This is a genomic window from Pseudoalteromonas rubra (genome assembly GCF_005886805.2).
Lineage (GTDB): Bacteria > Pseudomonadota > Gammaproteobacteria > Enterobacterales > Alteromonadaceae > Pseudoalteromonas > Pseudoalteromonas rubra_D.
The window spans coordinates 1,268,773-1,326,443 of the sequence record NZ_CP045430.1 but is presented as its reverse complement, the minus strand read 5'-3'; the positions used below and the strand labels follow the sequence as shown (position 1 = coordinate 1,326,443).

The 57,671-nt window shown below is 45.2% G+C and carries 47 protein-coding genes (2 of these 47 only partly in view); 29 read left to right on the top strand and 18 right to left on the bottom strand.

Annotated elements, in window-relative coordinates; all coding sequences use genetic code 11:
- On the top strand, nt 1-2,019 hold the 3' portion of the coding sequence (locus tag CWC22_RS24280; RefSeq protein ID WP_230090680.1) for an EAL domain-containing protein. 27 nt of this gene lie to the left of the window's left edge; 2,019 of the gene's 2,046 nt are visible here — the last part of the coding sequence; its start codon lies beyond the left edge, outside the window; the stop codon is at nt 2,017-2,019.
- A 42-nt stretch (nt 2,020-2,061) separates the two neighbouring features.
- On the opposite strand, the gene CWC22_RS24275 is transcribed toward CWC22_RS24280, so the two are convergent.
- Nucleotides 2,062-3,363: an alkaline phosphatase gene (locus CWC22_RS24275; RefSeq protein ID WP_138539504.1), complete on the bottom strand. Its 1,302-nt coding sequence runs from the start codon at nt 3,361-3,363 to the stop codon at nt 2,062-2,064.
- A 137-nt stretch (nt 3,364-3,500) separates the two neighbouring features.
- Here CWC22_RS24275 and CWC22_RS24270 point away from each other — a divergent pair, with 137 nt between their 5' ends.
- From CWC22_RS24270 to rnd, 3 genes are all read left to right on the top strand, one after another.
- Nucleotides 3,501-4,385, top strand: coding sequence for an alpha/beta fold hydrolase (locus CWC22_RS24270; protein ID WP_138539505.1), 885 nt, complete (start codon nt 3,501-3,503; stop codon nt 4,383-4,385).
- A 122-nt stretch (nt 4,386-4,507) separates the two neighbouring features.
- Nucleotides 4,508-6,157: a long-chain-fatty-acid--CoA ligase FadD gene (fadD, locus tag CWC22_RS24265; protein WP_138539506.1), complete on the top strand. Its 1,650-nt coding sequence runs from the start codon at nt 4,508-4,510 to the stop codon at nt 6,155-6,157.
- A 40-nt stretch (nt 6,158-6,197) separates the two neighbouring features.
- Nucleotides 6,198-7,331, top strand: a complete 1,134-nt coding sequence (gene rnd, locus CWC22_RS24260; RefSeq protein ID WP_138539507.1) for a ribonuclease D — start codon at nt 6,198-6,200, stop codon at nt 7,329-7,331.
- Nucleotides 7,332-7,378: 47 nt separating this feature from the next.
- Here rnd and minE read toward each other — a convergent pair whose 3' ends face one another.
- From minE to minC, 3 genes are read right to left on the bottom strand one after another with little or no spacing between them, the layout of a single operon-like run.
- Nucleotides 7,379-7,642 (bottom strand): cell division topological specificity factor MinE, encoded by a 264-nt coding sequence (gene minE, locus CWC22_RS24255; protein WP_010381216.1) that lies wholly within the window; start codon nt 7,640-7,642, stop codon nt 7,379-7,381.
- 1 nt (nt 7,643) lies between these two features.
- Nucleotides 7,644-8,453, bottom strand: coding sequence for a septum site-determining protein MinD (gene minD, locus CWC22_RS24250; protein ID WP_010381217.1), 810 nt, complete (start codon nt 8,451-8,453; stop codon nt 7,644-7,646).
- Between the two features lie 5 nt (nt 8,454-8,458).
- Nucleotides 8,459-9,160, bottom strand: coding sequence for a septum site-determining protein MinC (gene minC, locus CWC22_RS24245; protein ID WP_010381220.1), 702 nt, complete (start codon nt 9,158-9,160; stop codon nt 8,459-8,461).
- Between the two features lie 143 nt (nt 9,161-9,303).
- On the opposite strand from minC, the gene CWC22_RS24240 reads away from it, so the two are divergent.
- Together CWC22_RS24240 and CWC22_RS24235 are read left to right on the top strand one after the other, a co-directional pair.
- Nucleotides 9,304-9,585 (top strand): YcgL domain-containing protein, encoded by a 282-nt coding sequence (locus CWC22_RS24240; RefSeq protein WP_125556970.1) that lies wholly within the window; start codon nt 9,304-9,306, stop codon nt 9,583-9,585.
- Nucleotides 9,578-10,597 carry a lytic murein transglycosylase gene (locus tag CWC22_RS24235; protein WP_125556968.1) on the top strand — a complete coding sequence of 340 codons (1,020 nt, stop codon included), beginning with the start codon at nt 9,578-9,580 and terminating at the stop codon, nt 10,595-10,597. Before CWC22_RS24240 ends, CWC22_RS24235 begins: the two co-directional genes overlap by 8 nt.
- A gap of 74 nt (nt 10,598-10,671) precedes the next feature.
- Here the strand turns inward: CWC22_RS24235 and cydB are convergent, their stop codons facing one another.
- The 4 genes from cydB to CWC22_RS24215 form a co-directional block, all read right to left on the bottom strand.
- A complete protein-coding gene (gene cydB, locus CWC22_RS24230; protein WP_125556966.1) occupies nt 10,672-11,670 on the bottom strand; it encodes a cytochrome d ubiquinol oxidase subunit II in 999 nt (332 codons plus the stop codon).
- Nucleotides 11,663-13,006, bottom strand: a complete 1,344-nt coding sequence (locus tag CWC22_RS24225) for a cytochrome ubiquinol oxidase subunit I (protein ID WP_138539508.1) — start codon at nt 13,004-13,006, stop codon at nt 11,663-11,665. The genes cydB and CWC22_RS24225 overlap by 8 nt, the downstream gene beginning before the upstream one ends.
- A 126-nt stretch (nt 13,007-13,132) precedes the next feature.
- The gene (locus CWC22_RS24220) at nt 13,133-13,678 is read right to left on the bottom strand and encodes a GbsR/MarR family transcriptional regulator (RefSeq protein ID WP_046005214.1); all 546 of its coding nucleotides are present in this window, start codon (nt 13,676-13,678) and stop codon (nt 13,133-13,135) included.
- A gap of 170 nt (nt 13,679-13,848) precedes the next feature.
- Complete coding sequence (locus CWC22_RS24215; RefSeq protein WP_125556962.1) at nt 13,849-14,439, bottom strand: carboxymuconolactone decarboxylase family protein; 591 nt, start codon at nt 14,437-14,439, stop codon at nt 13,849-13,851.
- A gap of 81 nt (nt 14,440-14,520) precedes the next feature.
- Here CWC22_RS24215 and CWC22_RS24210 point away from each other — a divergent pair, with 81 nt between their 5' ends.
- The gene (locus CWC22_RS24210) at nt 14,521-15,102 is read left to right on the top strand and encodes a MarR family winged helix-turn-helix transcriptional regulator (RefSeq protein ID WP_230090679.1); all 582 of its coding nucleotides are present in this window, start codon (nt 14,521-14,523) and stop codon (nt 15,100-15,102) included.
- A gap of 6 nt (nt 15,103-15,108) precedes the next feature.
- On the opposite strand, the gene CWC22_RS24205 is transcribed toward CWC22_RS24210, so the two are convergent.
- Both CWC22_RS24205 and CWC22_RS24200 read right to left on the bottom strand, forming a co-directional pair.
- The gene (locus tag CWC22_RS24205; RefSeq protein WP_125556958.1) at nt 15,109-15,567 is read right to left on the bottom strand and encodes a nuclear transport factor 2 family protein; all 459 of its coding nucleotides are present in this window, start codon (nt 15,565-15,567) and stop codon (nt 15,109-15,111) included.
- A gap of 78 nt (nt 15,568-15,645) precedes the next feature.
- The gene (locus CWC22_RS24200) at nt 15,646-15,843 is read right to left on the bottom strand and encodes a hypothetical protein (RefSeq protein WP_171045141.1); all 198 of its coding nucleotides are present in this window, start codon (nt 15,841-15,843) and stop codon (nt 15,646-15,648) included.
- A 263-nt stretch (nt 15,844-16,106) separates the two neighbouring features.
- On the opposite strand from CWC22_RS24200, the gene CWC22_RS24195 reads away from it, so the two are divergent.
- Both CWC22_RS24195 and CWC22_RS24190 read left to right on the top strand, forming a co-directional pair.
- Nucleotides 16,107-17,753, top strand: coding sequence for a sensor domain-containing diguanylate cyclase (locus CWC22_RS24195; protein ID WP_171045142.1), 1,647 nt, complete (start codon nt 16,107-16,109; stop codon nt 17,751-17,753).
- Nucleotides 17,754-18,026: 273 nt separating this feature from the next.
- A complete protein-coding gene (locus tag CWC22_RS24190; protein WP_138539512.1) occupies nt 18,027-20,597 on the top strand; it encodes a putative bifunctional diguanylate cyclase/phosphodiesterase in 2,571 nt (856 codons plus the stop codon).
- Nucleotides 20,598-20,627: 30 nt separating this feature from the next.
- Here CWC22_RS24190 and CWC22_RS24185 read toward each other — a convergent pair whose 3' ends face one another.
- A complete protein-coding gene (locus tag CWC22_RS24185) occupies nt 20,628-21,956 on the bottom strand; it encodes an IS4 family transposase (RefSeq protein ID WP_195879861.1) in 1,329 nt (442 codons plus the stop codon).
- 122 nt (nt 21,957-22,078) lie between these two features.
- Nucleotides 22,079-23,101, bottom strand: a complete 1,023-nt coding sequence (hemH, locus tag CWC22_RS24180) for a ferrochelatase (RefSeq protein WP_138539307.1) — start codon at nt 23,099-23,101, stop codon at nt 22,079-22,081.
- Nucleotides 23,102-23,320: 219 nt separating this feature from the next.
- Between hemH and CWC22_RS24175 the strand changes: the two genes are divergently transcribed.
- Nucleotides 23,321-24,871: a methyl-accepting chemotaxis protein gene (locus tag CWC22_RS24175; protein ID WP_138539306.1), complete on the top strand. Its 1,551-nt coding sequence runs from the start codon at nt 23,321-23,323 to the stop codon at nt 24,869-24,871.
- Here the strand turns inward: CWC22_RS24175 and CWC22_RS24170 are convergent.
- A complete protein-coding gene (locus CWC22_RS24170; protein WP_171045131.1) occupies nt 24,868-26,202 on the bottom strand; it encodes an HD domain-containing phosphohydrolase in 1,335 nt (444 codons plus the stop codon). The genes CWC22_RS24175 and CWC22_RS24170 overlap by 4 nt on opposite strands.
- 109 nt (nt 26,203-26,311) lie before the next feature.
- Here CWC22_RS24170 and CWC22_RS24165 point away from each other — a divergent pair, with 109 nt between their 5' ends.
- From CWC22_RS24165 to CWC22_RS24130, 8 genes are all read left to right on the top strand, one after another.
- Nucleotides 26,312-26,854 (top strand): heme NO-binding domain-containing protein, encoded by a 543-nt coding sequence (locus CWC22_RS24165; RefSeq protein ID WP_125556946.1) that lies wholly within the window; start codon nt 26,312-26,314, stop codon nt 26,852-26,854.
- A 96-nt stretch (nt 26,855-26,950) separates the two neighbouring features.
- Nucleotides 26,951-27,919, top strand: a complete 969-nt coding sequence (locus CWC22_RS24160) for a sensor histidine kinase (RefSeq protein WP_125556944.1) — start codon at nt 26,951-26,953, stop codon at nt 27,917-27,919.
- 513 nt (nt 27,920-28,432) lie between these two features.
- Nucleotides 28,433-31,558, top strand: a complete 3,126-nt coding sequence (locus CWC22_RS24155) for a glycosyl hydrolase family 18 protein (RefSeq protein WP_125556942.1) — start codon at nt 28,433-28,435, stop codon at nt 31,556-31,558.
- A gap of 52 nt (nt 31,559-31,610) precedes the next feature.
- Nucleotides 31,611-33,047, top strand: a complete 1,437-nt coding sequence (locus CWC22_RS24150; RefSeq protein WP_138539304.1) for a lytic polysaccharide monooxygenase — start codon at nt 31,611-31,613, stop codon at nt 33,045-33,047.
- 81 nt (nt 33,048-33,128) lie between these two features.
- Nucleotides 33,129-35,594, top strand: a complete 2,466-nt coding sequence (locus tag CWC22_RS24145; protein WP_138539303.1) for a glycosyl hydrolase family 18 protein — start codon at nt 33,129-33,131, stop codon at nt 35,592-35,594.
- Between the two features lie 143 nt (nt 35,595-35,737).
- Nucleotides 35,738-36,535 (top strand): substrate-binding periplasmic protein, encoded by a 798-nt coding sequence (locus CWC22_RS24140; protein ID WP_138539302.1) that lies wholly within the window; start codon nt 35,738-35,740, stop codon nt 36,533-36,535.
- 3 nt (nt 36,536-36,538) lie between these two features.
- Nucleotides 36,539-36,961: a hypothetical protein gene (locus tag CWC22_RS24135; RefSeq protein ID WP_138539301.1), complete on the top strand. Its 423-nt coding sequence runs from the start codon at nt 36,539-36,541 to the stop codon at nt 36,959-36,961.
- 4 nt (nt 36,962-36,965) lie between these two features.
- A complete protein-coding gene (locus tag CWC22_RS24130) occupies nt 36,966-38,132 on the top strand; it encodes an anhydro-N-acetylmuramic acid kinase (RefSeq protein WP_138539300.1) in 1,167 nt (388 codons plus the stop codon).
- Here CWC22_RS24130 and CWC22_RS24125 read toward each other — a convergent pair.
- Together CWC22_RS24125 and CWC22_RS24120 are read right to left on the bottom strand one after the other, a co-directional pair.
- Complete coding sequence (locus tag CWC22_RS24125; RefSeq protein ID WP_138539299.1) at nt 38,097-38,621, bottom strand: hypothetical protein; 525 nt, start codon at nt 38,619-38,621, stop codon at nt 38,097-38,099. The genes CWC22_RS24130 and CWC22_RS24125 overlap by 36 nt on opposite strands.
- A 123-nt stretch (nt 38,622-38,744) precedes the next feature.
- Entirely contained in the window at nt 38,745-39,884 is a 1,140-nt protein-coding gene (locus CWC22_RS24120) for a Na/Pi symporter (RefSeq protein WP_010381270.1), read from the bottom strand.
- Nucleotides 39,885-40,217: 333 nt separating this feature from the next.
- Between CWC22_RS24120 and CWC22_RS24115 the strand changes: the two genes are divergently transcribed.
- The 3 genes from CWC22_RS24115 (at nt 40,218) to CWC22_RS24105 (ending at nt 44,651) form a co-directional block, all read left to right on the top strand.
- Entirely contained in the window at nt 40,218-42,182 is a 1,965-nt protein-coding gene (locus tag CWC22_RS24115) for a sensor histidine kinase (RefSeq protein WP_138539298.1), read from the top strand.
- A gap of 70 nt (nt 42,183-42,252) precedes the next feature.
- The gene (locus CWC22_RS24110) at nt 42,253-44,055 is read left to right on the top strand and encodes a DUF885 domain-containing protein (RefSeq protein WP_138539297.1); all 1,803 of its coding nucleotides are present in this window, start codon (nt 42,253-42,255) and stop codon (nt 44,053-44,055) included.
- Between the two features lie 89 nt (nt 44,056-44,144).
- A complete protein-coding gene (locus tag CWC22_RS24105; RefSeq protein ID WP_138539296.1) occupies nt 44,145-44,651 on the top strand; it encodes a YcgN family cysteine cluster protein in 507 nt (168 codons plus the stop codon).
- A 19-nt stretch (nt 44,652-44,670) separates the two neighbouring features.
- On the opposite strand, the gene CWC22_RS24100 is transcribed toward CWC22_RS24105, so the two are convergent.
- Nucleotides 44,671-45,756, bottom strand: a complete 1,086-nt coding sequence (locus CWC22_RS24100) for an MBL fold metallo-hydrolase (RefSeq protein WP_138539295.1) — start codon at nt 45,754-45,756, stop codon at nt 44,671-44,673.
- 133 nt (nt 45,757-45,889) lie between these two features.
- Between CWC22_RS24100 and CWC22_RS24095 the strand changes: the two genes are divergently transcribed.
- Nucleotides 45,890-46,156: a hypothetical protein gene (locus CWC22_RS24095; RefSeq protein WP_125556921.1), complete on the top strand. Its 267-nt coding sequence runs from the start codon at nt 45,890-45,892 to the stop codon at nt 46,154-46,156.
- 65 nt (nt 46,157-46,221) lie between these two features.
- Here CWC22_RS24095 and CWC22_RS24090 read toward each other — a convergent pair whose 3' ends face one another.
- Together CWC22_RS24090 and CWC22_RS24085 are read right to left on the bottom strand one after the other, a co-directional pair.
- On the bottom strand, nt 46,222-47,172 hold the full coding sequence (locus CWC22_RS24090; RefSeq protein WP_138539294.1) for a carbohydrate kinase family protein: 951 nt from the start codon (nt 47,170-47,172) through the stop codon (nt 46,222-46,224).
- Nucleotides 47,169-48,362: an AGE family epimerase/isomerase gene (locus CWC22_RS24085; protein WP_138539293.1), complete on the bottom strand. Its 1,194-nt coding sequence runs from the start codon at nt 48,360-48,362 to the stop codon at nt 47,169-47,171. Before CWC22_RS24085 ends, CWC22_RS24090 begins: the two co-directional genes overlap by 4 nt.
- Nucleotides 48,363-48,532: 170 nt before the next feature.
- On the opposite strand from CWC22_RS24085, the gene CWC22_RS24080 reads away from it, so the two are divergent.
- From CWC22_RS24080 to CWC22_RS24050, 7 genes are all read left to right on the top strand, one after another.
- Entirely contained in the window at nt 48,533-49,804 is a 1,272-nt protein-coding gene (locus CWC22_RS24080) for a sugar MFS transporter (protein WP_138539292.1), read from the top strand.
- Between the two features lie 189 nt (nt 49,805-49,993).
- The gene (locus CWC22_RS24075; RefSeq protein WP_138539291.1) at nt 49,994-52,345 is read left to right on the top strand and encodes a GH92 family glycosyl hydrolase; all 2,352 of its coding nucleotides are present in this window, start codon (nt 49,994-49,996) and stop codon (nt 52,343-52,345) included.
- On the top strand, nt 52,345-53,097 hold the full coding sequence (locus CWC22_RS24070; protein WP_138539290.1) for a basic secretory protein-like protein: 753 nt from the start codon (nt 52,345-52,347) through the stop codon (nt 53,095-53,097). The genes CWC22_RS24075 and CWC22_RS24070 overlap by 1 nt, the downstream gene beginning before the upstream one ends.
- A gap of 223 nt (nt 53,098-53,320) precedes the next feature.
- Nucleotides 53,321-55,210: a methyl-accepting chemotaxis protein gene (locus CWC22_RS24065; RefSeq protein ID WP_138539289.1), complete on the top strand. Its 1,890-nt coding sequence runs from the start codon at nt 53,321-53,323 to the stop codon at nt 55,208-55,210.
- A gap of 187 nt (nt 55,211-55,397) precedes the next feature.
- On the top strand, nt 55,398-56,150 hold the full coding sequence (locus tag CWC22_RS24060) for a DUF3450 domain-containing protein (RefSeq protein WP_138539288.1): 753 nt from the start codon (nt 55,398-55,400) through the stop codon (nt 56,148-56,150).
- Between the two features lie 46 nt (nt 56,151-56,196).
- Complete coding sequence (locus tag CWC22_RS24055) at nt 56,197-57,531, top strand: MotA/TolQ/ExbB proton channel family protein (RefSeq protein WP_416365160.1); 1,335 nt, start codon at nt 56,197-56,199, stop codon at nt 57,529-57,531.
- Nucleotides 57,532-57,533: 2 nt separating this feature from the next.
- Nucleotides 57,534-57,671, top strand: the 5' end (the start) of a protein-coding gene (locus CWC22_RS24050; RefSeq protein ID WP_010381299.1) for a MotA/TolQ/ExbB proton channel family protein. 390 nt of this gene lie beyond the right edge of the window; 138 of the gene's 528 nt are visible here — the first part of the coding sequence; its start codon is at nt 57,534-57,536; the stop codon falls past the right edge of the window.

Below are 57,671 nucleotides of genomic sequence, written 5' to 3'. Positions count from 1 at the left end.
CTCAAGCTTTCTTCAAATACGGTTGTTTTGTCGTTGCGAGAAGGTTATATCGCGCTCATCCCATTTTTTATTGTTGCATCAGTAATTACTCTTCTAAACCAATGGCTTGGCGACGACCTGAGTAAATTAAAGTATCAAGCGCTTGGTGACTTTAATACGCTGGTATGGGGGATTTTTCCGTTACTTACGCTCATTTCTTTCAGTTACTATCTTTCTAAGAACCTTAAAATACACACCATTGCAGGGCCTGTGTTAGTGCTGGCTTGCTTCACAGCGACGACAGGTTACATTGAGATCAGTCAGGGGGCGCTGAATATAGTGCACCGTAATGGCATGCTATATTCTCTGCTTATGCCGGTCCTGTGTTGTTACCTGCTGGCTTACATTGAGCGGATCCGCTGGCTCAGATTGGTGGGGATCAGCTCGATTAGTTTGTTTTTGCGTAAACACCTGAATTTGATTATTCCCTATATTCTCGTTACCGCGATTATTTTGTTAGTTATCCCGCTATTCGACCATTTTACCGGCCAGCTTCATAGTACCTTAAAGCTTCTTAATCCGACCTGGAGTGTGTTCGAGAAAATTTCGGCACAGCTTATTTTTTCTCACCTACTGTGGTTTATAGGTGTTCATGGAGATAACACATATCACTTATTAGTGTCGGGGGAGTTGACCGATTATCTGGTGTTACCTCAGCTTTCAAGTTACGACTTCTACACCTGCTTCGTCATTATAGGCGGAACGGGGTGTATCTGGGGCCTGATCATCGCGGCTATGCTGCTCAAAAATGCGCGTCACGAGCGGAGTATTGCAATGATAGCATCACCGCTCGCGTTATTTAACATCAGTGAGGTGATGCTCTACGCATTGCCTATTGTCTTTAATCCGTATCTGCTTATCCCATTTTTGCTTAGCCCTTTGTTGAACGCGCTGATCTCCTACGTGTGTATTTCAACTGGCGTTATTGCACTCGCACCGGCAATGGATATTCCCTGGTTTACGCCCGTGTTTATCAGTGGCTGGTTATTGACGCAAAGTATCAGTGGTGTCGTGCTCCAGGTCCTGCTGATCGCGCTTAATGCTGCGTTGTACTATCCATTCTTGAAATTTAACCGTGATCATAATTTGTCTGGTAAGGCGCTGGATGTACTGCTGAAGCGGTTCACGACTGGCAGATTGATAGAGGCGGGAGCAGAAAGTTCGTACACTCGCTCTCAACGCGAAGAGCAGATCAACGTACACAGTCTGAAAGAAGTCACAGATGCGCTAAATCGCGGTGAACTAATGTTATTTTATCAGCCAAAGATCAACCCCTACACAAAAGAAGTTGTTGGTTTTGAGGCTTTATTGAGGTTGAAAGAGACGGATGGACAGGTTCAGGGTCCTTGGTTCTTGGCAACCCTGGAGCAGCATTCGTTATTACATATCATAGATAACTTCGTCATAGACCAGCTAGAAGTAGACCTAGAACAGTTTGCCAGAGCTGGATTCAGGCCCAAAGTCAGTTTTAACATTTCGCCGCAAAATTTGTTAACGGGCGGGTACAAACGGATCGTGAAAGCGTTTGCGGATTACCCGGGTCAGGTTGAGGTGGAATTGCTTGAATCCAGTTACATCGAGGACTTTAATCGCACGGTTGATGTGGTTAATTTACTTCGTGAGCATCGGATTGCCTGTGCTATGGATGATTTTGGTACAGGGTATTCTTGTCTATCAGTGTTATCAAAACTTAATATAGACACCATTAAGCTAGATCGAAGTTTGCTGCCTGAGAGCTATAATTGTAAGTCTGTGTCTCTATATACGAACCTCTCTGAGATGATCGCTAAACTCGGTTTCCGGTTAGTCGCTGAAGGGGTAGAGACAAAAGAAGAGGAAAACCTGGTCAAACAGTCACAGGTAGACTGCGTGCAAGGGTTTTTATATTACAAAGCCATGCCAATAGATGATGCCATGGGGCTGCTAAAGAACCAGGCTATCAGTAACAGACAAGAAACTGCAAACATTTCCGCACCCTGAGTAAGCGGAACGGCTGTGCCGATCCGCTTTGCAGTATACTTGTTATTTCTCTATATAAGAGATTAACTTTTCAGCAATTTGCGTGTTGTTGAGGGAGCCAATGAATGCATCACGTCCTTCACCGTAGGCGAATACTTGCACATCGATTGCGGTGTGCCCTTTGGTTGTCCAGCCTGTGTAGCTGGCATCATTAATGATGTTATTCGCTGCTTTATACAAGGCCTCTTTTGAGTCTTTTTTTGCAGTGATAAGTTTCTTTTTAGTTGCTTCGTCAAAGGGCAAACCGGTCAGCTGCGTCCAGGTCTCGGCCATTTGCTTTGGCTTAGCCTCTGAGAGTACGTTGGTGAGTTCTTTGACGGAGGCCTTCGTTTTTGCGACAACATCAGCCTTCCATTGATACACGCCATTGCTTCCCAGAGTAAGGCCGCCTGTAGAGTGATCAGCAGTGACAACTAATACCGTGTCTGGGTTTTTGTCGATATAGGCTTTAGCGGCAGTGATTGCGCCAGCGAAATCGTCCATCTCTTTCATTGCACAAGCAATATCGTTGGCGTGTCCGCACCAGTCGATTTGACTGCCCTCGATCATTACAAAAAAGCCTTTTCCGTTGTGATTGTGCAACAAATCCAGGGCTTTATTAGTCATTGTAGTCAGTCGCTTAGGCTCCTCACTGTCTATTGCATGAGGAAACGCAACCTCTGCGAATAAACCCAGTGCAGGAAGGCGGCTGAGCGAATCCAGCTCGCTGAACGCGTCTGCATACTGATATCCGGATTCTTTAAATTCAGTGATCAGGTTTCTGTCTTCACGAACAAAGTACTTGGTACCACCACCTAGCAATAAATCGACAGGTAACTTACCTGCGATTTTATTGTCGATGTAATCGTCAGCAATTTCGTCATAGTTGCGTCTTGACTCATTGTGCGCTGCGAAACTCGCTGGGGTGGCGTGGTTTATCTGGGATGTGGCCACAAGTGCTGTTGTCATCCCTCGCTCTTTTGCAATTTCCAGCATTGTTTTTAGCGATTGTTTATGTGTATCTACCGCAATTGCCCCATTGTAGCTTTTTTCTGCTGTACTGAGTGCTGTAGCGCCGGCTGCGCTATCCGTCACTACGGTATCGTCGTCTGGATAGGTATGCGCCATACCCACCAGGATAGAGTCAAATACAGTTGGTTCGACGACTTTGGTCGCTTTATCGTCCTGCATATAACGATAGGCTGTAGTGAAGGCTGGCCCCATGCCATCACCAATCATATAAATGATATTTTTTGGTGCAGCAAATACTGAGTTTGACAAGGTACAGCCCAGAGCAAACGCCAGAGCGCTAATGTTGCGTGTCATAGATGATCCTTAATGTTCCCGTGTTTTTGCTCGTCTTGGCAATGAGTCAACCATTGTCAGAACAGTGATTAGTACTTTGCACGCGAGCTATAATGCGTAGAATATTAATGTAATACGTTCAATAAGAATATGAATTTATGTTGATTACTAATAAAAACAAGATAAAACAAGGGCGAGTGGACGGGTTCGCGTACCAGGAAATGGGAGAGGGAGCGCAAGTTATCCTGATGCTGCATGGCTGGCAGGATAACAGCAACAGCTTTTTACCCCTATTGGATAACTTGCCAAACAGTGCGCTAGAGGCGTTTAAGTTTATTGCATTGGACTTTCCGGGTCATGGTTATTCGGACTGGAGAAGTGCCGATGCGCATTATTATTTTGTAGAATATGTTTATGATGTTTTAGCTTTTCTTCGTGCCAAGCACATAGAGCATTGTCACATCGTCGGGCATTCAATGGGGGCTTTGGTGGGCGGACTGTTCACCAGTCTATATGCTGAAAAAGTAAATACACTGACACTGATAGATGGTATTGGTCTATTATATCAAAGCGATAAGAATGCTAAGCAACAGTTGCTTGACGCCTTTGCTGCAAGGCAGGTAGTTGAACAATTTAATGAAACAACATTGCGTCTGTTTGCTGATAAACAAGCTATCATCAAAGCGCGGCTTAAAGTTAGCGATTTCAATGAAGAAATAGCTGCTATATTAATGGAGCGAAATATAGAAGAGCTTGAGGAGGGCGCACGCTTAACGACGGACCCTAAATTGAAGTTGCCTTCAACGACGCGTTTCTCACGTGCTCAGGCACAGTCGCTGTTGAAAGGTGTTAAAACGTCAACTTTGGCAATTATGGGTACGTCTGGATACGCACAAATGAAGCATAGCTTAGGGCAGTTTTCTGAATGCTTTGAAGCGTTTACATGTATCGAGGTAGCAGGTGGACACCATTGTCACATGGAAAATCCGGAGCAAGTGTTAGAACAGGTTTTAACACATATAAAACATCCCGACGTTTCCTGATTGTATATTTGTGTCAAATGTGGGACTATCTCAGCTTTAGAGTATTTACTCAATTGTTTGTGTACCTTAATTATATTAAGGTAAGACCAATATAAAAAATAACGAGAACACAGGAGCTAAGAGTGGAAAAAATCTGGTTAAAGCGCTACCCCGAAGGGATGCCGGAAACAATCGACCCAGAACACTACAACTCGCTGCTTGAATTATTCGACAAAAGTTTTAGAGAGTTTGCCCAGTTACCAGCATACAGTAACATGGGTAAAACAATGACTTACCAACAAGTTGATGAAGCTACCAAGGCAGTCGCCAGTTATATTCAAAACACCCTTAAATTAGGTAAAGGGGACAAAGTGGCGGTTATGATGCCAAACTTGCTACAAACACCCATCACCATTTTAGGCGTATTGAGAGCTGGTTGTACGGTCGTTAATGTAAACCCCTTGTACACAGTGAGGGAGCTCGAGCATCAGCTTAATGATTCAGAAGCGAAAGCAATCTTCATATTGGCAAACTTTGCACATACACTCGAAAAGGCACTTCCAACGACGGGTGTTAAACACATAGTTGTGACACAAATTGGTGATATGCTTGGTGGCGTCAAGAAGCATTTAGTCAACTTCGTGGTTAAAAAGCTTAAAAAAATGGTGCCAGATTATGACTTGCCTGATGCACAGCCTTTTGCACACGCCATAAGTGCAGACCCCGGGCAATATAAAGTACCTGAGGTGACACTGACAGATCTGGCATTTCTCCAGTACACGGGTGGTACAACAGGGGTTTCCAAAGGCGCAATGCTGACTCATGGCAACATGGTTGCGAATTTGGAGCAGGTTTCTGGCTGCCTTGATAAAGTACTTGATAAAGGCCGTGAAGTAGTTGTTACTGCGTTACCTCTGTATCATATTTTTGCACTTACAGCGAACTGCCTTACCTTTATGAAGTATGGTGGTCACAACCTGCTTATCACTAACCCAAGGGATATGCCTGGCTTTGTTAAAGAGCTATCAAAATATCCCTTTACGGTTATTACTGGCGTAAATACATTGTTCAACGGTTTACTAAACACACCCGGATTTTCAGAGTTGGACTTCTCAACACTGAAAGTGTCTCTTGGTGGTGGAATGGCCGTGCAGCGACCAGTTGCAGAGCGTTGGCAGAAAGTCACAAAAAGTAAACTTATGGAAGGCTATGGCCTGACAGAATGTGCGCCTTTGGTTACAATTTGCCCATGGGATATCGATGGCTATAACGGCTCAATCGGTTTGCCGGCGCCAAGTACAGACCTGAAAATTATTAATGATCAGGGTGAGGAGATGCCGTTGGGAGAGCCTGGAGAGCTTTGTGTTAAAGGGCCTCAGGTTATGGCTGGCTACTATAATCGTCCTGATGCAACAGCTGAATGTTTGCAGGATGGTTGGTTTGCAACTGGTGATATTGCTATTTACGATGAAGAAGGGTTCTTCTATATCGTAGATCGTAAAAAAGATATGATTTTGGTCTCTGGCTTTAATGTGTTCCCTAACGAGATAGAAGAAATCGTTGCGATGCACGAAGGCGTGCTGGAAGTCGCTGCGGTTGGTGTACCGCATGAAGTGAGCGGTGAACAGGTAAAAGTTTTTGTTGTGAGAAAGGATCCATCTTTGACAGAAAAAGATATAATAAGTCATTGTCGCGACAAGCTAACCAATTATAAAGTCCCCAAATTGGTCGAATTCAGAGATGAATTGCCTAAGACCAATGTTGGCAAAATATTGCGTAGGGCATTAAAGTAAAAAGAAACCGGCGAAAGCCGGTTTTTTATAGGGAGTAAATGTGCAGTATCAATTTATCCAACACCAAACTGAGCTTGATGCTTTTACAGCAAAGCTATCAAATAGCAAAGTGCTTGCGATAGACACAGAGTTTATGCGTCGCAGAACTTTGTATCCTGAAATCGCTTTGATACAAGTTTATAACGGGGAGCATCTTGCTCTGATAGATCCATTAAGTGAGCTCGACTTTTCAGGGTTATGGCATTTACTTCGTGATGAGCAGATCGTAAAAGTACTTCACTCTCCCTCTGAAGACATCGAGGTGTTCCAGAAATTTGCTGGGTTTGTACCTGCGCCTTTATTTGATACACAGTTTGCATTGCAGTTGCTCGGAGAGGGTAATTGTGTGGGATTTGCCAATATGGTGAAAGCGATGTTGGATGTTGAACTGGATAAGAGTATGTCCAGAACCGACTGGCTCAAACGTCCTTTACAGGCAAGCCAGCTTGAGTATGCTGCGGCGGATGTATTTTATCTGTTACCCTGCTATGAGAGCCTTTGTCAAAAGGTTGCAGAGAAAGGTCTGTCAGATATCGTGATCTCCGAATCCCACTTGATCGCTCAAAAGCGCGCTTTCAGAACACCGGATGATTATCTTTACCTGAATGTGAAAAATGTCTGGCAACTCAAACCCCGTGATTTGGCTGTATTACGTGAGCTTGCGAGTTGGAGACAAAACAAGGCTGAGAAGAAAAATCTGGCACTTAATTTTGTATTGAAAGAACAAAACATGGTTGAAATAGCAAAACGTCGACCAGGTTCATTGAATAGCCTACGCAATGTTCCAGGAGTGGAACAAATGGAAGTAAATCGTTCTGGCAAAGAAATTCTAGCGTGCATTGAAGCTGGTAAAGCAGTAGCGGAGGCTGAGTTGCCAAAACGGGTTCAGAGATTGATTGATTACCCTGGTTACAAAGGGGCGGCAAAGGAAATTAAACAATCGATAGCGGAAGTGGCTAAACAGCAGGGGATCCCGCTGGATGTGTTTGCATCTAAAAAGCAAATTAATCAGGTAATAGGGTGGAACTGGAAACTAGATGATGCGCAGAGAAATAAATTTATGAAGCCAGATTTGTTTTTGGGCTGGCGTCATAGTCAGTTAAAAGACGCACTTTCTAAATGGCAGGTTGAATAGCTTTAAGATACAAAAACGCCGCACATCGTGCGGCGTTTTTTTGGTTGTTACTTCTGTTCGTCATCCGGAAGCGTTACATTAAGCTCTAATACGGCCAAATCGTCTTCGTTTTGCTCAAACTGCACATTGACTGCATCGGAGTCAACTTTGACATACTTACGGATCACCTCGAGTATGTCCTGCTTTAACTGAGGCAGATAATCGGGGGTGCCACGCTTGGAGCGTTCATGGGCAACGATTATTTGTAGCCGCTCTTTAGCCAGCGAAGCGCTGGACTTTTTCTCGGATCGAAAATAATCAAGTAAAGACACATTAACCTCCAAAAATCCGCTTTAGCAGTCCTTTCTTTTCAACATTCAAAAATCTGAAGTCGATGATTTCACCTAACAAGCGATTAATCGCATCGCTATATGCCTGACCTGCATCAGATTCTGTATCAAGGATCACAGGTTGTCCCGAGTTAGACGCATTTAACACAGCTTTGGATTCTGGGATCACGCCGAGTAAGTCTATTGCCAGGATTTCCTGAACATCTTCGACGGACAGCATGTCGCCGCTTTCTACACGCTCTGGATTATAACGCGTAAGCAGCAGATGTTCCTTTACGGGCTCCAGACCATCTTCTGCGCGCTTTGATTTGCTTTGCAAAATTCCCAGAATACGGTCAGAGTCACGAACGGAAGAAACTTCCGGGTTGGTTGTTACGATTGCTTCGTCGGCAAAGTAGAGTGCCATCATTGCACCAGCTTCGATGCCAGCGGGTGAGTCGCAGATAATGAAATCAAAGTCTTCTGACATTTCTTTCAAAACACGTTCAACGCCTTCTTTTGTCAGCGCATCTTTATCGCGCGTTTGTGAGGCAGGTAAAATATAGAGTTTTTCAACGCGTTTATCTTTAATCAGTGCCTGATTAAGGTTTGCTTCACCATTAATGACGTTGACAAAATCATAAACGACACGGCGTTCGCAGCCCATGATGAGATCTAAGTTACGCAGGCCAATATCAAAGTCGATAATGGCTGTTTTGTATCCTTTAAGCGCAAGACCGGTGCCGATCGCTGCACTTGACGTGGTTTTACCTACACCACCTTTACCTGAAGTTACGACAATAATCTTTGCCATCTGAATTATCCTTTGACCAATGCTGTTAATTCTAATGATTCGTTATTTTGTGAAATCTGGCAGGCCTTGCCCCAGTGCTCACCCTGAAGAGAGTCACTGATCCAATAACTGCCGCCCACCGAAACAAGCTCTGCTTCAAGTTTCTGACAGTAGATACTCGCCTCATGATTTCCTTGCGCACCAGCGATAGCACGCCCTCTGAGCGTGCCATAGATGTGAATATTGCCATCGGCAATGACCTCTGCACCATGGCTGACTGCGCCTAGTACAATAAGGTCCCGGTCCTTCGCGTAAATTTGTTGCCCGGAGCGCACAGTGCCGTTAATGACCTGGGCTCCAAGATAAACTTCTTTTTCAACAATTTGTGTGTCTTGGCTATCTTGGGTAACAGGCTTAACATCTTTAGTATAGTTTAGTACAGACAAGCCAATTTCTTTGGCTTCGGCATTGTGTTGTTCTGTACCATTACAAATACCAACCGGGTTTAATGCTAACGCTGCAAGAATACGTTTTAAATCGCTGAGTACAATGCTCTGTTCCTGGACGTCAGCAAGATTGATTACGATAGGTGCTCCTTTAAAAAATTTTGGAGCCTGGGAAATTTTATCACTCAGTTGTTGTTTTACATTACCAAGGTCGGCATCGAAGAGGTGTAAAACTGAGAGAGTAAACAGGTTTCCCTTCAATTCAAAAGACTGTGTAGACATAAGCGCTCAATACCAGTGCGATCTCTGATTAATATTGTTCTGACCCCGTACTCTGTACGTTTGAGAGTCGCAAAACTTTCCAAATATTATATAGGTCATGGTATAGTGCTGCTCTCAGATTAGCAAGATTTTATAGGGTTATAATGCTAGCCGCAGTATATAAAAGTAGTAAAAAAGCCGATACCTATCTTTTTATTGAAAAACGAGACGATTTTAGCAAAGTCCCTGACCCTTTAATGGCTACTTTTGGTACGCCAATATTTGTAATCATTGTGGATTTAGCAAAACGCAAGAAACTCGGTACTGCTGATTTAAGTAACGTTAAGCAGAAATTAATCGATGATGGGTTTTATTTGCAGCTGCCGCCTCCACAAGAGAATCTTCTGGACGAATTAAAAAGACAAAACGGAGTAAAAAGTGACTAAAACACTATCCGCATTATTAGTATCTTTATGTCTGGCATCGCAAACTGTTAAAGCGGATGATCAGGCGCGTTTCGACAGTTATGTAGAAGTTTTAAAGGCTGAAGCGCTTGAGCGCGGTTATAAACCCGCTCTTATAGAAAAGGCGTTCAGCACAGTCAAATTCAAAAAGAAAGTCATCAAACAAGATAAGAACCAGCCTGAAATCGTTGAGACGCTGGAAACTTATCTGCCAAAACGTGTACCGGACTGGAAGGTTCAGCGTGCACGTAAGCTGTATAAAGAGAATAAAGAGCTGCTCGATAAGATCAGCAAAGACTTTGGCGTGCAGGGGCGCTTTATCGTTGCACTGTGGGGACTTGAAAGTAGCTTTGGCCGGGTTCAGGGCGGCTATCCGGTGATTAGCTCACTGGTGACATTGGCATTTGATGGTCGCCGGGAAGCCCTCTATAAACGACAGCTATGGGCTGCATTGGACATTCTTAAAGATGGCCATGTGAATGTCGACAATTTCAAAGGTTCCTGGGCTGGTGCAATGGGTCAATCCCAGTTTATGCCCACCTCCTTCAATTCTTATGCTGTTGATTACAACAAAGATGGCAAGAAAGATATCTGGACCAGCAAAGAAGATGCCCTGGCATCTATTGCCAATTATCTGAAGAGTGTTGGTTGGAATGACAGTCTGACCTGGGGCCGTCAGGTAAAGTTGCCGGAGGATTTCCCCAGCCAGTATGTCCTGAAGCGCGGTTCAAAAAATCACAAGCAGTGGCTTGAGTTTTGGCGAGATTCTGAACGCTCACTACAAGAGTGGCAAAGTCTGGGCGTCAGACGTGCTGATGGTACAGATTTGCCAAAAGTGAATATTAGTGCGGCTTTGGTGATGCCTGATGACATGAACGGCCGTATGTATCTGGCTTACAATAACTACAAAGCGCTGATGAACTGGAATCGCAGCTATTATTTTGCCACCAGTGTCGGGTATTTGTCTGACCGCATTGGCTATCCGAAAATTTAGTTTTCAACTAAACGAAGCAAATAAAAAAGGCAGCGTGCGGGCTGCCTTTTTGGTTGGGCTAATGCAAGTGAAAATCAGTAGTAGCTCAGGTCCTGTGTTTTTCCCCAGAAAACCCGATAAGAGAATAGTGTGTAACCGATGATTGCTGGTACCACCAGTACGACGCCGTATAGCATAAAGGTGAGTGCAGACGGGTCAGCAAGTGCCTCATATATGGTTAATGTGCCAGGGACGACAAAAGGGAAAAAGCTATAGATAAGACCAAAAAAGCACAGTAAAAATATCACCACTGTGATGGCAAAGGGCAACCAGCAACCTTGATCTGGGGTCTGTTTGAGCTTTACTAGCACTCTGTCTTGAAGCACAAAAAGTACCATGCAGATAAGGGGCAGTGGCAACAATAACAGGCTTATCTCGGTGCCAAACCAGCGCGTCTGAACGTAAGTGTTTATAAGTGGGTTTACCACCGAGACCGCTAATACGCCCAACAAAGCAATGAGATTGCTCACCCGGCACCAACGGATAGCCGAGTTTTGTATCTCACCTTCGCATTTCATGATCAACCAGCCAGCGCCTATTAAGGTATAAGCTGCTATGACACCAACCCCGCTGAGTGCTGCAAACAGGTGGCTCGCCAGACTGTGCTCAAACGACATCACATACAGGCCCAGCATATATCCCTGTGAAAAAGCGGTGATCAGGCTACCCAGTTTGAAGCAGCGATCCCAGGTTTCACGGTAGCGTGTTTTGGCCTTGGCACGAAAATCGAATGCAACGCCCCTTAGAATTAAACCCAGCAACATAAAAGCGATAGGCAGATACAGTGCCTGCAGTATGATTGAATGTGCGGTGGGGAAGGCAATGAGCGCAAGACCGACAGCCAGTACCAGCCAGGTTTCGTTGGCGTCCCAAAAAGGGCCAATAGAGGCAATCATAGTATCGGCAGCGGGTTTATTTTGGCCCGGCAACAATATACCAACCCCCAAGTCATAGCCGTCGAGCACAGCATACACTATGATCGCAAGTGCCATGAGTGAACTGTAAAGCAAAGCCAGGTATTCAGCACTAAACATATTGACCTCCCTGAATCGGTGTTGTCTGATACTCTTCAACTTCTATGGCATTACGCGCGGTATAAAATAGTGTTTTAATATAAGCTGTGAGTAGTACAGCATAGACAGTAAGATAGCCTACTAATGTAAGCAGCACATGCTCTCCCGGGACACTGGTGACTAGTTCTTCAATTTTTATTAGCCCATTTACCATAAAAGGTTGGCGTCCAATTTCTGTGACATACCAGCCTGCCAAAGTAGCAATCCAGCCAGAGAAGGTCATGGCTACTAGTATTTTAAGTTGCCAATCTGGCAGCGTTGAATGCCGCCACAATGTGTAGCGTGTCACTGCCGCCACTAGGATCATGAGTAAACCCATCCCCACCATTATTCGGAACCCAAAAAAGACAGGTTTAACCGGAGGGTGCTCACCTTTAAACTCGTTCAGACCTTTGATCTCACCGTCTAGCTTATGAGTGAGGATCAAACTGGCCAAGTTAGGAATAGCGACTTCAAAATGATTCGTTCGGGTACTTTCATCAGGAATTGCGAATAGCAACAGGGGGGCACCTTGCTCAGTCTCCCAGACCCCCTCCATTGCGGCTACTTTTTGCGGCTGATGCTCAAATGTGTTCAGGCCGTGCAGGTCTCCGACAAACATCTGTAGTGGTGCCAGTAGTGCAGCAACACTTAGCGCTACCTTCAATGTCAATTTGGGGGCATGCTTGTGGTCGTTTTTTAATAGCCGATAGGCGCTAATTCCTGCTACCAGAAAGGATGCTGTGAGTCCGCTGGCCAGGAGCATATGAGCAAAGCGATAACCAAATGAGGGGTTGAAGATTATCTCAAACCAGTTGTCAGGATAGAACACGCCATCGACTAGTGTGTAACCAGTGGGGGTTTGTAACCAGCTGTTTAAAGAGAGTATCCAGAATGCCGACAGGGTAGTGCCTACCGCTACAATGAGGGTAGAAAAGGTATGCAGACGCGGGCTAACACGTTTCATACCAAATAGCATAATACCGAGAAAGGTGGCTTCCATAAAAAAGGCTGTGAGCACTTCATAGCCGAGCAACGGTCCGGCTATGTTACCTATGCGTTCCATAAATCCGGGCCAATTAGTGCCAAACTGAAAAGACATAGTAATGCCGCTCACCACACCCAGCGCGAAAGTGAGTGCAAAAATTTTAACCCAAAATCGATATGCTCTCAGCCATACCTGCTCGTCAGTTTGGCCGTAACGGAATTTAAAGAAAACCAGGAACCAGGCCAAAGCAATGGTTATGGTTGGAAATAGAATATGAAAGCTAATATTTGCCGCAAATTGAATACGCGACAACAGTAGGGTATCAAGCATGACGCACCTCGCATATTATATCAGCACAAGCTTTGCCTGGGTTGGGTAAGGCAATCTGGCTGACACGACTGTGATGCGCGGGCACGAGCCGCGCATTGTAAAGAAATCCTTTTCAAAGCCACTCAGTCAGGATTTTCTGAGCAGCTTATCCTTCAAATCAATTACTTTGCTAACAGATGAACCCAATTTCATTAAGGATTGCAGTTGTTCAGGCGTAAGCCTTTGTAATTCCGCCGACCATTTTGTCACTGTCTCTAGTAGATCATGGATAGACTGCATTTGCTCTTGCGCGTATTTTTCTTCTGGTGAATTTGCGCTGTCCAGAATCTGGTCACGTAACAGGGTCAGGGTAGGGTCAATTTCGCGTTTGCGGCGTTCTTCAAACACCCGGTTAGCCAGGTCCCAAATGCTGCCATTAGGGGAGTAATACTCTTTTCTGTCTCCAGGGATATGATGGACTTTAACCAGTTGCCATGATTGCAGCTCCTTGATACCCATACTGACATTACCACGGGAAATCTTAAGCGCTTCTGCAATTTCATTAGCAGTCAGGGGCTTTTCGTTGATAACCAATAAGCCAACCATCTGGCCTATGGTACGGTTGAAGCCCCAGCGGCTTCCCATCTCTCCGCAGTGGAGAACGAAGTTTTCGATTTTAGGTGATAGCTGCATTTTTAAAGTTTCAGTAATTATTGAAACTTTAATATATAGTGCGTTTTGATTTGGATCAACCCAAATATTCAACTAATTTAATTGCGGTTCAGGCAAGCAAAAATGGGAAGCAGACAAGCACTGCTTTCCCATCGGTTGAAGGATGTTCGTTTTAATCCGAGACTGGATGGTTATTTGGTGTGTTTGCCTGTTTCCCAGCGCTCATTAAGCAGTGTTTCTCCTGCATCAATGGCGCCTGCTTCCAGTGTAGTCGCCATAGAGTCATTCCAACGATTGAGGTAACCAAATAAAGCGATAACACCCAATATTTCGACGATTTCACCATCATCCCAATGTGCCTGCATTGCGGCTTCAATTTCGTCATCAACGGCATTTGGTACACTGGAGGCTGCTAGTGCAAACTCAAAAGCGGCCTTTTCAGCGTCATTAAACGCGTCACTCTCCCTGAACTGCCAAATCTGAGCCAGCCTTTCATCGCTGCCGCCGTAGCGTTGCGCCGCTAAGATAGTATGGGCTTCGCAGTAGCGGCATCCAGTATTGGCACTGGTGATATAGCCAACCAATCTTTTTAACTCCGAAGTAACCCGGCCATGGTTTTCCATGACGGCTTTATTCAGATTAATGAATGCACGCGCAATTGCCGGGCGGATTTGCATGGTTAACACGCTGTTAGGACAAAAGCCAAGCGTTTCGTTGAAAAACTTGGCTAATTCTGCCACTTCCTGATCATGCTCTTGAGACAAAGGCTTAACTAAAGGCATACTGGTTTCCTGTAAATGTTTATTGTGTTGCATATGCAACAACTATATGTGTAGAGGTACAAATTGTCCAGTGACAATGATATGAAAAATGCCATTGCTAACAGAAAGCGTGCGTTAGCAGTAACAAATCCACATAAGGAAGCACTTGATTTGGCAGAGCATGTGCCATTTCAGGTCGCGGTAGTCAGTAACCTGTTATCACTCGATAGGGACCCGGTGATCCGCTCTTTGACTGAGCTCAATACCCGCGAATTGCGAGTATTGTTGAACGTTGGGTCCTATGGACCCATTACAGCTGCGGAAGTGAGCTATCAGTCCCGACTGGACCCCTACTCAGTAACGCGTGCTGTTAATGCCTTGCTAAAACTTGAATTGGTACATGCAATGGAATTAGCTGGCAAGAGTAAACCTGTAGTATTGACAGAGGCGGGTGAAAAAATCTATCGAGAAGTCACCGTTCATGTGCAAAAAAGAGAAGCCATGCTTACCGAGCATATGTCTGATGATGAAAAGGCACAATTAAGTGCCTTATTGATGAAGTTAGAATTAACCGCGGAAGAAATACTTGCCAATGAAGTCACCGAAATGGAAGCTCAGGGACAAGCAGTGACACGTGATCATAAGGAAATGCAGCGCTGGTATAAACGCAGCAGGCAGCGCTAGTTTTTGCTATAAGGCATCCATACGATCGATTTCGACTCTTCGACTGCTAAAGCGACATTGGTTTGTGTCGTAATCAAAGATATCTAAGTAACGGCCGCTGATGATCTTTGTCGTCGTCGGCTGCGCATTATTTTTCAGCAGTAAAATAAAGTGAGATTCGCCGGCAAGAACGTCGTTTTGGCGGAACTGACGAGAGGAAGTCATCATATGAACGGTTTGTGTGTTACTGCGCGCTTTATTGAAACGGTCGACAATCTCGGTCTTGTTATGGAGTGAAATATTGAGTTTCTCGACGTTAAAGCGTGCATTATCTGTGAATAGTGCAGCATATTGATCCTCGTTTCCTTTATCGCGTACTTCCGGGTAGCTATAAACGAGATCCTGGCAGGTTTTTACGTGGGTGGGTTGCTCGTAAGAGGTACATCCACCCAGTAAAAAAAGTAGTAGTAGTGAGCGACGATACATGTGCTAGGTCCTGTTATAAAATTGTGACTGGATGATTACACAGTTTTATTCAGACGCCAAGCGTTGGGGAAAAGAGGGTTAAGGCTTTTTGTGGGCTGCTTTGCCTGTATTTTTTAATGCTTCGCGTGCTGCAATCATGCGATACCCAAGTGCGCAAGCTATGTAGGCAAGCACCAAGGCACTGCCGGTAAGCAGGGTGTCTTTATCCTGAACAAACATCCACAGCATAGCTAACGCAATACTTGCGAAAGTAAAGTGTGTGACGAGTGGGTTCATTCGGGTTTTCTTTTTCATTACGGTAAAACTGAGTTGGTCAAATATCGAACATATTATAATGCACAGCGTTTAAACATGATAGTAATTTACGTAATTTATTTTTCTGTGTAGTTAAAAAGTACTTGTTGGTTGTTTGTTTCTCATCCTTTGAGTGATCTATGATTATGTCCCCTGCGTGTCTGTTGCGATTTAAAGCATGTGTAAGCGGTTTAGGCACAGAGAGTTTGACCCAGAATAAGTTCTTTCTCCCACAGTATTTTACAATGACATCAGTAGCCATGTTCGTGCTGATGTTGGAGGGAATAGTGAAAATCATCCGTCGCTGGAAGTTGGATCTTAAGCAGCTCATATTAATACTGGTCAGTGCCGGTATCGTGTTAGCTGTGTATAGTGCATTAATGGCTAGCTATCGTGTACACGAACGAGCATTTATTAAAGACACGCTTGCTGCGAATCAGGCATACGCAAAAAAGCTTGCCACCGTTACGGAGCTATTTTTGCAATCGCTAAATAGCCAGTTACGCGTCAGTGCCGGTCACATTGCTAATCATTTTGACGATAGCCATGCTATCGATGTTGAATTGGCGCGCTTGCTTACCCAAACGAACAGTTTTGATTCTCTGGTTGTCATTAATGCGCAGCGCAAGATCATCTCGGCTCAGCCATCCAGCCTCGCGCTCAAAGGCCTAACATTAGATCCATCATTATCCTTGCCGATAGAGCTACAGCAACCCCACATTCTTGATCCATTTGTCTCGCCTGCCGGTAACTTGTTGGTGAGCCCGACATTTCCGATTTTTACACCAGACGGTACTTATCTCGGTTTTATTGCCGGCGGGATCTATCTGCAAGGTGATACCATTTTAAATCAATTATTGGGTACTCATCATGCTTCTGAGCACTCCTATGTTTATGTTGTAGATAAAAGTAAAAGGCTGATCTATCACAAAGATAATATTAGAGTGGGTGAACATATTCCGGGTAATGTCGCGATTAACGCTGTATTGAGTGGTCAATCTGGAGCCGTTGAGGTACTTAACAGTCAAGGTGTGGACATGCTCGCGGGGTTTGCACCAGTATCCACCACGGGGTGGGGCATAATTAGCCAACGTGCCCTAACTAGTATCATCGCTGAGTTAGATTTGACACATACTAACGTATTGTATTCCACGTTGCCGTTTGCACTGGCTATATTTGTAGCGACTTTGTGCGCCGGGTTTCTTATTGCGAGGCCTTTGGCGCAGTTAGCTCAAAATGTTAGTTCACTGAGTCCCGGAAATCTACGTTGTATCGATGAAACGCCGGCCTGGTATTTTGAGGCAGAAAACCTAAAATCAGCGATCCTGAACAGCTCTGAGCTACTGGGTCAGGAGATCAGGGAATTGGAAGAAGACAGAAAAATGGATCCGCTCACTAAACTCAATAACCGGCTGGCAATGCAATTATGGTTGGATAATGTCAAAAACATGCATTATCAGTTCTCAGTTATGGCACTGGATGTGGATCATTTTAAGTCTATCAATGATGAGTTTGGTCATGCTGTTGGAGACGAGGTGTTGTGTGCTTTGGCGAATGTGATGAAAAAGAACGCGCGCAGTCATGATTTTGTGTGTCGTAGTGGTGGGGAAGAGTTTCTGATTTTTATGCCATTTGTGGATGCAAACCGCGCATTTAGCGTAGCAGAGCGGTTACGTATTGCGATAAGCGAACACGCCATGCCTTTGTCCAGGCCTGTGACGGTGTCGATTGGCATTGCCTGCTGGCCAGCGCACAGTAAAAGCATAGATGAAACACTTAAAATGGCAGACAAGGCACTTTATCAGGCGAAAAACAAAGGCCGAAATCAAACTTGTCAGGCTAAGCTCTCTACACATGCCGCGAATCATGATGTGGCGCGTCACGCTGTTTAGCGCTTAATTTTTGTAAACATTATTCGGTTTTACTAAGGAGTGTTTGAACCTGATCCCGTGTTGTGGTATGAATAATATCATACAGCTGGTCAGACTAGGTTTACTACTTATCCTTATTTGACTTTGTAGAGCACAGGGATTGACGATGCTAAGAAATAAGTTCGATTTATTGATCTGTATCGAGAACAAGTCTTGCTTTTAATTCTATCATTGCAATTTGTTAAAATACCTGTTGATATTGAAAACAATAAAATATAAGAACTTAGCCGAACAATGACTTTTTCATTTAGTACATTTTACAATTTGTGTAGTAGTGAGGCGCGCTATGAATTGGCGCTCGATTTGATCTATGAGAAGTTCAAGCCGGCTCATTGTTTGATTGGCAAATTCATTGATGCCGATACTCGGGTCAAAACGGTTGCCTATTCTGTTGATGGTAATCGCTCAAACGATATTATCTACGACCTCGAAGGAACGCCCTGTAACGACGCCAAAACCAGTCAGGGGGTTTGTTCTATTAGTTGCAACCTGCAACAAATGTACGCAGAAGACGAAATCCTAAAGATCTTTAATATTGATGGATACCTCGGCGTGACATTGCGAGCACTGGATCATAAACCGATTGGTATAATGGTTTGCTTGTTCGATGAAAAGGTGACCGTCAGTGACGAAGATAAGCATTGGTTCCGAGAGCTCAGTTTGCTTGTTGGGGCTGAGTTAAATCACAACCTTGAAATTGCGGCGCAGCAAATCCTCGTTAAACAACTGGCAAAGGGAGAGCGTATCGCTAAGCTAAGCTCCTGGAGCTGGAATATTAGCCGCGATAAGCACATATTCAGCCATGAAATGCGTCGCCTTTTGCAGCATCGTGAAGAAACATTGACTCTTGATGACTTTACGAACTGCTTAACAGAAGCTGATCAAAAGCGGCTGAGGGTCATTATACAGAAGCTCAGGACGGGCCATCTTGATTACATTGACGTTAATGTGGCGCACAAAAAGCGTACTAATTTGCGTGGCCTGTATCGCATTATAGGTCGTGTCGAGCAGTGTGAAGAGCAACGTGACGAGCGTGTTTTTAGCGCAACGGTTCAGGATGTTTCCTATATTTATTCATTGAATAAGCAGCTTGAGCTAACCAATGTTGTATTTGAACACGCCACTGAAGCCATCATGATCACCGATGGTGAAAATAAAATCATAATGGTAAACCGTGCTTTTGAGCGTCTAACTGGATATACCGGTCATGAGTTGATGGGGCGTGATCCTTCTGTGCTGTCCTCGGGGCAACATGGTGATGACTTTTATCATCAAATGTGGAATAGCCTGATGAGTGCAGGCTGCTGGAAAGGCGAGATATTTAACCGCCGAAAGAACGGCCAGATCTTTCCTGAAGAGTTGACGCTTAGCCTGGTAAAGGATGAGCAAGGTGACATTGTCAATTATGTTGCGATTTTCCGGGATATCACCGAGTGGAAGCGCAACGAAGCACAGCTCATGTTCTACGCGAATCACGAGCCTTTGACTGCGTTACTTAATCGCCGCTGCTTTATTGATATCGTTGAAGAAAAAATTTCCGCAAGTCGTAGCCTGCACACACCCTGTTCTTTGTTGTTTATCGGCCTGGATCATTTTAAGGAAGTAAATGATATTTATGGTCCGGAAATTGGCGATAAAGTGCTGGTTTCGGTAGCAAAAAGATTGCGGAATGGGATTAGGGAAAATGACACGATTTCTCGCTATGGCGGAGATGAGTTTGCAATTTTGCTTGATAATACCGACGTTAAAAGTGCATTACAGGTTGCCAAAAAGCTTAGCGACAAAATAAAGCAGCCCTATGTATTCAATGACTTGACGGTAGAGCTTAGTGCGAGCACAGGCATAGCTCAGTTGGAAAATCGCGGTCGGATCACGGCTGCTAAGTTTATTCGCAATGCAGCGCATGCGCTTGAAAGCGCCAAGAAAACACATCGCGGGCACGTGGCACTTCACAATGCCGCAATTCAAAACGCCTATCTGAATAAAATTAAACTCAAAGACAAACTGAAAGCAGCGCTTAAAGCTAACTTGCTGACGGTTTACTACCAACCCATCGTTGATGTGCAGCGCGGTAAAATTGTTAAATTTGAAGCGCTTGTTAGATGGTTCGATGACGAACAGGGCATGGTCTCACCGGGCACCTTTATTCCGATTGCGGAAGAATTCGGTTTGATACACCTGATAGGGCAGTTTGTTCTTGAACAAGCCTGTCAAGATTTGAAAGTGTTACATTCGCAAGGCTATGATGAAGTTAGCATTTCGATTAACCGCTCTGTCAATGAGTTTAAAACCAGTAATGATCAGTTTAAGCTGGTGACAGAAGCGATTGAAAAAGCGCAAGTACCCTACGATAAAGTGACGCTGGAAGTCACTGAGTCTATGGCGACGAATCGTTATACATGGGAACTGTTATCGAAACTGAGAGCGCAAGGCGTCAAAATTGCGTTAGATGATTTTTGTACAGGCTACTCTTCGCTGAGCCATTTGGTAGAAAATCAGGTTGATTATCTAAAAATTGACAAGTCTTTTGTCGACAGCCTGATGGCAGATAGAAACAAAAAGGTGATGATCAGTTGTTTGCTGAATTTAGCTCAGGAGTTAGGCATCAAAGTCATTGCGGAGGGTGTTGAATCTCAGAGCCAGCTTTCGATGCTGGAACAGTTAGGGTGTAACCATATCCAGGGCTTTTATTACAGCCCGGCGCAGCCACTATCTGCTTGTTTACGTCTGCTACAGGAGTTCAATTCAGGTCAGGTATTCAATGACGAGCTTATTTATATAAGCAAATCATCACAACAACACTGAAAATAAGGGGCCAAATCGGCCTAATGCCAGTCAGTTAAGCTGACTGGCATTGTTTTTTCTAGCTGGGTACTTACTTGGCTTTGGTTTTATGGCTCGAGGATAGACCCGATCTTCTCGTCGTGTCGGCAGCTCAAAGTGACCCAATGTTTGTATTAACATCTCATAGTGTTTTGGGATGTTTCCCGGGCTGGCGAGGGGGAGTCGCCCTAAGTAACTTAATATCGCGTTGGCGCAATTACTAAAGCTTAATTGGTTGGCCCATATTCCTTTACGAGATGCCGCTTGAGTCATCACCTGACGCAGCAAGTTGTACCCCAGGAGTAAGCCCCACAGCTCTTGCTCAACCATATCTGATTTTTTGCTTCTTAGCGTATATTCATTGTTTAAAAGTGTCTGCTTGATTTCTCTATAACCCAATTCTATTTCCCAGCGGTGGCTGTAAAGCTCAACTATTTCTTCTCCAGGAAACCTCTGTGCATCTATCATCGATGTGAGTATTTGATATTCTTTGTTTTTAATTTTCTTCGTCACAAGTCGGGCTTCTACATACGCAGGTAAATCAGGCGATTGCTTATGAGGTTGTGGAGTTGTTTTCAAGCGCACCAACTTGTCTAAGCGACCATTAGATTTAATCACTTCAAACTGAAGCCCTTTCTTCACCGGTATTAACCAGTGCCTCTCGGTGCCATGTGTTTGCCATTGGTGGAGCAGGTTTAATGAGTAGAATCCTTTATCGAACATCGTGAGGCTGTGGTCTGGCGTGGTGGCAACTAATTTTTCTGCCAGCTTCATTTCATTGGTTTTATATCCGCTGAAAGCACTGCTGATAAGTTGATGGCTGGTCAGCTCCATATGACACACCATTCGAATTTGTGGAAAAGCGGTTTCGCCATGCTGATTGCTGGGGGAGCCAAAACATTCACGATTTTCAGGCGTGTCTTGAGCTCGCCAAGTAACACCGTCGACGGCCAGGAGGTTTAACCCGCACCAAGTTTCAAAGTTTGCTTGCTGATAATAATGCGCAGCCATCATTTCAAAGGCATTTTTGACACTGTCTTTACCGAGTCTTCGCCTTCCCTGAACAAGGGCGCTTGGGGCGATTAATTTGCTATCTCCAGGCAGAGCAATTTCCATGTGGGAAGCTAAATCCCAAACCGACTGTTGACGAAAGAAGCTCATACCAATCACAGTCCACATCACAGCCTCGAGTGGAAGCCTGCGTTTTCTGATAGTTGCAACGCCAGCGCGTTGAAAGGCTTGCTCCAGTATTTCGGCATCCAGAAAGTGATTAAGTTTTTCAAAGGTAACACTTTCGGGCAGTTGCTCAAACGCACTGCAAAAGGCTTGTTCTAAAGACATAAAAAAATCCAATATCAGAAATGATATTGGATTTTGAAGCCTTTAAAAGATCGGTCAACTGATCTATTTAATTCTTAACTGATCGGCATTAGCCAAATCGGCCCCTTATTTTATATATCGCTCTATCTGATATAAGGTTTCAGGATGTCGAATAAAGCCGCTAAGTGATCTTCTCTGTCATTCAGCGCTGGTATATAGTGGTACGTTTCACCACCCGCTTCGATGAAGTACTCGCGGTTTTCTTCTTCAAGCTCTTCTAGTGTTTCCAGACAGTCCGCACTAAATGCTGGGCTGAGAATAGCAATTTCCTTTACCCCCTGAGAAGCCAGCTCTTTTAGCGTGACATCCGTATAGGGTTGTAACCATTCTTCCCGGCCAAATCGGCTTTGGAAAGTCGTCATGACGATGTTTTTGTCTAATTTAAGCTGCTCACACACAAGTCGAGTGGTTTGTTGACAGAAGCAATGGTAAGGGTCGCCGTTATCGAGGAATCGTTTCGGTGTGCCATGATAAGAAAAAAGTAGCTTTTCTGGCAGGCCATGTTTGTCTATGTGCTCTTGAACTGAGTTGGCAAGGGCTGTGATATAGCTTGGTTGCTTATGATAGCCATTAATAAAGCTGAGGCTCGGCACCCAGCGCCAGGTTTTCAGTACGTTTGCAACCGCGTCGAACGTTGAGCCTGTTGTTGCGCTTGAATATTGTGGGTAAAGAGGGAAGACAACGATGTTAGTGATCCCTTTTGAGCGAAGTGCTTCAAGGCCGCTTTGGATAGACGGGTTACCATAGCGCATTGCCATGACCACCTCGACATTGTCGTAGTTTTGTTCTTTTAGTAATGCACTCAGTTTATTACACTGGTCTTGTGTAATTTGTACCAGCGGCGATCCCTGATCTGTCCAGATACTTGCATAGGCTTTGGCCGATCTGCTTGGTCTGACTCGTAAGATGACGCCGTGCAGTATTAACCACCAAAGTGCTCTGGGCAGCTCTACGATACGAGGATCAGATAAAAACTCACGAAGATAATTTCTTAGTGCAGGTGCATTCGGGGCATCCGGGCTACCCAAATTGGTTACCAGAACGCCGATTTTTTCATTAAATCTGTTCTCGTGTGGATTATCAGTAATGGCAGAAAGCTTTGGCACTCACGGCTCCTTTGGTGTGTTCTGTTAGCCTTGCTATTCTACATAAAAGGCTAGAGTGAAAAAACGATTTTCGGTTGTACGTACTTGGCGTTGAGTTAGATCTCGTTATTTTGTCTTAAAAAAATGGCAAAATACAGATTTGTTATTGCAAAAACAGCGCATTAGTCGTATTTTCTCGCTTCGCAGAAGCAATTGATAGCATAGAATTCGAGTTTAAACATGCGATTAAATCACCCCGTCACCAATCAGGAAAAACGCTTTTCCGCTGACACCCGACTAATTTCAGTGACCGATCTGAAAGGCACAATACTTGACTGTAATGAACATTTTGTAGAAGTCAGTGGGTATGCCAAAGATGAATTAATTGGCCAGCCACATAATTTGGTTCGCCACCCGGATATGCCCGAAATCGCATTTAAGACTATGTGGGATCAATTAAAAGAGGGTAAACCCTGGATGGGACTCGTTAAGAACCGTTGCAAGAATGGTGATCATTACTGGGTAAATGCGTATGTCACACCAATGACGGAAGGCGGAAAAATCATCGGCTATGAATCTGTCCGTAGCTGTCCGGACCGTGAATCTGTGACTAGAGCCGAAGCGCTTTATAAACGGGTTAAATCAGGTCAACGTGATCAAGTGAAACTACCCAAGCTACGTGCAATCTGGCCTTCACTGGCAGTGCTTACGGCACTCTTTTTATATCTATCAGTGAATGAAATGCTTGGGTTCGGGTGGCTGATTGCCAACACACTGGCGTTGTTTGCTTATAACACTTACCGCGATAACGAACAGCTGGGCAGGATTGATAAAGTGATGTCGCACAGTTTCTGTGATGATATTGCTACTCAGGTTTACTCCCCATGGAGTGGCAAGATGGCTCAACTACACGTTAAATTGCTAAGTGAGCGTGCGCACCTGGATACCATTATTACGCGTATTGAATTCGCTGCAAAGGGTGTCGCTGGTGGTGCGAAAGAGAGTAATAGTAAGAGTATCGAAACCTCTCAATGCCTGACAAAACAGCAACTCGAAACTGAGCTGGTTGCCACTGCGATGAATGAAATGGCAACCACCATCAATGAAGTCTCGCATAGTGTCCAGGCCAGTTCAGAAGATGCTAAAGGGGTACTCGTATTGGCCCAGGAAAGTGCACGCAGCTCGGAAGAAACGCGCGCTTCAATAGAAAGTTTGGGTGCAACCGTTGTTGATATTAAGGATTCAGTGTTAGGTGTGGCAAAACAAACATCTAAAATTGCAGAGGCGGCACAGATCATTGAGCAAATTGCAGAGCAAACCAATTTGTTGGCTCTGAATGCTGCAATCGAAGCGGCAAGAGCCGGGGAGCAAGGTAGAGGCTTTGCTGTAGTTGCAGATGAAGTGCGTCATTTAGCACAACGCACGCAGGAGTCGACTAAAGAAATCCATGCGATCATCGAACAGTTGACGCAAAGCACACAAAACGCCGAATTCATTGCAAAGCGAGGAGAAGATGAGTCTCGTCAGGGCATTGAGCAGCTTTCACATTCTTCTCAAAAATTAGAAGGGATTTATCAACTGATAGAGAAAATCAGCGCGAGTAGCATGCAAATTGCCACGGCTGTGGAAGAGCAAGCAACGGTCTCTGAGGATATTAATCAGCAGGTGGTTAGCATTGCAGCACTCGCCAACACAAGCGTAAATAGCTCAAATGAAATGCATGTGATCAGCGAAGAATTGACCACAGTGGCAAATGATATGTATGAACTCGTTGTCAGATTTAAACGCTAAGTTTTAATCAGTATTCTAAACGGGGTTGGTTTTTGTGATTCGAGCTGTTGCAGTTTCGCAACCGTTGCAGCGGTAAAAACATGCCCCTTGGGTAACAGCATTATGCCTTTATGGCTATGAATGGCCAGGCCCAGTTCCATGCCTGGCTTGAGTTTTTGTGCATCAAGGATATTCATTGACCCCACCTGCTCTGAGCCTGTTCCGTCAGCTTGAACAGATTGCTCTAATGCAGCCACTACCTTAGGGTGATAAAAGGATCCACTGTACATTTTTATCATTTCCAATGCATGAGCGCGCTGTTCTTTTTCTGGGTTATTGGTTTTTAGCAGGTGTTCTACGTAATCTCTGACTGCCGCAAGAATGTGCGCGCCTATGGGGATTTCTTTGCCTTTCAAGCCTTTCGGGATACCTTGCCCGTTGTACTTTTCATACTGATGGTAGATAGCTTCGCCAACATCACTCAAATGCTGTGCCGGCATGAGCATCAGCTGTGCGGTCGCTGGGTGCGTGAAAAATAATTTTCGTTGCTGGGGACTTAACTGTTCGACAGGTCGATTATAAAGAGCGGGATCCATTGCCAGCAGCCCTACTTGCGCCAAGTAACCAGCCATCTTGGTTAGTTGTATGACTTTTTCACTGAGCCCAAGTTTATGTGCAACAAGGCCACAAAGATGAGCAATGTGCTTTGCCAGATCAGCATTGATATAGGGGTTAGCATTAATAAAATTGTACAGAAGTTCTACGGTTGCTTTATGCTCATCTTGTTCTCGTTTGTTAGCCGTTTCAAGTTGACGAAGTACTGTTCGGATCTGAGCAGTACGCTTTTCTACTAACTCTTCGAGATTGCCATTGAGCACTTTCAGTTGTTCGTTTTGTTTCCTAACCTCTTCTTGAAGTGCCAGGTTGTATTGTTTAAGGCGATATTTTTCGGCGGCATCTTTAATAACGTGGATAAGGGCCTCATTCTGCCAGGGCTTTTGAAGAAAGTTATGGATACCGCCTTCATTTATGGCTGCGATCGTTGAATCCATATCCGCGTAGCCAGAAAGTAAGATGCGTTGTGACTCGGGTGATACTTGCCTCGCTTTGGTCAGGAATTCAACCCCATCCATTTCTGGCATTCTCATGTCTGAGATGATCACTTCAAAATCATTTTCATCAAGTGCCTTGAGTGCAAGCTCTCCACATTCATATATAGCGACCTGCATGCCAGCCATACCCAGCGTTCTTCTGAGTACTTTAAGCACGCCAGGCTCATCATCCAGGCACAATACTCGAACAGGCCCGGAGGGAGGCGTAGCAATTTCAGGTTCTTGGCTGTGTTCCATCATAAATCAATGACGTAAAGCAATAGGTAATATAAAAACTAGTCTAAACTTTGTTTTATAACAATTACTGCAGCGAGTTTGGTGCTAATTTATGTGGTGTAAGGAGTGAACAATGAAAGGCATAATATTCCGTAGTTTAGAAGAACTGGTTATCGAAAACCTAGGTATGAGCGCATGGAATGCACTATTGGATGAGCATAGCCCGGAACATCGCAGTTATGTATCTGCTGTCTCTTATCCGGACGAAGAACTGTATGCGCTGGCAAATGGTGTTGCTGAAAAAATGGCTTTACCTTTGCCTGACGTATTAAGCGTATTTGGTCGATTTTTGTTTGGCTCATTGGCTGCCAAGCATACTACTGTGCTTGCAGAGCTGGATACATTCGAAAAGTTGATTATGGCAATAGACAGCGTGATCCATGTTGAGGTGGCCAAATTATATGATGAGCCGAATCTGCCAAAGATTGAAGCTACGATTGTCAATGATACGGAGATATTAGTAGATTACCAATCACCCCGAAAGCTAGGGTTCTGTGCCGAAGGGCTTATCTATGGTGCGGCCGATTACTTTAATAAGCAAATAGAAATATCGCATAGTCGATCTATAACGCAAAGTGGTGAACACACCCAGTTTATGGTGAAAATTTTGGCGTGAGTGCCGAAAGTATGATGCGATTTATGGGTTAGGTCTGTCTTTTCCGGCAGCAGGGCTGATGCTGTTGGTTCCCAAGGTTGAGTGCAAGAGGTGACTATGTCGCAAGGTGACAATGAATATTACAAGGCGTACCGCAGAGAAAAGCAAGCTCGTGATGAGCTTGAAACGCTATTAGAAGACAAAACACGCTCTTTATACCTTGCCAACCAAGAGCTTGAGGCTAATCTGACGCAGCTAAAACGACAACATGCCGCTATTTTGCAGAGTGAGAAGATGGCGACGCTCGGTGTTATGTCAGCGGGCGTGGCACACGAAATAAATAATCCTTTGGCTTATGTTAACAGTAATGTGGCTACACTGGGGCAGGTCGCTAAAGGCGTTGCGGAATTGATTAATACAAGTCAGCAATTTTCAGACAACGCAATTGATCAGGAGGCGTTTAAAGAGGCGTTTAAGAACCTGGAAGCACAATATCAGCTGGGTTTCTTTGCGGAAGATGCAGAAGATCTCATCGAAGATTGCCAGGACGGTTGTCGGCGTATCGCGACTATCGTCGCAAGTTTATTGGATTTCGCTCGGCCCAAAAACAATGAATTTGTGATGGCTGATATGACAGAAGCGATTGACAGTGCGCTGGGCTTGCTTGCTAATCAGCTTAAGCACATTGAACTGGTGGTCGAAAAAGCTGATATCCCACTTAGTTATTGCAATCTTGCTGCGTTAAATCAGGTGATCATTAACTTATTGATGAATGCCAAATATGCTTGTGAGCAGGGTAAAGCACTAGGGAACTGCCCAACTCCTCAAATCAAACTGATCGTCAGTCAGTTACAGGACCATATCCTGATCGAAATGATTGATAATGGTACCGGTATAGAATCCGACATATTACCGCATATATTCGAACCTTTTTTTACCACCAAACCTGTTGGGCAGGGGACCGGTATGGGTCTGGCTGTTGTGTATGGGATTATCTCAGAGCATAAAGGCACCATTAATATTGAAAGTAAGCGTAATGAAGGTGCTAAAGTCTCGCTAACATTGCCTGTCATCATTGCCAGTTAATCACGCAGATAGTCTTCATTAAGATTTCTATTCCTTCAAAATAACTTCTGAACAACCTCGTTGTACCTCATTTAATGTCAAATCATGCCTTTGTTACAGCGTTAACGTTGACGTTAACGTGATGTTATTGGTCTGACCTGGTTGGTTTCTTATATAACTATTGGTTATAACTTATGTCTAAACGTGATCTTCAGAATTGCACGTGAAAGATAAGAAAAACTTATCCGAATACATAAGTTTTTCTTTCCTATGTTTCTAATTTGTTTCTAACTGATTGTTCTTTATGCAATAGCGTTGAATATATGAACTGTAATATATGAATTTAACTCATTTAATTGGGGTAGGGTCAAAATGAGAAAAAGTCCATTCATTTGAATAATTGGTAGGTAAAAAGGATGGTTTGTGAGGTTTTGTTGGTTAAAAAGTAGTCATGCTTACGTTGACGTACTTCATTTCTATGTTAGCTTTACTTTAAAAATGTTAATCACAAAAACAGTAAAGGTTGAAGAAAGTATGAAAACGAGAAACAAATTCAAGATGGCACTGCAGCTCAGCGCAATCGCTATTGCTATAGGCTCAACACATGCAAACGCGTATGACTGTACCGGTCTAAATCCATGGCAATCTGGTAATGCCTATACGGGTGGTCAGCAGGTCGAACAAAATAATAATGCTTATGAAGCGAACTGGTGGACGCGTTCTGAGCCGGCAACGAATTCTGGTGACTGGCAGGAGTGGACTTGGCTGGGTTTGTGTGACAGCGCTGTCGAAAATAAACCGCCAGTAGCTAGTAACTTACAGCCAGTTTCCGGTACTGAATTCGTTGCAAATGACAGCGTTGCCATCAGTGTTAAAGCCGTCGATTCAGATGGCACTGTGAGCAAGGTCGAGTTTTTTGTTGACGGAAGCCTGGTTGCCACTGACGTAAGCGGCACCGCGGATATGTTTGACGCGCAATGGAATGCCAGTGTTGGTACGCATGATATCAGCGCGACAGCCTATGATGATAAAGGTGCTGCATCTAACGTATTGACTAGTCAAGTGGTTGTAAAGCCAGCAGATACTGGTAACAAAGCACCTGAAGCGCAGCTTGTTATTAAGAGTCAGCCAGCGGAATTGATTGTTGGTTCGCAGGTCGTTTTCGGCTTGTCTGGTAGCGATATGGACGGCCAGGTAACCAAGTTGACGTTTACGGTAGATGGTGTTGATGTTGTAACAACCAATGGTAGTGCAACGGACCATACCTGGACAGCGCAGCAACTTGGCCCAGTTACATTTACTCTAACAGTAACTGACGATAAAGGCGCTACGGCTAGCGTTTCTCAATCTCTGACCGTTGTTGAGCAGGGCCAGGGTGGACGCGACGACTGTAAACCTGAAGGTTTGTTCCAAACACCTGGTGTGAACACACCTTACTGTACTATCTATGATGTCGATGGCCGTGAAAAAATGGGTACAGATCACCCTCGTCGGGTTATCGGTTACTTCACGAGCTGGAGAAACGGTGCTAATGGCCAGCCTTCTTACCTGGTGAATGATATTCCATGGGACAAAATAACCCATATTAATTATGCTTTTGCTCATGTTGACGCGAACAACAAGGTGTCAATCGGTGACCCTGCAGCACCAGGCAACCCCGCTACAAACATGGAGTGGCCAGGCGAAGCGGGTGCTGAGATGGACCCTGCCTTACCTTATAAAGGTCACTTCAACTTACTTAACAAATATAAGAAACAACATCCGGATGTTAAAACTCTCATCTCTGTAGGTGGTTGGGCAGAAACCGGTGGCTACTTTGGCAGCGATGGCAAGCGCGTTAACAGTGGTGGCTTCTACACTATGACGACCAATTCTGATGGCAGTGTTAATCAGGCTGGTATCGATGCGTTTGCGGCAAGTGCGGTCGAGTTCATTCGCACCTATGGCTTCGATGGTGTCGACATTGACTATGAATACCCGACTTCAATGAATGACGCAGGTCACCCAGATGACTTCCCAATTTCTAATGCGCTACGTGCCGGGTTGAATGCCTCTTATCAGGTATTGATGAAGCGTTTACGTGAAGAGTTAGACAAAGCCGGTCAGCAAGATGGCAAACACTACATGCTAACTATTGCGTCACCTTCTTCTGGCTATTTGCTGCGTGGTATGGAGACCTTCCAGGTTACTAAGTATCTGGATTACGTCAACATTATGTCTTATGACCTGCATGGCGCATGGAACCAACACGTAGGCCACAATGCTTCTTTGTTTGATACTGGTGAAGATTCAGAACTTAAAGCATGGAACGTATACGGCACTGCTGAATTTGAAGGCATCGGTTATCTGAATACTGACTGGGCTGTTAAATACTTCCGTGGTGCGCTATCGGGCGGTCGTATTAACATTGGTATTCCTTACTACACGCGTGGTTTCAAGGATGTCCAGGGTGGGACTAATGGACTGTGGGGCCAGGCAGCCTTCCCAGATCAGGCAAACTGTCCTCCGGGCACCGGTAAAGGCGAGAAGAATAAGTGCGGCAATGGCGCAGTGGGTATCGATAACCTTTGGCATGACAAGAATGACGTGGGCCTGGAAGTACCTGCCGGTTCTAACCCGCTGTGGCATGTTAAGAACCTGCAGTCTGGCGTGTTAGGAAGCTACCTGGCTGACTATGGTCTGAACCCAGTTACAGACCCTGAAGATGCATTGACCGGTACATATGCACGTCATTATGACTCTGTTGCTGTGGCGCCTTGGTTGTGGAACGCAGAGAAAAAAGTGTTCTTGTCTATTGAAGACGAGGAGTCGATGGGCACCAAAGTTGACTATGTTATCAACAATGGCCTGGGCGGCATTATGTTCTGGGAACTTGCTGGTGACTTTGACTACGATGCCGCAAAAGGTGAGTACTTCATGGGGTCGAGCCTGACAACGCTAGCATACAATAAGTTTAATCAGTCTGGTGCGCCTTACGATATTCATCCGGGGAATGTGAACTTCCAGGTTCCTGCGGAATCCGTTGATGTTACCTTCACCGCTAAAGATTTCCCACTAGGTGATGATAACTATCCAATTGCGCCAACATTTGCGTTTACCAACAACTCTGCCATTGATTTGTCAGGTGCGAAGATCACATTTGATGTGCCAGTTGCAACATCGGCAATCTTTAAGTCGAACTGGAATGCGCAAGAGAAACTGGGTATGGCGGTTGAAGCGAATGCCTCTAACGCTGCTGGCAACAACATTGGCGGATTTGAGAATGAGTTCCACCGCTTCTCAATCACCCTGGTAGACGAGTGGGGCAACATTCCGAAGTCGTTCGCACCGGGTGAAACGGTCAATGCTCAGGTAATGTACTACATGCCTATTACAGGTCCGGTTAACTTTGTTGCTGAGAAAGACGGTAAACGTTACGCATTTAAGTTCGAGTATCCGAAATTGCCAGATGCAAAACCAGGTGATGGTAACGGCGGTCCAATCACAAGCTGTGAAGGTGTGCCTATCTCTCAGATTAAAGTATACCCAGAGTTTCCAAAGGGTACTCATGCTGCTCAGGGTGACTTAATCATCGATGGAAATGGTGTTTACAAAGCGAAGTGGTGGAGCAATAAACAGCCATCAGTAAGTTCGGATTACACCAAGGTTTGTAGTTTGTAACCGACCCAATTTCAAAGGACAGGGGCTTCGGCCCCTATGATAGAGGCAAACTATGAAAACGTTTAAATTACTATCACAGCAGAGCGCAATCAGCGCATTGGTATTGTCAGCATTGTGCTACAGCGACCTGGCTGCAAGCCATGGTTACATGGATTTTCCGCTTGCGAGGCAGGCTATTTGTGAAGACCAAGGAGGGTACTGGTGGCCAGAAGATGGTTCCAATATCCCCAATGCTGCCTGTCGGGCTGCTTATCTGGAATCAGGCTACGTGCAGTTTATTCAGGAACACGAATTCGCCGTTAATACGCCAGATTACAACAACCAACAGGCTGTAGAGAAGAATATACCAGACGGCACTCTCTGTGCGGCGGGCTCACATGAAAAACGTGGCATGAATCTGCCGTCAGCCGATTGGCAAAAGACAGAGGTTCGTCCTAATGCAAATGGTGAGCTGGCAATTCGCTTTCATGCGACGACACCGCACAACCCCAGCTTCTGGAAGTTCTATCTGACCAAGCCTGGGTTTAACCCGGCGACAGACGTCATGACGTGGGGCAGTATCGACTTGATCACAGAGATTGGTAACGTAGATTTTGTCAAAGATCCGGATGGTAAACGTATTTACGAAATGACCATTCAGATACCTCAAGGCCGTAGTGGCGACGCTATTTTGTATACGCGCTGGCAGCGCAATGATGTCGTTGGAGAAGGCTTTTACAACTGTAGCGACATTAACATAGTGTCTGATTCGCAGCCTACCGACTGGTACGCAGCTGGCTATTTTGTTAGCCGGGGACAGATTGCTAACGCTGGCGACCTCGTGTGGGCGCGCGTTTTTGACCAAAACGGCCAGGAAATTGTCAAACATTCTTTAGCAGTCACGGCGCAAAATCAGGCCAGTTGGGCGACTGTGCTGGCAGGTCAGCTGAATGCAACCTATGCCAATGATGTTCAGGTCGGTGTCAAACAGACTAATGGCGACGTGGTGTTCGATGAAGCGAATTTGCTTAGTAATCAGGTGTTCGTAACAGATGCGGCGTACACCTATAACCTCACTATCGTACCTAAGGCGCCAAACACGCCTCCTACGGTTCATCAACCTGACCCGGTTGTGATGGATGAGAATGCACAAGTACAGGTACACGTGCATGCCTTTGATGATGAACAGACCGAGCTTGTATACAACTGGACACTGCCTGCTGGGCTCTCTATGACAGGCAGCGGCGCCACTATCTCTTTACAAAGCGGTGAAGTCTCAGCAGATACACAGTATACCGTGTCGGTAGCTGTATCGGATGGTGAATTAGTTACTTCCAGAGACTTCACTGTCACGGTTAAGGATGTACCTGTATCAACTTTTCCTCAGTGGAAGGCCTCTAAAACTTACGTAGGTGGCGATAAAGTCTCTCATGGTAATAAAAACTACGAAGCCAAATGGTGGACACGTGGTGAGGAACCAGGAAAAGCACAGGTCTGGAAAGCGCTTTAGTCAGACAAAACAGTTTTAAGCAGTACCAATAACTCACCCCTCGGGGTTTGGATATAACATGTAAATAAGGTTGAGAAAGTAATGAAGATTAAACAGATAAGTACAGCGATAGGCTTAGCACTTATGAGCGGTTCAGTATTAGCTGCACCTTCAACACCTAGCTTGAGCTGGGAGCCACAAGTGTATTCTTTTGTAGATGTTGTACTCGATGGAAACGGGTCATACAAAGACTTGGTAACTGCTAAAGATAAAGTTGATATTCAGATTAAATGGAACGCCTGGAGTGGTACAGGTGGTGACAGTTATAAAGTCTACTTTGACAACCAGCTTGTCAATGAAGGTACGTTAACAGCCGGCACAAAGAGCGGCACTATCACTTTCCCTTATATGCAATCTGGTCGCCATACTTTGTATGTTGAGCTGTGTGATAGCACGGGTTGTGCAAGAAGTGCTGGTAAAGAGATAGTGATTGCCGATACAGATGGTGGTCATCTTGAGCCTCTGCCTATGGATGTTAACCCGAATAACCGTAACAACGGCACAATCCCGGGCAAAGTAACAGGTGCTTACTTTGTAGAATGGGGAATCTACGGCCGTGACTTTGACGTTACCAACATTCCTGCACAAAACCTGAGTCACCTGCTGTATGGATTTATTCCAATCTGTGGCGCGAATGAGTCGCTGAAAGAAATTGAAAATGGTAATAGCTGGCGCGCATTGCAAAAGGCTTGTGCGGGAACAGCTGATTATGAAGTCGTCATTCACGATCCCTGGGCTGCTGTGCAGAAAACACTGCCTGGCGTGAATCAAAACGACCCAATCCGTGGTACATATGCTCAGCTGATGGCACTTAAACAGCGTTACCCTGATCTTAAGATTCTGCCTTCCGTTGGTGGTTGGACGCTTTCTGACCCATTCCACGGCTTTACAACGAAAGCAAACCGTGACGTTTTCGTCGCTTCAATGAAGAAATTCCTGAAAACCTGGAAATTCTATGACGGCGTAGACATTGACTGGGAATTCCCTGGTGGTGATGGTCCAAATCCTGATTTGGGCGATCCAGTCAATGATGGTCCTGCCTATATTGCGTTGATGGCTGAGCTTCGTGCCATGCTTGATGAGCTGGAAGCCGAAACTGGCCGCACCTATGAGCTTACTTCTGCAATCGGTTCTGGTTACGACAAAATCGAAGATGTTGACTATCAGGCTGCTCAGCAGTACATGGATTACATCTTTGCAATGACCTATGACTTTTACGGCGGCTGGAATAATGTTACAGGTCACCAGACTGGACTCTATTGTGGTTCGCACCTGAGTCAGGACGAATGTAATGGCACTGGTGTAGATGATAATGGTGAGCCGCGCAAGGGTCCTGCTTATACAGCCCACAATGCGGTACAACTGTTGCTTCAACAGGGCGTTAATTCCAAGAAAATTGTAATGGGTGCTGCAATGTATGGCCGTGGCTGGGAAGGCGTGCTAGACCAGAATACCACTATCTCGGGCAACCCAATGACTGCACCTGGTAATGGTAAATACGCAGGTTCAACTTCAGAGGGGGTTTGGGAACCAGGTATCATGGATTATAAAGCCATTGCCGCTAATCTGGTTGGTCCAAATGGTACAGGCCTGAATGGATTTGAAGTAGGCTATGACGATCAAGCTGAAGCAGCTTACGTTTGGAATCGCAGCAATGGTAAATTGCTGACGTTCGATAGCGCGCGTTCTGTAGAAGCGAAAGGCCGTTACGTTAACTTGTATGACTTGGGTGGTTTGTTTGCCTGGGAAATTGACGCGGATAATGGTGATATTCTAAATGCAATGTACGATGGCCTGACTGGTGGTGTGCCAGTTAATAAGCCGCCAGTTGTGTCTGTAGATAGTAACGTTGTAGTGCAGTCAGGTGGCTCAATCACAGTGACAGCTACAGCGTCTGACCCAGATAATCAGCCTCTGACTTACACATGGAGTGCGCCGAGCGCTTTGACGCTGACTAATGCAACGACTACTTCAGTCGGTGTTGCGGCACCAGTGGTTACTCAGGATATCGAGTATACGTTAACGATTGCTGTATCTGATGGCGAAGCGACTACAACGCGCAATGTTACTGTGTTGGTAAAAGCGCCTTCAACAGGTAACGATGCACCTGTTGTATCACCAATCGCTGCAGTATCACTTGCGGAAAACACCAGCACATCAGTACAGGTAAGTGCAACGGATCCAAATGGTGATGCACTCACTTACACTTGGTCAGCAAGCAATGGCCTGACTGTCAACGGTCAGGGCGCGAACGCCACAATTACAGCGCCGGAAGTAACACAGGATACAACTTATCAGGTGACCGTTGCTGTATCTGACGGTACTGCGACGACTACAGCGTCATTTGATGTGACTGTGACTGATTCTTCAGTAGGTGCAGATCCTTGGGATAGAAATAAAGTCTATGTCGGAGGCGACCGCGTTAGCTATCAAGGTAACTTGTACGAAGCAAAATGGTGGACGCGTGGTGAAGAGCCAGGTAAAGCGATGGTGTGGAAAGCACTATAAAGTATGTTGATATCAGAGGTCAGGGTTTGGCCTCTGATTGACCAAGGGATTGGCCAACAATAATCAATAAAGGCGCTTCGGCGCCTTTGTTTTCTTCCAGTTATCCTTCATAATCTAGCTAATATTAATGATAGTTAGACATCGTGCATTTAATTTTTCTATTGTTTTTCCTGCCCATCGCTGCGCTTGCCAGTGAACAATGTGATACACGTTACAAGGTTGGTGTTGGTACCAGTTGGCCACCTTACGTGATGTACCGAGACACCGTGCCTTACGGTTTGGATGTAGACATCACCCGCAGGGTGTTCAGTAAAGCTAAGCTGTGTATCGATTTTGTACAGTTACCTTCATCGGCCCGCGGTATCACTGAGCTATCTAAGGGGTTCATAGATATCTTGCCTTCTGCCAGCTTCAATACGCAAAGGGCTGAACTGGCTTTTTTTAGCCAGGCATATCGTCGAGAGAGAATGCGCTTGTTTACACGCAAGGAACGGGTTAAAGAAGTCAGAAGTTTGACTGAGCTATTTGCTTCAGAACACACGTTTGTGTCTAATCCTGGCGCGTACTACGGCAAAGAGCTCGAACAAATTTTAAAAATTGCCTGGTACAGAGAACGGTTGCTTGAAGTACCGAGCATCAACCAGCGCATGCAGCTGGTGAATCGCAAACGTGTCGATTTTTTAATTGAAGATGAGTTTTCGGGTTTCTACTACATAGAGAAGTTGGGTTTTGAGCAGATGCGAATACACCCTTATGTGGTAAATGACAACGCGATTCATTTTATGTTAAGCCGAAAATCATTTAATAAGCAGCAAATAGATGAGATTAATGCCGCTATCGACGCCCTGAAAGACGAGATAGCCGATTTAATTGGTCAATATGGCATAAATACAGAGGCACGACCAAAAAGTGCGAGCCTCGAGTCATTTTACGGAGTGTGATAGATGCACAAAGCTGGCTTGATAATGAGTTTGATGATGGTGGTTTCGGTCTCTGCTATTGCCGACGATCTTAAGCCCTATCGTTTTGACAGCATGCAAATGAAGCTCGGCGCTTTATTTTTTGACCGTGCAGATCGCATGAGGCCGGCAAAAAGTGACTTTAAGGTCAACCGCAGTGTGGCAATGTCGAATGACGATGGACACCGTGCTGTGATACTCAGCCTTGAAAACCTTTCTTCGGGCAGGCGTATCCTCGAACCTGAGCAACTGATGGTGATTTATGCTGACGGTACGGCATTGCGGGTTAACGCATTACCAAAAAAAATTCTGCTAGAGGGCTACGAAAAACGCAACTTCACACTGGAGTTAGGCGAAAATGATTATCCTGTTGTGGCAGTAGTGGCAGCCAATAACGAAGGATATTAATACAATGGGACTTAAACAAATTAGTCAGCTCTACGCAATCTCAACTAAACCAGTTCGCAAGATATTGGGATTGATGAGCGGGACTTCTCTCGATGGCCTGGATCTGGCCTTGTGTGAGGTGACTGGCTCAGGCACGGAGACACAATGTAAGCTGCTAAAATTTGAAACACATACCTACGACAGCGAATTTAAAACCAAGGTTCGAGCAGTTTTTGCCAAAGAGACCGTTAACCTTGAATACATCACCTTACTCAACCCCTGGATTGGGCAATACCACGCAAAGTTAATTAATCAAACTCTGTCTCAGTGGCAAGTCAATACGTCAGACATAGATTTGATAGCCAGCCATGGCCAGACTATATTTCACTGCCCTCATCATCAGCATATGCATGTCGACTTCGGTGACGGGACACTGCAGCTAGGGGACGGAGATCAGGTTGCAACACATACTCAGATAATCACCGTTTCGGATTTCAGACAAAAGCACATTGCAAAGGGAGGCGAGGGCGCGCCACTGGCACAGTACGGCGACTACCTGTTATATCAGAGCACACAGGTGCATCGTATTTTGTTAAACCTTGGTGGAATTGCAAACTTCACTGTGTTACCGCGTAATGGCCAGGTAGACGATGTACAATGTTCAGACATCGGGCCGGGCAATACGCTCATGGATGCATTTTGTCAGCGTTATTTTGATGTGCCTTTCGATGAAGGTGGACGGTTAGCCGCAAAGGGAGAAGTCTGTGAAAGTTTGCTCGATTTGCTAAAAACCATACCTTTTTTTCATTTCGACACGCCAAAGACCACCGGACCTGAAGTGTTTAATCTTACCATGTTGGAAGAAATGCGGGCCAAATGCCCTGAGTTACTGTCTTCTTATGACGTGCTCGCTACACTCAATGAGTTAACTGTTTGGTGTGTGCTGGAACATATACAGCGTCTTAAGTTGGATGGTTCCGTGCAATTGATTGTCAGTGGTGGTGGTGCGCACAACACATTTTTGGTCAGTAAGATTGGGTCTGGACTGCCAGACGATTATGAGGTGTCTGAGCTGTCGCAAGATGGTGTGTGTGTCGATTCTAAAGAAGCAGCATTATTTGCAGTCCTGGCTAATGAATGCGTGGCTGGTGGTGGATCATTTTCGTTCGGTAAGATAAGCCTGCCTGGTTGAGCCTAGCAGGTTATTAATTTCTGTACGCAGATATTGGATGACAGCCTGAAACAATCCACCGGCATGCCTTGCGTTGTTGGCCGTAACCAGAGCTTGATTTTCATTTGGGTGTATTTCACGCGGTAGGTATGCCATGTAATCCATGCTGTTTTTGACGCGTTGTTTATAACCCAGTAGGCTTAATTGCAGATTGTACGAGCCAATTTTCCCAGCACCGCTAAGGCGTATCTCAATGGTGCCAGTCATAATATCTTTTTCTTTTAGCTTAACCATGCCTACAAAGTCAACGTCACGGTTGTTCTGGTGATTTGCCGTAATACGGATTTGGTTGCCCGATACTGCATCCTGCGGAAGCAGGCATGACACGACCAACTGGTCTTGCTCGATGAAAAACTCAAGTTGATCGAATGGTGAGCCTTGCTCAAGGAAAAACAGCTGTTGGGCCTGGTCCTGTATATCAAAAGTCAAAGACCGTTTACGTGTATTCATGATTCTGCCGAAAGATTAAACCGACCTCATTATGCCGGGGTTATATGTCAAAATTATTAAAAAAGGGCTCATGAGTGAGCCCTTTTTACGAGTAACGAATTACTCGTTGTTTTGTCTGCCAGATTATTTGATAGCAAGCATCAACAGGCCAGGCAATACAAAGAAGGAACCTAGTACATAACCAAATGCCGCAGATTTATTACGTGTTCCAATGCGTGCTAGTTTCTCGGCCAATTGCAGCGGGATTTCACGAAGCAGTGGCAAGCCGTATATCAGGCCAACAGCGAATACGTTAAACATAACGTGTACCAATGCAATTGTCAGTGCAACTTCTGCATTAGGACCGGTGATAGATGTTGCAGCAAGTAATGCTGTGATAGTTGTACCAATGTTCGCACCCAATGTGAATGGATAGATTTGACGCGTGTTGAATACACCGCTGCCTGCCAGAGGGATCATTAGGCTAGTTGTCGTTGATGAAGATTGAACCATCACGGTTACGGCTGCACCTGAGCTGATACCAGCGATTGGGCCACGACCAATTGCACTGTGCAGAAGCTCTTTTGCGCGGCCTACAAGTGCTTTCTTAAGCAGTTTACCCAAGGTGGTTACTGCGAATAAAATCATGGCAATACCAACCACAACCATCGCAATACCTACAGCTTTACCGTCAAGGAAGCTTACTGCGTCTTTAACCAGGCCAACTGCAGGCTTTACAAGTGGTTTGATGAAGTTATAGCTCTTTAGAGATAAGTCTGCATCACCAACGAACAGGTGCGACAGTGCTGCAGAGAATTTTTCAAGCAGACCAAACATAATTTCCAGCGGCAGGAAAATTGCAACTGCAAACAGGTTGAAGAAGTCATGCACTGTCGATGCGGCAAATGCACGCTGGAATTCTTCTTTATCACGGATATGGCCAATTGAAACCAGTGTATTAGTGATAGTAGTACCAATGTTAGCACCCATGATCATAGGAATGGCGATGCCTAATGGCAGACCACCTGCAACCAGACCAACAATAACTGAAGTTACGGTAGATGAAGACTGAACGAGCGCGGTGGCAAATGCACCCAGCATTAACGCGACAAATGGGTTTGTTGCAAATGCAAAAATTTCTTTAGCACCTTCTGTGCCGCCTGAAGCTAATTTAAAACCACCACTTACGGTGCCTACAGCAACTAAAACAAGATAGACCAGTAATGCAATCGCGGTCCAATTTAAGATCTTTGCAAAAAGAGAGGTTTGATTTTGTTCACTCATGATTTTACTCAGTTATGTCTGGCCAAGCTATGTGGCACTTTGATGACGTTTTTATTTCAGGGCGGATTAAAACAAAGTTATATGACAGAAATATTTCAATGCGACTGTCATTTAACCAGGCACTCAAAGTTAAAGGCGACAGTTTGACACTTTGTCTATGAAGAATTTATAGATTTTTTTTTAAGTTTCTAATAATTGGTGCTATTTTGGATTTCGCAATAGTGTTACATTGGTTTACATTAATCGCAGGTCGATACGCAAATTCGTCCTTACTCCACATTTCATACACGATTTAGACCTATGATAGTTACAAATGGTTACCGAGTCTTGTTCATGCGTTTTATCTTAATGCTTTTAATAGCCAGCTTTTTGTTTGCAGGTCATGCCACTAGCGCAGAACAGCAGCAAAGATTTGTCATTGACGACACTACCACGCAGCTCACTTTGAATAACGCCACCTTTTTTTATGATTACGACACGCAAATCAAAGCGTCCGGCGATATACCCGAGTTTCTCCCGCAATTTGTCCCCCTGAACGAGATTGATAAGCGGCCTCAACATAAACTCTATTCTAAATGGGTCTCGCTGAAACTCGACAATCAATCAAGTTCAGCGGATTGGGTACTCTCATTTGGCTTTGCCAGATTGCCCAAACTGGTGGTTTATCAGGTGGACGGGGGAGAGTTTAAGCAGGTGCTATCGCAGGACGAAGACGCGAGGTTTGATGAACGGCCTGTCCAGGACCCGCAAATGTACTTACCATTAGACTTGAAGCCGGGTCACAGCGAATTCCTGATTGAGTACCAAACGTTTGCAAATGCACCAGCTAATTTGCGTTTACACTCCAATGCTAACTATTTATCCACGTCACAACTCAGCATACTTACCAATGCTAGCCTGGCGGGTGTCGTCGCTGCCATTTTGCTCATCGTCATTGTTAACCTAGCCTTCAACCGCAATACCACCAATGTCTTCTATGCTATGTGGACTTTGTTATTTTTGCTTATTGTGATTGATATGGCGGGCTTCTCATTTCAGTATTTTTGGCCCAATCATGGTTTTTTCAGCGGCCAGTTTTCAATAGCACTGATGGCAATAGTTCCCATATTTCACCTGTTGTTCGTACGCGGCTTTTTACAACTAAAACACTATCATCCGACGCTTAATACTGTATACGTCTGTGGGACCTGGCTTTATATCATTCTAGTTCCTACCGCGTTGTATCTCGAAAGCGTGTATTACAACTTACTTGCCAGTACCTTTGTTATCCCACTGTTTGTGTATACCTGTATATGGAGTTTCAGACAAAAAGGGCCCGGAATGCGCACCTTTACATATAGTCTGATTAATCACCTGTTATTTCTAAATGTGCTTACCATAGTTGGGGCAAGTTACGGTAACCTGATTGACGTGTTTGAGATCACGTCCTTCATTAAAGTGGGCTATCTCATAGAAGTGCTGTTATTTACTGTCGCACTGGCATTGCAGCATAAATCACTTCAGGGGCAATTAGTCAGACATCTGGAGCAACAGGTTAATGCGCTTAACCGAACAGTTGATAGTGAAAGGCAGGTGGTGAATGAGCAGGTGAATCAGCTCAAAGCCAAAGAAGAACAACTTTTCACTGACCTGTCGCATGAGTTACGTACACCGTTAACTGTGATGAAAATCCAGGTTGAGTCATTGCAATATAATATTGTTGAAAATGTCGAAGACTCTTATGCCAAATTAATGGCAAAGATCGACGAGCTTCACAAGTTTATCGATCAGTTGATGCTCGTGACGGGCGATAAAGACGTTGCGAGTATTCTCAACAAAGAAAATGTGAAAGTGGCGCATTTCATCAACGAAACCTTCCAAACCTGTATGACCTATGTGGACCCCAAAAAAGCGCGACTTGAAGTGATTAATCGACTCGACCCGCACTTTACGATGCAGTTTGATAAACGCTCTATTGGCAACGCCATTTTGGAAGTCGTGAAAAATGCGCTGAAGTATGGTGGTGAAGGCGTTGATATTAAAATGAGCGCATTGGTGACAGAGCAGAATCTGGTACTGAGAATCGAAGATTCAGGTATGCCCTTGTCCTATGATGCGCACAGGCAGTTGTTTCAGCCATTGTTTCGGGAAGAGGCGTCGCGCAGCTCGCTGAGTGGGGGCAAAGGCATGGGTCTGGCAGTGTGCAAAAAAATTGTCGAGTGTCATGGGGGGAAAATTGATTCGCACAATAGCCTGCTGGGCGGATTGTGTATTGAAATTATCCTGCCTACCGCAGAGACAGACATGGCTTTGGCATAGAAAATAGTTGTAATCTGCTTGATGTCTGGCAGACTGCGCTGCGATATAGACTAAGAGTAAGGTTACAGACATGATAAGAAAAACCCTGGTAGCGCTCATCGTTGGTGTTGCACTGACTGGATGTGAAGCAACATCCGTCAATGTGCAGTCTCAACAACACATTGTTGAGCAAGCGGATGCGAATACGCAGATGATGACGCTTGCACAGACTTACTTCGATGAAAGCATTACGCTCAGCCCGTTATCAGCCACTTTTTTTGGTATGTCTGAGTACAACGATAAGTTCGAGCCACCGCTTGGACCTGATAGTCTTGCACAGTCACGCGCATTCACTGCTCGATATCTCGCACGCCTGGAAGCGCTTGACCGCAGTAAACTGAGTGGCCAGGCAAAACTATCTTACGATATTCTCCATTATGAGCTGGTGCAAAGCAAAGCTGCTGAACAGTTTGATGATCAGTTTATGCCCATTGACCAAATGTATGGTCCTCATCACGTGTTCGCAGCCATGGGGTCCGGTGAAAGCGCGCAACCTTTTAAAACGGTTGATGACTACAGTAATTTCCTTAAACGCGCTGATGGCTTTATTATCTGGTTGCAGTCTGTGCAGGCTATGATGACCCAGGGTATTGAGCGCAATGTCGTATTACCGCGTGCAATCACACTCAAAGTGATCCCTCAATTTAGAACGCATACTGTTGATAAAGCAGAAAACTCTGTTTTCTGGGGACCAATCCAGAATTTACCTGATTCATTTTCTGACGAAGAAAAACGCCAAATTACGCAGTCTTACAAACATTACATCGAGCGTTCTTTGGTACCAGCATATCGCGACATGGTCAACTTTTTAGAAACTACTTATTTGCCCGCATCCAGAGCGTCGGTGGGTTATAGTGCGTTACCCAATGGGCAGGCCTGGTATCAGCACTATATCAAAGAAAATACCACGCTTGATATGACCGCAACCGAAATCCACCAGCTGGGTCTGAGCGAAGTGAAGCGTATTCGCGACGAGATGAGCAGTGTTAAAGAGAAAGTGGGTTTCGAGGGAGACCTTCAGGCATTTTTTGAGCATCTGCGGAACAGCGACGAGTTCTATTTTCAGTCTGAGGCCGAGTTAATAAAGGCCTATGAAGACGTGAAAAAGAAAATCGATGCACGCGTTCCTTTATTGTTCGATATTAAGCCAAAGGCTGATTATGTCGTTAAGCCTGTTGAAGCCTTCCGTGCAGCGTCCGCCCCAGGGGCATCCTATGAGAGTCCCGCTCCGGATGGCTCAAGACCCGGTGTATTCTATATAAATAGCCACAACCTTAAGGCACAGCCTAAGTTTATTGTTGAAACACTATCTATTCACGAAGCCGCACCTGGACACCATTTTCAATTGGCGTTACAGCAGGAAATTGATGATTTGCCAGAGTTTCGCAAATTCGGAGGCTCAACGGTGTTTGTCGAAGGCTGGGCATTGTATGCCGAAAGTCTGGGTAAAGAGCTGGGATTGTTTACCGACCCGTACCAGTGGTATGGACGATTGTCTGACGAACAGTTAAGAGCGATGAGGCTGGTGGTGGATACAGGTTTGCATGCCAAAGGGTGGACTCGCACTCAGGCTATTGATTTTATGCTTGATAACTCTTCGATGGCGAAAAGTGATGTAGAAGCAGAAGTAGAGCGTTATATCGCCTGGCCCGGGCAGGCCGTGTCTTATAAAGTAGGCCAGTTTAAAATCAGACAGCTCAGAGAGTATGCCGAGCAGGAGTTAGGTGAACGGTTTGATATTCGCGCTTTTCATAATCAGGTCTTGATTGATGGCGCTGTTCCCATGCCTGTATTAGAAGCTAAAATTCAGCGCTGGGTCAAATCCCAGAAATAATCCCACCGCACAGAAGCAGGGCAGTTTTGCGCTGGCCTGTTTCTTCTAGTACAATTTGCGGCCCTTAAGTATGTGGCAAGTTCAGCGTTATGACTACAACTCCTTTTTGGATAGAAAAATCACTTGAAGAAATGAACCAGCAGGAGTGGGAGGCCATTTGTGATGGATGCGGTAAGTGCTGTTTACATTCCTTTATAGATTCTGACGAAGAAGAGGAAGAACAATTTAGTAGCACTGATGTACTCAGGGAAGGGGAAGAGTTACTTTACACTGACGTTGTGTGTCAATACAGTGATGCTAATACGTGTGCCTGTACGCGATATACTGAGCGCCAGATACTGGTGCCATCTTGTGTGCAATTAACCAAAGATAACCTTAAAGACATCTTTTTTATGCCACAATCCTGTAGCTACCGCAGGTTGCACGAGGGACGTGGTCTCGCAAGCTGGCACCCATTGCTTCACGATGGCTCAAAACAGGCAATGCATGACGCCGGGATTAGTATCCTTGGCAAAGCCATCAGTGAGAATGACGTAGATCTTGAAAATGACTTCGAAGATCACATTGTTACCTGGCCTGAGCAGGATAGAGATTAATGTCTGTTTGTGACTTTGCCTAGAAAGTCACACTCTCTCCTTCATTGAGTATGTAGACAGGGCGTGTTGGTGCCAGCGTTTGTTTTACGTGAAGTAGCCGAAACAGCGCAGAGTGGGAGGTTAAATCTCCCATTTTCCAGCTCATATTGCCATATCCCCAGGGCACTACCTGCTCACAGTTAAGATCATCGGCGGCTGCTAACATGTCTTCTGGTGTTAGGTGGACATTTCTATACCAATTACCATATTCCTCATGGTGATACGACGCGATTGGCAGCAGGCAAACATCAATATCACCGTATTTCTTTTGTATGTCTTTGAAGTGAGCAGAGTAGCCAGTATCTCCTGCGTAGAACAATGTTTTGCCCTGATACTCGAATAACCAGCCGCCCCACAATGTAGCATCGTTGTCTTCGGTCAGGTAGGGCACGATCACTCGGCTGCTGAAGTGGTGTGCAGGCACAAAGTGCACGGTGAGCGCTTTTTGCTGTGCACTTGCATACCATGCCATCTCGTTAATTTTGTATCCGCCATCAGCAAAGTAATCAGCAAATCCGAGCGGGGTATAGTAGGTTGGCTGAGTTCCTAAGGCGGCTATATCTGCTTTATTAAAGTGATCATAATGTATATGGGAATACACAACGCCTGTTAGATTGTCCAATTCAGAGCCAGCGGGCCAGTCTGGTTCGGTGCGGTAAAATCCGCCAGTCAACTTAAAACCCAGGTCAATTGGCCAATCAAACTGTTCACTCACAGGGTCTACGAGCACTTGCTGTCCATCAGGCATAGTTAGCAAAAAGCTTGCATGGCCCAGCCATTTTACCTGAAAGCCGTACTTGCTTTCGACATGGGGTTGCTCACCCACATAGGTACATCGCTCCATATTTTCCTGACACTCAATGAAAGGGGTGTCCGGGTAACAGGATTCTTCACAAGTATAGGGGTAGCTTTCTGGCTGTTTGTAGAGGTTGGCAAATCTGTCTGTATATCCTTCCGTGACTTTATATTTGACCACTGTATGTTCTGATTGCGTGATCTCAACCTGGTTCGCGATACAGGCGCTAAGGCAGACGGCGAAAGGAAACACTACAAAGGGTTTGTTCATGAATCGGTTCTTTTCTTATTTTTTTACTGTGATACGCTTGCGCCTAGCATAGCATAATTGATCAGTATTAAATCAAACGCTTAGATGTAAGCAGGTATGAATGTACCTGTGTTTTTATCGACGAGAGTAGAGAATGGACAGAGTTGCGCCAGAAACCTGGTATGCGGTTGGGTTATTTTTTTCGCTTATTTTGGGACCTTTTATTATTGGCTGGGGTGTTATGAAGGTATATCGCCGATACCGCCCGAAAACGCAGTCAATGCAGAATGAAAGTTCAGTGTCTGTGGTTGCTCAGCTGAGTGCACAGCGGGATGGCTTTTTTAAACTTTATCTGGTTGGTCTCATAATTTGCTTACCGCTTTTCTACTATGTTTACACTGAATATCTGATCCACATTTAAAGTGTCAGAGACCAGACCTGTACATAAGAATAAAGGTGCCTCCGTGCACCCACTCTCACAAATCTTTATGTAATATCTTTATGCCCGGGCAAAGAATCGAATGCCCCATAACGGGTCACCGCATAAGCACCACAGCGGCTGGCATATTCGACAGCTGAGTTTACGCTATTTGGGTCGCCCAGTAATGAATCGATAGGCTGATTTTGTTGCTGGCGGATGAGCGTTGCCAGTAACCCTCCTACGAATGCATCTCCGGCTGCGGTGGTGTCTACCGCTTTGACATCAGGGACATTGACTGACCCTTCAAATGAGCGTCCATAAAATCGAACCGGATTGCCACCATCTGTAACGATGAGCAGTTTTACATTTGCGGCCATAATCGCATCGATGGTATGTGATTGTGGCAGACCCGGATGACTTTGGGTATTTAAAAACTCGAGCTCTTCAAGTGACAGTTTTACAATATCTACGTTGGAAATAACATGCCAGATACGCTTTGAGCAGTGCGTCAGGGATGTCCACAGGTTCTCTCTCAGATTCATGTCAAAGCTGGTGGTCATCCCCTTTGTGCGTGCCTGAGTCAATGCAGATAGGGTTGTTTTATAGATGTTGTTTTCTGTCAGGCTATTGCTACAGACATGCAACAATGAATGGGTATCAAACATCTTTGTGTCAAAGTCATCTGCACGAAATAGCAGATCAGCCGCTGGCGGGCGATAGAAGCTGAAGCTCCTCTCTCCTGAGCTATCCAAAGAAACAAACGCCAGCGCAGTTTTTGCTTTATCTGTGCTGATCAGGTAATCACAATTTACCTGGTGATGTTGCAGTTCACGTTTGATAAACTGGCCAAACATATCATCGCCAACCATCCCACAGAAGCTCGCTGCAATACCCTGACGGGCTACAGCGACTGCGACATTTGCAGGCGCGCCGCCTGCATACTTAGTAAAAGATTCAGGCTCTTTACCATCAGACAGAAAATCTATCAGGGCTTCGCCAAAACATACTAAACTCATTGTTTCTCCTGCCCGAGCTGCTTAGCTCTTAGTACTTCGTAACAGGCGCCCATGGTGTGATAGTCGGTTTTACCAGCAGGACTTTTCTCGTTGCTGTACTTATCGTTACGACTGTCCAGGATCCTGTACCAGGCACCATGCTCATGGTCTATCATATTGTCCCAGCAATACTGCCATATTTTGTCGTACCACTGCCAGTAGCGATCTTCGCCCGTAGCGTGAGCAAGCAGGGCGGCGGCGGCAAAGCTTTCAGCTTGAACCCAAAAATATTTGTCGGCGTCACAGATACTATTGTCTGGAGCGAAACCATAGAAGATTCCGCCATGCTCTTTGTCCCAGGCTGTTTCAAGCGCAGTGTCAAACAGGTAGCGCGCACGCTCTATCATCCAGTCTTGTGGCTTGTGTCGATATAAAATTAAGAGTAACTTGCTCCACTCGGTCTGGTGGCCAGGTTGAAACCCCCAGGGTCGGAAAAGGTGCTTGGGATTATCCAGATTATATTCCCAGTCTATCTGCCAGTTTTCAGAGTAGTGCTCCCAAATTAGGCCATCAGCTAGCTCGGCCTGCTGTACTGTCATCGTGAACGCCAGGGTATGAGCACGTTCGAGAAACTTGTTGTCACTGGTGGCCTCGTAACACATTAACAGCGCTTCGCACATGTGCATATTGGCATTCTGACCACGATAAGGGTCTGCGATACTAAAATCGCCGTTATATTCGTCCAGGTACAGTTGGTAATCGTTTTGGAAGTATCTTTCTTCTAACATGCGCCAGACAGATTCAATAGTGTTCGCGGCTGAGTTAATTCCTGCCTTAAGTGCGACGGCATTGGCAAGCAGCACAAAAGCGAGGCCGTAACAATGATTGGTGGTGTCTTCAGCCTGATTTTTATTGATCACCCAGGCATATCCACCATTTGGTTGCTTATGCACCGTCTCCAGAAAATCCAGACCGTGACGTACTTGGTTCAGGTACTCAGGTTCCTGGGTCTGCAGATAGGCCATCGCATAATTGAAAACAAACCGGGTACTGGAAACCAGATGACGAGCATGCTGATTGTAAACGGTGCCATCGTCCAGAAAATAGTGGAAGAAGCCACCACTGGGGTCGATACATCGAGGGTGGTAAAAGCCCATTGTCCGGTTAATATGCTTAAGTAAGAAGTCGTCGTTTTTGAAATTTATAGACATAACCTTTCCAGTCTGTGGTTATTCGGCCTGAGTCTAGTGACTTGGCGGTACTCTCTTTGCGTCTTACTTTAGCACCATCAAAAATAAATTGGAACGGTCCAATAAAACATTTGTGATTTTTCTGTAACAGTGTGTAGAATCACTGAATCCTATAACACGGAGTATTCCAAGTGAGCGAAATCAACACTAACCAAAGTTATGTTGCCAGTGGAGATGCAAAGAACAACAACTATTTGTTACCACTGACGGCAATGACCACCCTGTTTTTTCTATGGGGATTCATAACTGTACTCAATGATGTACTGATCCCGCGTCTTAAAGCGGTGTTTGACCTGAGTTACACCGAAGCCATGCTGGTTCAGTTTTGCTTCTTTAGCGCCTATTTTATCGTCTCTTTACCTGCTGGTGCTTTCCTAAAACGGTATGGCTACAAAAATGGTGTATTAACCGGCCTTGTTGTTGCAGCGGCTGGCTGTCTCTTGTTTTATCCAGCGGTTGTCGTGCATGAATACTGGTTATTCCTGACTTCTTTATTTGTATTGGCATCAGGTATTACAGTGTTGCAGGTGTCTGCTAATCCGTATGTTGCAGCACTAGGTCCGGAAAAAACAGCGTCCAGTCGATTGAACCTAGCGCAAGCGCTGAATTCTCTCGGAACTACGGTTGGTCCGGCTGTCGGTGGTATGCTGTTGTTTGGTGCAGGCGCTAGCATGGCGACAGATGCGAGTGCTGACTCTGTTAAAGTCCCTTATTTGATACTTGCAGGCGCCTTGTTGTTGATAGCCGCTGTATTTGCATTTCTTAAATTGCCGACAATCGAAGCGCACACAGAAGAGGGTGATTGTAAGGCACGTGGTCACAAGCTGACAGAAGCCCCACATCTGGTTATGGGGGTGGCTGCCATATTTTGTTATGTTGGTGCAGAAGTTGCGATTGGCAGTTTCCTGGTTAACTATTTTGCAGAGCCTTCGATTGCTGGCATGGAAGAGCATACGGCAGCAAAATATATATCTTATTACTGGGGTGGTGCTATGGTTGGCCGCTTTATTGGCTCTGCCGCGTTGCAAAAAATCTCTCCTTCTAAAGCGCTAATGTTTAACGCCATTGCAATAATTGCGCTGTTGCTGCTCACTATGTCAACCGACGGTAAACTGGCTATGTTTGCGGTACTTGCGGTGGGTTTATTCAACTCAATCATGTTCCCGACGATTTTCTCTATTGCCATCGAGGGACTCGGGTCACTAACCAGCAAAGGTTCAGGTTGGTTGTGTCTGGCAATTGTAGGTGGCGCGCTGATCCCTCTGGTTCAGGGTCTGGTTGCAGACAGCGCGGGTATACAGATCAGCTTTGTTGTGCCTATGGTTTGCTATGTATTTATCGCATGGTACGGCTTGAACGTGGTGTCTCTTTACAAACAGTGGCAGCAGAAAGTCGATAGCTAATTATCATATTTTCAAGCCGGCCTCAGTGCCGGCTTTTTATCCTCCCAACGCATCATTTTTAACTTCTCACTTTTTATCTTTGCATTTATTTCTTATCCTGTTTCTATTGAATACGTATTCATTTGCGGTGTAAGATAGTGTTAATTGGAACGGTCCAAATAATAACAATTAGGTATTAAGGAGAGGTGCATGTATCGCATCGTATCAGTAGCGACTATGGCTACTTTGATATCTGTCTCATCACTGGGGATGGCAAAAGAGTCAAACACTCAGTGGGTAGACCCATTTATAGGCACCGGCGGAGACGGTCATACGTTTCCTGGTGCGGTTGTCCCTTTTGGTATGGTTCAGCTCAGCCCGGATACGGATAATCCAATGCGTGGGGTATCACCGCAGCCTGAAATTTACAAGCGGTGCGCAGGTTACCATTATGATGACACCACCATAGTTGGTTTTTCTCATACGCACTTTTCTGGCACGGGCCACTCGGATCTTGGTGATTTGCTGGTTATGCCGATTAGCGGGGAGGTTAAAACCGATCCCGGCACCGCAGAAAACCCAGACGCGGGCTATCGTTCGCGATTTTCGCATGACCAGGAATGGGCTGAGGCTGGTTACTATGGGGTAGAGCTGCAAGATTATAATATCAAGGCAGAGTTAACGGCCAGTCCCCGTGTTGGTATGCACCAGTACACGTTTAAAAATGGCGGCGAGGGTCATGTTCTGTTCGACCTGACCAGTGCAATTTATAATTTTGAAAACAAAGTGATTTGGAGTGATATTCGCAAGATCAATGACACCACACTGGTTGCTTATCGAGCAACTAACGGGTGGGCGCGTAATCGCCAGATGTACTTTGCCATTGAGTTTTCTCAGCCAATAGATAGCTACCGTTTCATCAATGAAGACAACATGCGCTATCGTTGTATGGGTTGCCTTGGTAAGGAAAAGCATTCAACGATAGAAAACAAAGCAGTCAAAATGACAGCGGGCAAAGCGGTTAAATTCGTAGCCAGTTTTGACAATGTAGAGAGCAAACCGCTGCAAATCAAAGTGGCGCTGTCTGCTGTCAGTCGCAGTAATGCACTCGAAAACCTGAGGGCGGAGATCCCGCACTGGGACTTCAACAAAGTTCGCAAGGCCGCCAATACTCAATGGGCATCTTATTTAGATAAAGTCGACGTTGAAGGCACGCGCTCTGAGAAGCGTCAATTTTACACCGCACTTTACCATGCATTACAGGCACCAAGCCTATATCAGGACGTGAACGGGCAATATCGCGGTGTAGATGGTGAAATTCATGATGGCAAGGATTTCGAGCATTACACACTTTACTCGCTGTGGGACACTTATCGCGCGCTACACCCTCTGTTGACCTACATAGATCCAGACAGGGTTTCGGGTATGATCCAGTCAATGTTGGTGCACTATCAGCAAAGCTACGAAAAAATGTTACCTATCTGGTCATTCCACGCACACGAAACTTGGACCATGATTGGTTATCACGCGGTCTCTGTTATTGCTGATGCTTACCTTAAGGGGATCCGGGACTATGATGTTGATCTGGCCGTAGAAGCCATTATTAACACCGCAAACAACCCAGTTTACGATGCGATCCCGGAATATAAAAAGTACGGGTATGTTCCTATGGATGTGCTACCCGAATCCGTTTCTATTACGCTGGAATATGCTTATGACGACTTTGCTATTGCTAGAATGTTCGAGGCAATGGGTAAAAGCAAGCAGGCTAAACACTACTATGCCCGGGCAATGAGCTATAAGAATGTGTTTGATTCACAAAGCGGCTTTATGCGTGGTCGCGATAGTCAGGGCCGCTGGGATCCTGAATTCAATGCGTTTAAAGCTAAGTATATGGGACCTTTTACGGAAGGTAACGCAATGCAGTACAGCTTTTACGTGCCGCAGGACGTCGCTGGCCTTATTGAGCTAATGGGTGGGGATGAGGCTTTCGCTAAGCGACTAGATGAGTTGTTCGATACGCCACTATCACATGACATGATCAAAGAGCACGAGGATATTGCGGGCCTCATCGGTAATTATGCACATGGCAATGAACCTAGCCATCACATCGCTTATTTATATAACTATGCGGGTAAGCCATGGAAAACCCAGGAGCGTATCCGTCAGATCATGGATACATTGAGTTCAGACAAGCCTGACGGACTTGCTGGTAATGATGACGTTGGCCAAATGTCTGCCTGGTATATCTTCTCTGCAATGGGTTTTTATCCTGTAGCACCGGGCGATCTGGCTTATGCGATTGGTGCGCCTCAGACACCCAAGGTCACTTTGAAGCTGGCAAACGACAAACAATTCACAACCACAGCTGTGGGTTTGAGCGATACAAACAAGTACATTCAGTCAGTCACCCTAAATGGCAAGGCGCTGCAACGCAGTTACCTGACTCATGACGACATTATGGCTGGCGGAGAGCTTAAATATGTTATGGGTGACAAACCGAATAAACAATGGGGCAAGACTTTTACTGCCAGACCGCCTTCTTTGTCAGAGTATAAATAATGAAAGCGTCTACGATATGTACCGCAGCCTGTACGATACTGATGTCGGCATCACTATCTGCTGCAGAGATAGACACACAGCTAAAGCCACTCGCTTTTGATGCTGATATTGCATGGCAGCAGTTTGCGCTACCAAATGTCACAATCAGAAATTTCAGCGAATCTAGCCCCGAGGTTTGGCAGTATGTTGATATCAGACTGATAAGGCAGATTTCATATAATGTTGCAAGGCTGCTCTATAAGGATATGTCTGTGGCCCCTCAGCTGCCTGAAATTGAAATCATTCTGGAAGACATGAAAGGGGTTGCGTATAAAGAGGGGGATTTTAATGGTGCGAAAATACACATCAGCGCTCAATACCTTGCGAAATTTGCCGAAGGTAAGTCGCAACAAGCATTGTATGATGAGTTGATTGGTGTGTTATACCATGAGATAGCTCATGCTTATCAATTTGATGATAACAACTACAAAGAAATAGGTCCTGTGATAGAAGGGATTGCGGATGTGGTGCGTATGAAAGCCGGATACGTTGGTCCGGGCTTTCGTAAGCCCGGCGGTAACTTTGACTCAGGATACAAAACCACCGCGTTTTTTATTTACTGGCTTGAAGCAACCGGTTATCCGAATTTGCTGGTTGACCTGAATGGACAGCTAGACCCAAATGATGACACACAGTGGAGTTGGCAGACTTTCTCAAAGCACTCAGGGATTGATTTGTCGCTTAGCTGGAAGGCCTATCAGTCACAGCTGTAGCGTTTTTTGATAATTATTGTGTGTCATACAAAGGTGAGAAATATCTCACCTTTTTTCGTTCCTGAAGTTGACACCTGTTTAATAACCATTCAATTGAAAAATAAATCGTGAAAACAAGTGTATAATTGACTTAAGACAGTAAAAGTTTCGCCGATAAGGTAAGACAAACTCGTTAAGATTTGGTAAAACAAATTTGTATTAGCAGAATTAAGACAGGATCCCCATGTTTAGTGCGCTTAAATTTACAACTAAAATAACACTGGCCGCTTCATTGGTGCTGGTGATCGTGCTCTCCCTTTTTACCGTGAACAACTTTATTCTGATGCGCTCGCAAACTCAGGCTCAGCTGACTTTGGTATTGCAGGAAATCTCCGAATCTGTGTCACAAAACATTGCAAACTGGTTGAATGACAGGCTGGATATTGTCAGCTCTGTAGCCAGCGGCCATCGCACTGATGATGCAACCGCTGATATATTGCGCCGGGTACAAACCGCGCATGAAGCCGGACACTTTAAGAATACCTTTATTGGTACGCCAGACGGCCAGTTCGTCCTGAACGATACGACGGTGGTGTTACCAAGCGACTTTGATGCCACCCAAAGGCCCTGGTATAAACTGGCAGAACGTAAAAGAGATACTGCATTTACGACCCCTTATATAGATGTAACTAGTAATGAGCTGACCATCACAGCTGTGGTGCCTATTATGAACAATGGTCGCTTCTCTGGTGTTGCCGGTGGCGACATAGATATGGCCACCATCACTGATATCGTCAATGAAATTGATTTTCTTGGTTATGGATATGGCTTTTTGCTAGACGCCGAAGGGCGGATCCTGAGCCATCCGGACACGCAGCTGAATGACAAACCAATGGTGGATTTATTTGGCACTAAATTACCCCTCACTGAAGCGTTCGCAGAGTTAGAAATCGATGGTAAAGAAAAATTGGTTTCCTTTGTGGCTATGCGCGGCATCAAAAATGTTGATTGGTATTTAGGCGTAGTTATAGACAAAGAGATTGCCTATAGCTCTGTCGCATCATTTCGCAATATGGCGCTAATTTACATGCTGGTGGGTGTCGTGGTGATAGTGGTGATGTTACAACTGTTGCTCAAATACCTGATGCGACCTATGGTTCACCTGAATGAAGCAATTAAAGACATAGCGCAGGGGGAAGGTGACCTGACACGTCGGCTGGATGTAGAAAACAACGATGAATTTGGTGAACTCTCGAATTACTTCAACTTGTTCGTAGACAAAATTCACGAGAGTATCTCTAAAGTCAAAGAAACCACGCTAGCACTTGAGCAGGTTATGGCTGGGCTACAATCCCAAACTCAGGGGGCCCTGGACATTTATACTGAGCAAACCAAGCGTACTGACAGTGTTGCTACAGCAATTAACCAACTGTCATCCAGTGCGGTTGAGATTTCTAATAATGCCAAGCATGCGTCTGAGCTTGCCACTGAAGCAAACAGCCTGTCGAGTCAGGGGCAGGTTGCGTTAAATGCCAACATTGAAGAGATTGGTTCTCTCAGCGCAAAAATGCAAAAAGCACAATCGACAATCGATGGTCTGGATAAACTGACCGCAAGCATAGGTCAGGTGTTAGAAGTCATCAAAGGGGTCAGTGAACAAACTAACCTGCTGGCACTCAATGCAGCGATAGAAGCGGCACGGGCGGGTGAGGCCGGTCGAGGCTTTGCTGTGGTTGCGGACGAAGTCAGGCAGCTTGCTCAGCGTACCCAAGAGTCGACACAGGAAATTGAAAATACCATCGGCGAGCTGCAACAGGGTTCAGCATCTGCCGTTGCCGTGATGAAATCAAGTATTGATGATTCCAGTAATAGTGCTGAACAGGCCCAATCTGCTGGAACTAAGATGCAGGAAGTTACTCACGCTATTGACTCTATTGATGGTGTGAATCATGCTGTTGCGAGCGCAACACAAGAGCAGAATGCAGTGATCCAGTCCCTTGACAGTGACATTCACGGGATAAGTGATTTATGTGTTGAGGGCAGCGACAGCCTGACAAAAACATTGCAAGAATGCCAGACGCTAAAATTGCAATTTGATGAACTCGAAAATATGCTCGCCAAGTTTAAAGTATAACCCTGTCACAGGCTGCATGAATGCAGCCTTTTTTATTTGTTGCATCAAAATAAATAATCCCTTCCATGAACTATATATGACATCTGTAACCTAACTGTATTGTTAGCGCAACATGGATGTCATTTAGGCACATTAGACTGCACGCAATTCCAATATAGCAACAAGCAAATATTAAAAGGTGTATGCGATGAAGTGCGTTAACCACTTGCTTTTAGCAGGTATGGTCGCAGTTGCGGCCAATGCTCAGGCAAATGATCTGAACCAAGTCATTGACTCAAGTTCGAAAATCAATCAGTCCGCTCTACAGTCTCAAAATAAAATCAACTCGATTGCAGAGGATATGCAGTCAAGATTACAAAAATTCAGAACGTTGAATAAAGAGATCGATGGCCTGGTAGTGTATAACGGCCAACTCGATAAGCAGATAAAAAATCAACTAGAAGAAATGGCTGCTATCAATGAGTCAATGGATCAGGTATCCGTGATCGAGCGTCAAATCACGCCTCTGATGATGCGCATGATCACAGGTCTTGATCAATTCGTTTCTCTGGATGTGCCGTTTTTGAAAGAAGAGCGTGCAGAGCGTATTGCTAAGCTACAGGCAATGATGGACCGCGCAGACGTGTCTTCCAGTGAAAAGTTTCGTCGTGTTCTAGAAGCCTATCAGGTAGAAGTTGAATACGGTCGTACGATTGAAGCGTATTCAGCTCTGTTAACTGTTGATGGTCAGGAACGCGAAGTTGATATGCTGCGCATTGGACGTCTTGAACTTCTTTATGTAACGAAAGACGGCAGCAAAGCTGGTAGCTGGAACAAAGACAGCAAGTCATTCACAGCACTGCCAGACACCAATATCAGTCAAATCAACAAAGGTATCCGCATTGCACGTAAGCAACTTGCCCCGGATATGTTAACTCTGCCAATTCAGGCTGCAGAATAAGAGGTATATGATGAACTTTTTTAAATCTTTCAGCCTAAAAACCGTTATGGCAGCTACACTGGCGCTGTCGAGCTCCGCATTTGCAGCTGAGCAAGCAATGGACCTGGATACGCTGTTGAAGCAACTTGAGCAAGGTCAGAGTGCACAAAATGCACAAAACGCTCAACGTGAAGCTCAATTTAAAGCACAGCAGAGTGAGCAGGTAAGAATGCTTCGTGAGTTAACGTCTAACCGCGATGGTGAGCTAAATCGTTCAGAGCGCCTCGAGACTCAGTTTGAAGAAAACGAAATTAAACTTGGTAACCTGAGCGATACGCTTTCAAAGCGCATGGGTTCACTAAAAGAGTTGTTTGGTGTTCTGCAGCAGGTTGCTGGCGACTCAAGCAACAAGTTCCGTACCTCAGTTGTTTCTGCAGAAATTCCTAACCGTAGCGCCTTTATGGACGATATGGCAAAACGTATGGGCTCAAGCACAAAGCTTGCTTCAATTGAAGATATTGAGAAGGTGTGGGTTGAGCTGCAGCGTGAAATGACGGAGCAGGGTAAAGTATCTCGTTATACGTCAGACGTTATTGTTGCTGGTGGTACTAAAACGCAAAAAGAAGTACTTCGTGTTGGCGCATTTAACCTGATTGCAGACGGTAAATATCTGTCTTATAACCCAGAAACTAACACATTGTCTGAACTAACGCGTCAGCCAACGGCTCGTTTCACACAAAGTGCTGCTGAGCTTCAGAGTGCACAATCAGGCATTGTTGATTTTGCCCTTGACCCGACTGGTGGTTCAATCCTGGGTCTGTTGGTTCAGGCGCCAAACACCAAAGAGCAGGTTGAGCAAGGTGGTGCAGTAGGTTATGTCATCCTTGGTGTTGGTCTGCTGGCATTATTGATTGCGCTAGAGCGTTTTGTATCACTGATGATTATGGGTGCTAAGATCAATCGCCAGCTGAAAGACTCTGTTGCACGCGAAGACAACCCGCTGGGTCGCGTAATGAAAGTTAAAGAGCAGTATCCTGATGTTGCATACGATACGCTTGAGCTGAAATTAAGCGAAGCAATTCTGCGTGAAATGCCCAAAATTACCCGTAACCTGACACTGATCAAAATCATCTCGGTAGTCGCGCCACTGTTGGGTCTGTTAGGTACCGTAACCGGTATGATTAATACCTTCCAGGCAATCACACTGTTCGGTACAGGTGACCCGAAACTGATGGCGGGTGGTATCTCTACGGCGCTAGTAACAACGGTACTGGGTCTGGTAGTGGCTATCCCAACCGTATTCCTTTACACCTTGCTTAACACTCGCTCTCGTAATCTGCTGCTTATCTTGCAAGAGCAAAGCGCTGGTATCATCGCTGAACGTAGCGAGAAAGGAGCGTAATTGTGGTTCTTTTAGTAGATGCAATTAATGCGCTACGTGAGTTCCTAGATACAGGTGGCCAGGTTCTCCTGGTCATCGGACTGGTCACTTTTCTGATGTGGCTGTTGATCCTCGAACGTTTCATGTTTGTTTTCGGCAAA

What these genes read in the sequence shown, in the direction of transcription:
- CWC22_RS24275 (WP_138539504.1), bottom strand. Translation starts at nt 3,363, where the DNA reads ATGACACGCAACATTAGCGCTCTGGCGTTTGCTCTGGGCTGTACCTTG.
- CWC22_RS24270 (WP_138539505.1), top strand. Translation starts at nt 3,501, where the DNA reads ATGTTGATTACTAATAAAAACAAGATAAAACAAGGGCGAGTGGACGGG.
- minD (WP_010381217.1), bottom strand. Translation starts at nt 8,453, where the DNA reads ATGGCAAAGATTATTGTCGTAACTTCAGGTAAAGGTGGTGTAGGTAAA.
- minC (WP_010381220.1), bottom strand. Translation starts at nt 9,160, where the DNA reads ATGTCTACACAGTCTTTTGAATTGAAGGGAAACCTGTTTACTCTCTCA.
- CWC22_RS24240 (WP_125556970.1), top strand. Translation starts at nt 9,304, where the DNA reads ATGCTAGCCGCAGTATATAAAAGTAGTAAAAAAGCCGATACCTATCTT.
- cydB (WP_125556966.1), bottom strand. Translation starts at nt 11,670, where the DNA reads ATGTTTAGTGCTGAATACCTGGCTTTGCTTTACAGTTCACTCATGGCA.
- CWC22_RS24225 (WP_138539508.1), bottom strand. Translation starts at nt 13,006, where the DNA reads ATGCTTGATACCCTACTGTTGTCGCGTATTCAATTTGCGGCAAATATT.
- CWC22_RS24220 (WP_046005214.1), bottom strand. Translation starts at nt 13,678, where the DNA reads ATGCAGCTATCACCTAAAATCGAAAACTTCGTTCTCCACTGCGGAGAG.
- CWC22_RS24215 (WP_125556962.1), bottom strand. Translation starts at nt 14,439, where the DNA reads ATGCCTTTAGTTAAGCCTTTGTCTCAAGAGCATGATCAGGAAGTGGCA.
- CWC22_RS24210 (WP_230090679.1), top strand. Translation starts at nt 14,521, where the DNA reads ATGAAAAATGCCATTGCTAACAGAAAGCGTGCGTTAGCAGTAACAAAT.
- CWC22_RS24205 (WP_125556958.1), bottom strand. Translation starts at nt 15,567, where the DNA reads ATGTATCGTCGCTCACTACTACTACTTTTTTTACTGGGTGGATGTACC.
- CWC22_RS24200 (WP_171045141.1), bottom strand. Translation starts at nt 15,843, where the DNA reads ATGAACCCACTCGTCACACACTTTACTTTCGCAAGTATTGCGTTAGCT.
- CWC22_RS24195 (WP_171045142.1), top strand. Translation starts at nt 16,107, where the DNA reads ATGACATCAGTAGCCATGTTCGTGCTGATGTTGGAGGGAATAGTGAAA.
- CWC22_RS24190 (WP_138539512.1), top strand. Translation starts at nt 18,027, where the DNA reads ATGACTTTTTCATTTAGTACATTTTACAATTTGTGTAGTAGTGAGGCG.
- CWC22_RS24185 (WP_195879861.1), bottom strand. Translation starts at nt 21,956, where the DNA reads ATGTCTTTAGAACAAGCCTTTTGCAGTGCGTTTGAGCAACTGCCCGAA.
- CWC22_RS24175 (WP_138539306.1), top strand. Translation starts at nt 23,321, where the DNA reads ATGCGATTAAATCACCCCGTCACCAATCAGGAAAAACGCTTTTCCGCT.
- CWC22_RS24170 (WP_171045131.1), bottom strand. Translation starts at nt 26,202, where the DNA reads ATGATGGAACACAGCCAAGAACCTGAAATTGCTACGCCTCCCTCCGGG.
- CWC22_RS24165 (WP_125556946.1), top strand. Translation starts at nt 26,312, where the DNA reads ATGAAAGGCATAATATTCCGTAGTTTAGAAGAACTGGTTATCGAAAAC.
- CWC22_RS24160 (WP_125556944.1), top strand. Translation starts at nt 26,951, where the DNA reads ATGTCGCAAGGTGACAATGAATATTACAAGGCGTACCGCAGAGAAAAG.
- CWC22_RS24155 (WP_125556942.1), top strand. Translation starts at nt 28,433, where the DNA reads ATGAAAACGAGAAACAAATTCAAGATGGCACTGCAGCTCAGCGCAATC.
- CWC22_RS24150 (WP_138539304.1), top strand. Translation starts at nt 31,611, where the DNA reads ATGAAAACGTTTAAATTACTATCACAGCAGAGCGCAATCAGCGCATTG.
- CWC22_RS24145 (WP_138539303.1), top strand. Translation starts at nt 33,129, where the DNA reads ATGAAGATTAAACAGATAAGTACAGCGATAGGCTTAGCACTTATGAGC.
- CWC22_RS24135 (WP_138539301.1), top strand. Translation starts at nt 36,539, where the DNA reads ATGCACAAAGCTGGCTTGATAATGAGTTTGATGATGGTGGTTTCGGTC.
- CWC22_RS24130 (WP_138539300.1), top strand. Translation starts at nt 36,966, where the DNA reads ATGGGACTTAAACAAATTAGTCAGCTCTACGCAATCTCAACTAAACCA.
- CWC22_RS24125 (WP_138539299.1), bottom strand. Translation starts at nt 38,621, where the DNA reads ATGAATACACGTAAACGGTCTTTGACTTTTGATATACAGGACCAGGCC.
- CWC22_RS24120 (WP_010381270.1), bottom strand. Translation starts at nt 39,884, where the DNA reads ATGAGTGAACAAAATCAAACCTCTCTTTTTGCAAAGATCTTAAATTGG.
- CWC22_RS24115 (WP_138539298.1), top strand. Translation starts at nt 40,218, where the DNA reads ATGCGTTTTATCTTAATGCTTTTAATAGCCAGCTTTTTGTTTGCAGGT.
- CWC22_RS24110 (WP_138539297.1), top strand. Translation starts at nt 42,253, where the DNA reads ATGATAAGAAAAACCCTGGTAGCGCTCATCGTTGGTGTTGCACTGACT.
- CWC22_RS24105 (WP_138539296.1), top strand. Translation starts at nt 44,145, where the DNA reads ATGACTACAACTCCTTTTTGGATAGAAAAATCACTTGAAGAAATGAAC.
- CWC22_RS24100 (WP_138539295.1), bottom strand. Translation starts at nt 45,756, where the DNA reads ATGAACAAACCCTTTGTAGTGTTTCCTTTCGCCGTCTGCCTTAGCGCC.
- CWC22_RS24095 (WP_125556921.1), top strand. Translation starts at nt 45,890, where the DNA reads ATGGACAGAGTTGCGCCAGAAACCTGGTATGCGGTTGGGTTATTTTTT.
- CWC22_RS24090 (WP_138539294.1), bottom strand. Translation starts at nt 47,172, where the DNA reads ATGAGTTTAGTATGTTTTGGCGAAGCCCTGATAGATTTTCTGTCTGAT.
- CWC22_RS24085 (WP_138539293.1), bottom strand. Translation starts at nt 48,362, where the DNA reads ATGTCTATAAATTTCAAAAACGACGACTTCTTACTTAAGCATATTAAC.
- CWC22_RS24075 (WP_138539291.1), top strand. Translation starts at nt 49,994, where the DNA reads ATGTATCGCATCGTATCAGTAGCGACTATGGCTACTTTGATATCTGTC.
- CWC22_RS24070 (WP_138539290.1), top strand. Translation starts at nt 52,345, where the DNA reads ATGAAAGCGTCTACGATATGTACCGCAGCCTGTACGATACTGATGTCG.
- CWC22_RS24065 (WP_138539289.1), top strand. Translation starts at nt 53,321, where the DNA reads ATGTTTAGTGCGCTTAAATTTACAACTAAAATAACACTGGCCGCTTCA.
- CWC22_RS24060 (WP_138539288.1), top strand. Translation starts at nt 55,398, where the DNA reads ATGAAGTGCGTTAACCACTTGCTTTTAGCAGGTATGGTCGCAGTTGCG.
- CWC22_RS24055 (WP_416365160.1), top strand. Translation starts at nt 56,197, where the DNA reads ATGGCAGCTACACTGGCGCTGTCGAGCTCCGCATTTGCAGCTGAGCAA.